Below are 57,671 nucleotides of genomic sequence, written 5' to 3' on the forward strand. Positions count from 1 at the left end.
GGCGCCCGGGGCGCACCCTGCGGCGCACTGGGCGCACCCCGCGCTACGCCCCGACGGGCTCGTAGATCTCTGACATCACCCGGTCGGCGAGCCCGAGGCCCGTCGTCATGCCGATGCCGGTGGTGACCGACACGACGCGCACCCCGTCGAGAGGCTCGTCGACCAAGAACTCCGCCGGCGCCGACGCATAGACGCCCTGCCACCGCTCGACGACCTCGATGCCGGCCCGCGCGACGCCGAAGAATCCGGCCGTCTCGTCGAGTAGCGCGTCGAACGCCGCCTCCTCTTGAAACGGCGTCACGGTGTCGTCGCGGTAGTGGGTGTCGCCGACGACAATCGTTCCGTCGGCGAACTGCGTGTACATCTGGTTGACGTCGCGGGCCGCGAGCGCCGGTGCCGATGCGAAGAGACGCGATCGGACAGCGGCGAGCGACGGCGATGTGGCGAAGCCGGAGTAGCGCAGCATCGACCAGCCGGTGAGCACGGGGCCCGAGAGCGGCGCGCGCAGCTCGGGGATCCGCACGCGCAGCATGTCGAGTCCGCAGCGTTCGACCTCGTACGCGGCTCCGAGCTCGGGAAACAGCTGGTCGACGTCGTAGTTCACGGCGACGATGATCTGGTCGGCGCCAACGCGGCCACGGGTGGTGTGCAGGCGCCCCGAGCGAATCGTGCGCACCGCGGTCGAGAACTGGAACTGCACCCCGCGCGACTCGAGGTAGGCGGTGATCTGGGCCGCGGCCTCGCGGGGGTTGACCTGGAGGTCGTCGAGGAGGTGCGCCCCTCCGACGATGACGGCGGGGTCGGCGCCGGTGGCGGCGGCCGTCGAAGAGACATCGAGGATCCGCGCACTCCCCGGCCTCCGCGCGGCGAATTCGCGGAGTGCGGCCAGCTCGTCCTCCGCGCGGGCCACGACGTAGCCGCCGGTGTCGCGCATCCAGAGCCCGGCCTCGTCGCGGAGCCGCAACCAGAGTTCGCGACTCCGATCGGCGTGCACCTGGGCGGCCCCCGCCTGCACGGTGATGCAGGCGTGGCCGAAGTTGCGGATCGTCGATCCGTTCTGCCGACTCGTCCGGTCGATGACCAGCACGGAAAGGCCCCGGTCGACAGCTGCGAGAGCGTGCCCGAGGCCGACGATTCCGGCGCCGACGATCGCGACGTCGACGATCTGGTCGAGTTCCTTTGCCATGGCGCGACGCTACGTCGGAGCGGTTGACGGCGGGTGAACATCGAACCGTGGTTAGGTGTTGCGGTGCCCCTTCGCCCGCCTTCCTCCTCTGACACCCCCAGCATCCTTCCCCGGTCGATCCTCGCCTTCGACCAGCAGGTCGGTCGCCGCATCAACGGCTCCACCCCGAGAGCCCGAGCCGATCGCGCCCTGCTCGGTCTGTCGACCAGCGCCAACAACGGGCTGCTCTGGTATTCCGTCGCTGTCGGGCTCGCCCTGACCGGGCGGACCGGCCGCCGAGCGGCGGTGCGCGGGCTCCTGTCGCTCGCCGGGTCGAGCGCGGTGGCGAACCTCGTCGCGAAGCCGATCTTCGGCGGGCACCGTCCGGTCGCCGCCGACGTTCCCGTCGCACGTCAGCTGAAGGTGTTCCCGCAGTCGGCGTCGTTCCCGTCGGGCCACACGGCGAGTGCGGCCGCCTTCGCGTCGGGCGTCGCGATCGAGAGTCCGGCTCTGGCTGTCGCTGTCGTCCCGATCGCCGCGGCCGTGGGCTACTCGCGTCTGCACGTGGGAGCGCACTGGCTGTCGGACGTGGTCGGCGGGGCACTGATCGGGGTCGGTGTCGCGGCGGTGGGTCGGATCCTCGTCCGCTCCGGGCGGGCCCGCTCGTAGACTGACGGCGTGCCGCACTATCTCGAAGACCTGTCGGCCGGGCAGACGTTCGTCACCCCCGGTCGCACCATCACCGAAGCCGACGTCATGTCGTTCGCCAGCTGGACGAACGACAACAACCAGGTGCACACCGATGCCGAGTTCGCGAAGTCGACTCGTTTCGGTCAGCGAATCGTGCACGGCGTGCTGGGCACCTCGCTGTGCCTCGGGCTCATCTCGCGCACCGGCGTCTTCGACGGTTCCGCCGTCGCCCTGCTCGGCATCGACGGGTGGAGGTTCGTCGCCCCGCTGTTCATCGGCGACACGGTGACCTGCACGGTCGAGGTGCTGTCGACCCGCCTGACGTCGTCCGGCACGACCGGCATCGTCGAGCGCACCGTCACGCTCGCGAATCAGCACGGCGAGGTCGTCCAGACCGGCCGAATGGACATCATGGTGCTGACCCGGGCGGCCGCGATCTCCTGACCGCGAGAGTCGTCAGCGCTCTCCGACAATGTCGTCGGCGTTGTCGGCGATCCAGTCCATCAGCGGCATGAGTCGCGTCGCGACCTCGCGCCCGCGCTCGGTGAGGGTGTAATCGACCCGCGGCGGCACGGTCGGCTGCGCTTCGCGGTGAAGGATCCCGTCGGCCTCGAACGTCTTGAGCGTCGACGCGAGCATCTTCTCGCTGATCCCCTCGACCTCGCGCCGCAGTTCGCCCCAGCGCAGGGTGCCCCGCTCGAGCGCCAGCAGCACGAGCACGCCCCAGCGACTGGTGATGTGATTGAGCACGATGCGGCTCGAGCAATCGGCAGGGTATTTGCCACCGGCGAAGCCCGGTCGCTCCCGGTTCACCGCGAAACTGACGTCCATTCCACTAACTTACCAAAAGGTGCGTACTGCGCGTGGGGAAGAATCGCGCGATAGAAAGGGTTGAGGCAGTCACACCTCTCGAAAGGAACCACTCATGTCGTACATCGTCACCGCCGCCTCCGGCCAGCTCGGAGCCCTCATCGTCGACGCCCTCCTCGCGCGCGGCGCCGAGCCGTCGAGCATCGTCGCGACGGCCCGCGACACGACCAAGATCGCCAGCCTAGCCGACCGTGGCGTCACGACCGCGGCGCTCGACTACTCGAAGCCCGAGACGATCGCGGCCGCTCTCGGTGCCGGCGACGTCGTCGTGCTGGTGTCGAGCGACGCCGTCGGGCAGCGCGTTCCGCAGCACACTGCCGTGATCGACGCCGCGAAGGCCGCGGGCGTGGCACGGATCGTCTATACGAGCGCCCCGCACGCCGACGACACCACGCTCATTCTCGCTCCGGAGCACAAGGCCACCGAAGAGCACCTGCGTGCCTCGGGAGTGCCCTTCACGATCCTCCGCAACGGCTGGTACACCGAGAACTACACCGGCGAGGTGGGCAAGGCTCGCCAGTCCGGCGAGATCACGGCGAGCGTCGGCGACGGACGGGTCGCCAGTGCGAGCCGCAAAGACTATGCCGAGGCCGCCGCTGTCGCACTCCTCGACGACACGACCGCGGGCAAGACCTTCGAGCTCTCGGGCGACTACGCCTGGCACTTCTCCGAGCTCGCCGAGGCCATCGCCGACATCGTCGGATCGCCCGTCTCGTATCGTGCGCTCACCCCCGAGGAGCACGCCGAGCAGCTCGCGGGGTTCGGGCTCGACGAGGGCACGGTCGGTTTCGTGGTCGCGCTCGACGGCAACATCCGCGACGGCCTGCTCGCCGAGACGAGCGGTGACCTCGCCCGGCTCATCGGCCGCCCCACGACGCCGCTCGCCGAGGGCCTTGCCGCCGCGCAGTAGGCGGCACCGCATCAAACCCGCACGGTCGGCTTAGCCCCGCACCATCGGCTCAGACCCGCACAATCGGCACAGACCCGCACAGTCGGCACAGACACCTGCCCTAGGGCGGATGTCTAGGCCACCCGTGCGGGTCTGAGACGCTTGCGCGTGCAGACCGTCAGCGCGCCATCAGCGAAGCACCGGCCGACACCGGCAGTCGCCACGCCGGGATCAGTGCGGCGAGCATCACGACGGCGATCACTGCCAGCGCGAAGTCGTAGGCGAACACGGGCGACGCGTTCGTCGGCGCTCCAATCAACCGACCGGCCGAGATCGCCACGGCGCCCAGGGCGATTCCGGCGCCGATGGCGATCTGCTGAATCGTCGAGTCGAGCACGGTGGCCCCGGTCATCTGCCGCTTCTCGACGTCGGCGTAGGTGAGCGTGTTGTATGCCGTGAAGCCCACCGACCGTGCCGCTCCCGAAAGCACGAGCACCACGATCATGAGGCCGAACGGGGTCGCGGGGCGGAAGGTCGCCATGCCGAGCAGGCAGACGACCCCGACGAGGTGCGCGACGAGCAGCAGTCGCCGGAACCCGAACGTGCGGATCATCCAGGTGGTGGCGGGCTTCACGCCGAGGTTCCCGGCGAAGAGGAAGAGGATCGCGCTCCCCGCCTGCAGCGGCGTCCAACCGAACGCACCCTGGTAAAGCAGCGGCAGCACGAACGGAATCGCGCTGATGACGAACCGGTAGGCGGATCCTCCCCCGAGCGCGACGGCGTAGGTGTGGATCCGCAGCAGGCGGAGATCGACGAACGGCCGCGGGGTGCGTCGCAGGTGCCGCAGGGCAAGCGTCACCCCGATAGCGCCGGCGACTAGGAACACCAGGGCCTGAGCTACATCGACCGGCGTGCTGGCGAGCAATGTCGTTCCCCAGACGAGGCAGCCGATGCCGACGCTCGTCAGCGCGAGGCCGAGCCAATCGGGCGGTGTCGGCTCGAACTCGCCCGCGGGGATCGCCGAACGCCCGGGGACCACCCGCAGCGCGACGACGAACCCGAGGATCCCGAGCGGCACGTTCACGACGAAGATCCAGTGCCACGACGCGTACGTGGTCAGGAGTCCTCCGACGAACGGGGCGAGGATCGGCGCCACGAGGGCCGGCCACGTGAGCCAGGCCACCGCGCGGATCACGTCTTTCTTCTCGGTCACGCGTAAGACGGTCATGCGACCGACAGGCACCATCATCGCCCCGCCGATGCCTTGAACGACCCGCGCGACGACGAGCATCGGCAGAGACGTACTGGCGGCACAGGCGATCGAGGCGAGCGTGAAGAGGGAGATCGCGGACAGCAGGATCCTTCGGCTTCCGAAGCGATCCGCGAGCCAGCCTGTCACCGGGATCAGCACGGCGACGGTAAGCACATAGGCCGTGATGGTCACGCCGACGCTGGTCGCATCGACGTGCAGGTCGCGCGCGATGCTCGGCACCGCCGTGGTGACGATGGTCGAATCGAGGTTCTCCATGAAGAAGCACCCGGCCACGAGCATGGCAAGCGCGTTCGAGCTCGTGCTCGGGCTCTTCGACGACGTCATCCGCTCCAGTATGGCCCGTGACGCGAACGGCGCCCCGCTCCTCCCCCGCTGGTACCGCCCGAACCCCTTCGCAGGGCTGACTTTGTGCGTCGGAGACCCCTTTTCCACGGAACGCCCCGATGCTCTCGGTTAGTCTTCGGTTCCGTCACTGCAACCGATGATTGGGTTCCGGAATGTCCGATTCACCTCGCACGCGACTCCGCGTCCGCCCGCGACACGTCGTCCGATGGGTCGCCGTGGTCGTCGTCGCCCTGCTCGTGGCGACCGTCGGCTACGCGGTCTACAACTACAACCACTTCGTCGGAGGCGTGACGCACATCGACGCGATCCCCTCGACGACCTCGGTCGCCTCGACGTCGGGCGAGAACATCCTGCTCGTCGGCGATGATCACCGGCCCGCCAATGCTTCCGCGGCCGAGCTCGCCGAACTGGGCACCACCGCTGACGGCGGCGGCACGAATACCGACACGATGCTCGTGCTCCACATCCCGGACGGCGGGGCGAAGGCCTCGCTGATCTCGTTCCCCCGCGACTCGTGGGTCGACATCCCCGGCTACGGCGAAGGGAAACTCAACGCCGCCTTCGTCTACGGCAGCCAGAAGGGCGGCGACGCCGGGGGTGCGCAACTCCTGGTGAAGACGATCGAGAACGTCAGCGGACTGCACATCGACCACTTCGTCCGCATCTCGATGCTCGGCTTCTACGACGTCGCGAAATCGCTCGGGCCGATCAAAGTCTGCCTGAACGACGCCGTCGACGACAATTATTCGACCTTCAAGGCCCCCGCGGGCGTGTCGACCCTCGATGCCAAGCAGGCCCTGGCGTTCGTCCGCCAGCGCCACGGACTCCCCAACGGTGACTTCGATCGACAGGCCCGGCAGCGCTACTTCCTCAGCCGCGAAGCGAAGAACTTCCTCTCCGCCGGCACGATCCTCAACCCCGGCAAGCTCAACTCCGCGCTCACCGCGGCGAGCTCGGCCATTCAGACCGACCCCGACCTCAACTGGCTGACCCTCGCGACGCAGCTCAAGGGGCTCGCAGGCGGCGATCTCGAATCGACGAGCATTCCCACCTCGGGAACCCCGACCATCACCGTGAGCGGCACGGCCGTCTCGATCGTGCAGGTCGACACCGCCAAGATGCCCTCGTTCATCGCGTCGCTCGACAAGACGAAAGAGTCGACCAGCAGCACCACCTCTGCGGCCACGGCCGTGAAGCCCGGCGAGGTCACGGTCAGCGTGCTGAACGGCAGCGGTGTCGACGGCGCCGCGTTGTCGAGTTCGTCGGCCCTGTCGACCGCGGGCTTCTCGACGACCGCGGTCTCGTCGGTGTCGACACGGGAGGCCACGACGATCCAGTACCCGGCATCGATGGCCGCCGAGGCCAAGCTGGTCGCGAAGTACGTGCCCGGAGCGACCCTCGAGGCCGTCACGGGTGTCGCGAACGTCACAGTCGTGCTGGGCACCGACGGTGCAGCGGCGAAATCGACCGCGACGTCGGGTTCAGCAGGGTCGGCCGGATCCTCGTCTTCCGGGTCGGGCTCGTCGGGAACGTCGAAGACCAAAGGATCCAGCGACCAGACCACCAGCGCAACCGACAGTTCCATCCCCTGCATCAACTGAGGCAGCAGGCTCGGCGTCGGGTCAGCTCTCGTCGACGTCGAGGCTGACGCTCAGCTCGGCGGCGGCCGTCGGTTGGTCGTCGATCTGCACCCGTGGCACCCCCAACAGACTCGCCTCGCGCTCGAATGAGGCCACGAGGGCCTCGTCGACCAACTCGTCGTAGGGGCTCGACTCGGATTCGGTCACCATCTGGCTAGCCGGCCCCAGCAGGAAGGTCGCCGATCCGACGGCCCCGTCGGCCTGGCGTGTGGGAATCCGGACGGTCGCAGACGACTGCCTGCGAGCCAATGCCTCGCCGAACCGGAGGAGCGACTGGGCAATGGCGGTTCCGGTCACAACCGAGCCGTCGACGTAATGGATTCGTTCCATCCCTCGGTCGTACCCGGTGAAGCTGGGGAGCGCCCTCTTGGAGGAGTCCCCTTGACACATCTGGGGCGGCATGACACCTGCGCCCGTTCGCGCTGGTGCGCAGTGCAGTGGCCGTCCCGGCCGAGAGTGGCCAGATGGTCGCCTACAGGGCGGCTGATGGGCCGTTCGGGCGCTCTCGGCGCCGAGACCGAACTCGCCGCACCAGCGCGACGACAGCGGCCCCGATGAGGGCCCCGGCCGTGTTCGCGGCAAGATCACCGGCAGACGCCACACGATCGGGCAGAAAGAGGGCCTGACTCCCCTCCACCACGAGAGACAGCGCCAAGCCGAGCACCCCCGCCGACCACCACAGCTTCGCGAGCAGCACCGACGCGACGAGGGCTCCGAACGGCGCGAACAGGAGCACGTTCGCGGAGGTCTGGACGAAGCCGTAGTCGACGAACCAGGGGAGGCCACTAGCGTGCCACCCCGCCAATGCCGACTCGAGGCCGGCATCGATGGGCGCGTCGACCCGGGTGGGCCAGAAGGTGATCGTCAGGATGGCCCCGAGAATGACGACGAGGGCGAGACGTTCCGCTCGATGGAGTCGTCGGTGCATGCGCCCCCCTGTGACGAAAAATGGCCCCTCCGCTCGGGAGAGGCCATGTCGTGTGTCGAACCGCTTGCTGCTGTTGCGTAATCACTTGATGAAACGTATTGCTTGGTGGATCTGAGGGGACTCGAACCCCTGACCCCCTGCATGCCATGCAGGTGCGCTACCAGCTGCGCCACAGACCCAAACTTCGTGTTGCCTTTGGCCTTACCGGCCGGAGCAACCCTGCAAGATTACTACACTTTTTGAGCCGTCACGACCACGTGCGACGACTCGGGTTCGCTCACCGTTTTACGCACGACACACCGTTCAATCGGTGTGCGGTGCGTGAAACGGTAAGCGACGTGTGCCCGGCGTCAGTCGAACCTGGCGCTTAGGCAACGGAGCCCGACGACTACGCGTCTTGCGAGGTCGTCTCCAGTTCGAGCGCGATGGCGGGGCAGTCGCTCCACAGGCGCTCGAGCGAGTAGAACTGGCGGTCTTCGTCGTGGAACACGTGCACGACGACGTCGCCGAAGTCGAGCAGGATCCATCGCCCCTCGGCGCGACCCTCGCGGCGGAGGGCTTTGACACCCGCCTCGAGCATCTTGTCTTCGACCTCGCCGGCGATGGCGATCACGTTGCGCTCGTTGCGCCCGGAGGCGAGGAGGAACACGTCGGTCAGGGCGAGGGGCTCAGAGACGTCGAGGGCGACGAGATCGTCGGCCTGCTTCGAGTCGGCGGCACGGGCGGCGAGCTGAACGAGCTCGATGGCACGGGGAGTGGCTGTCACGGATTCCTTTGGGTGAAACGTCGAGTCACGGCCAGCTGAGCCGACCGCGCGACGTGAAGCTCGATGCGAGGGGAGAAAGTTACAGGACGCCGGTGACGAAACCGACGACGACGCCACCCACGATAACAACAACCACGGCTGCGCCACAGATCGTGGCGACGATTGGCAGGCGATTGGTCTTCGGCTTGCCCCCGGCGAGCACGACCTGCCGGGTCGAGGTGTTGGCACTGACGGCCCGGCTGGCACGAACGGGAGTGGCATCGTTGCCCTCGGGCTCACGATCGCCCTCTTCGAGCATGCGATCGATGTCGGCGCCGTCGATGCGCTGGATGTGGTGCGACCCGGTCGTCGCGAGACTACGCGGGAGGTCGATCGATCCGGTGATGATTACTTCGCCGGTGGCGTTCAGTGCGCCGGTGACATCGGGGAGGCGGTCGTCGCCGAGGATGAGCGCGTTGTGCTGCCCGGTCGACGAACTGAAGCTGCCGCCGACGGGACCGTGGGCGTCGTCGTCGCGTTCGGCCTGCGTCGACCAGTGACCGGTCGGCGGCGTGTAGGGGGTCGGCGACTCGGGCACCGAGGCCGGGACGCGAGGCGCGTTCGACCCTTTGCTTCCGGCTGAGCCGGGTGTCTCGGCCGCGGGCGGCTGAACGGGAGGGATCTCGATCGGCGGCGTCACGCGCGGACCCGCCTGGGCCGCCGACGCGGGAGAAGACGACGAAGCGGACGGAGCCGACGGGACCGAAAGGGACGGCGAGGACGACGGAGAGGACGCAGGATCCGGGACGGCACGCGTTGCAGCCTTACCGGGGCCATTCTCGGAGCCCGAAAGCGTCAGGGGGAACACCGTGGGCACCGACGACGGAGCGGGTGCGGAGCCGGAGGGCGAGGCCGTGTTGTGGGTCGAACCGGTGCCACGTCGACGCGGGCCCTCGTCGGCCGCATCCGCGACCGACGGCGTCTCGACGAGAGGCTCCGCCACCGACGGCGAGCGGTGCACGGACCGCGGCGCCGGTGTTCCGGCTGACTCGACCTCTTCGTCAGCGTCATCGACGTCGTCGGCCGGGATCGGGGCCGAGGGCATGGGCTGCGCCTCACGCGGCGGGATGATGGGCCTGGGCGTGCCATTCTCGATGTCGGCCACGTGGCTCAGGGCGTCGGAAAGCCCTCGCTCGCTGGCTCCCTCGGCCGTCGTCGGTCGGGGTGCGCGAAGGGGTACGGGCGCTGCATCGGACGGCTGGAGTGCGTCGCGCTGAGCGCGGAGCTCTCGACGGGTCGGCCCCTGGCCGGGGGCTGCGATCGAGCCGGGTGCCGGAGCGGTAGCTGCCGGGCGATCGGTGCCCGATGCCGGAGTGGACGACGGCGCCGGTGCACCCGACGAACCGGGTGCTCGAGACGAGACGGGTGCTGTGGATGACACGGGCATGGCTGACGGAACGGGGGAACCGGAGACGATCGAGATGCTCCCCGTGATCGCCTCGCCCGCCTCTTTCGCCCTTTCGAGGTCGCGCACCTGCCGCCTGGTGAGTGGCGGCTGGCCGTCTGTCGAACTCATTCAGTCTCCGTCACGGTCGCTTCGACCGATTCTGTGCTCATACTCGGTGCGGTGATGCTCTGCGGTTCGACAGAGGCGTCTTCGTACAGGTGGTGCTTCGAGATGTACTGGACGACGCCGTCGGGTACCAGGTACCAGACGGGAGAGCCCCGACCGACTCGGCTGCGGCAGTCGGTCGATGAGATCGCCAGTGCGGGAACCTCCAGCAAGCTTACTTCGCTCTCTGGGAGGCCGCTGACGCTGAGGTCGTGTCCTGGCCGAGACACGGCGACGAAGTGCGCGAGCTCCCAGAGCTCCTGCACGTCTTTCCAGTCGAGGATCTGCGCCACGGCGTCGGCACCCGTGATGAAGAAGAGCTGGGCATCGGGGTGCTCGGCGCGGATGTCGCGAAGAGTGTCGATCGTGAAGGTCGCGCCCTGACGATCGATGTCGACGCGACTGACCGTGAACATCGGGTTCGACGCGGTCGCGATCACCGTCATCAGGTAGCGGTGCTCGGCCTCCGTCACCACTCGGTGCCCCGGACCGCTCTTCATCCAGGGCTGACCGGTGGGCACGAAGACGACCTCATCGAGATCGAACTCGGTGGCGACCTCACTGGCTGCCACGAGGTGGCCGTTGTGGATGGGATCGAAGGTGCCACCCATGACGCCGATGCGGCGCAGAGGCGTGGACACCGGATCAGCCGAGCGGACTGCCGACGACTCTTCGGTCGACACGGAGTCTTCGATCGACACGGAGTCTTCGGTCGTCACAGAGGCTTCGGTCGTCACGAGGAGGGCCTGCGGGCCGCTGCTCAGTTGGCCTTGGGGTGACCGAACTCGTCGATCGGAAGGCTGTCGGTGTCGACGGTGTGGTGCACGGGCTGCTGGTCGTCATGACCGGGGCCGGTGTAGCCGCGGTTGGCGACGTTCTTGTAGCTGAAGACGACGAAGCCGAGGATCGTGAAGACGGCGGCCGCGATCAGTGCGATGACGGGCGCGGGCGCGAAGACCGGTGCGAGTTGCTCTTCTGCGGCCAGGATGCTGGTGATCATGTGCGAGGTCTCCGTTCAGGCAGTACTACCGGTTGAGTCTAGCCGTCACCGAGGCGCTAGCCGCGCACCTGCCCCGACCCGCGAACGATCCATTTGCTGCTGGTCAGCTCCGGGAGCCCCATCGGCCCGCGAGCGTGCAGCTTCTGCGTCGAGATGCCCACCTCTGCGCCGAAGCCGAACTCGCCCCCGTCCGTGAATCGCGGGGAGGTGTTGACCATGACGACCGCGCTGTCGACCTCGGCCAGAAAGCGCTCCGTGTTGCGGAGGTCGTTGGTGATGATCGACTCGGTGTGATGGGTCGAGTAGCGGGCGATGTGGTCCATCGCCTCGTCGATCGAGGCGACCACCTTCACCGAGAGGTCGAGCGACATGTATTCGGTGGCCCAGTCGTCGGCAGTCGCGGGCACCGAGTCGGCGAAGAGCGCATGTGTTCGGTCGTCGGCGTGGATCGTGACGCCCGCCGCGCGAAGGTCGGCCAGCACGCTGGGCAGGAGGCGTTCGGCGGCCGCCTCGTGCACGAGCAGCGTCTCGAGAGCGTTGCAGACGCTCGGACGCTGCACTTTGGCGTTATGCACGATGTCGCGGGCCCAGTCGCCGTCGGCCGACTCATCGAGGAACACGTGGACCACGCCCGCCCCGGTCTCGATGACGGGGACCTTCGACTCCTGCACGACCGTGTCGATCAGCTGCGCACTCCCCCGCGGAACGAGTACGTCGACGTAGCCGCGAGCTCGCATCAGATCGGTGGCACCGGAGCGGCCGAACTCGTCGATGGTCTGGACGGCATCGCGGGGCAGACCCGCCGACTCGAGGGCCTCTTGGATGACCTCGACGAGCACGCGGTTGGTGCTCTCGGCAGCACTCCCCCCACGCAGGACCGCCGCGTTGCCGCTCTTCAGAGCAAGCGCCGCGATGTCGATGGTCACGTTCGGCCGAGCCTCGTAGATCGCTCCGACGACGCCGAAGGGCACTCGCACCTGCGTCAGCTGCAAGCCGTTCGGCAGGATCTTGCCGCGAAGCGCCTCCCCCACCGGGTCGACGAGCGTCGCGATGAGCTCGGTAGCCTCCGCGAGGGATTCGAGGCGGGCCTCGTCGAGCCGGAGCCGGTCTTGCAGCCCCTGAGTCATTCCCGAATCGCTTCCGCGAGCCAGGTCGAGTTCGTTGGCGGAGATGATTCGCGAGCTCTGCGACCGGACCGCTCGGGCGATGGCGGCGAGACCCGCGTTTTTGACGTCGGCCGTCGCCGTAGCGAGCGTCCGGGAGGCCGAGCGGGCGAGTTCGAGCTTTGCCACGAGGGCGGGGTCGAGCCCGTCGAGCGGGAGTGTCTCGGGGGCGGTCGTGGCGACTTCGGAGATCGACATGCGCCGAGTGTAGTGCCGGCTCATCGGATCCTCAGCCCCGGTCAGGATCGACGAGAGGCGTCGGCAACGGCAGGATCCGCGGAGCCGCGCTCAGCCTGCCGTCTCGGCCGGTGCACCCGCGCTCGCCCCGAACCACGTGCCGACATCGGCGCCCGAGAGCGCTTCGGCGACGAGCGTGGTCGACGTCACGAGAACCGGTGTGCCGGCCTCCGTCGCGAAGCGTGCGGCGGCGACCTTGGTGCCGGCCCCGCCGGTACCCACGCCGGCCGCTCCGGCCGAGCCGAAGGTGACGCCGGCGAGGTCGTCGCCGAACACCACGTCGGTGATCTTGACGGCGCCGGGCTCGTGCGGCGGACGCGTGTAGAGCGCATCGACGTCGGAGAGCAGCACGAGGAGGTCGGCCTCGACCAGCTCGGAGACGAGGGCTGCGAGGCGGTCGTTGTCGCCGAAGCGGATCTCGTGCGTGGCGACGGTGTCGTTCTCGTTGACGATCGGCAGGATGCGCAGCTTCAGCAGACGCTCCATGGCGCGCTGGGCGTTCGACCGGTGCGTGGGATTATCGATGTCGCCGGCGGTCAACAGCACCTGGCCCGCCACGATGCCGTAGCGGCGGAGGCTCTCCTGATACCGGTAGATGAGTACGTTCTGCCCGACCGCGGCAGCGGCCTGCTGGGTCGCGAGGTCGGTGGGCCGGCCGTCGAGATTGAGGTACGGCATGCCGGTCGCGATGGCGCCCGACGAGACCAGGATGACCTCGGATCCTCGGCCGTAGGCGTCGGCGAGAGCGTCGACGAGCGGGCCGATCTGATCGGCGTTGGGTCCGCTGATCGACGACGACCCCACCTTGACGACGATGCGGCGAGCGGCCGGGACGTCGGCACGCGAGCGCAGCGGACCACGCGACACGGCAACCGGAGCTGCCGCGGGAGCGGGATCCTGCTGCTCTGCGGTGTCCACTCCGGTCTCGATCTCGGTCACGCCTTCTCGTCGGCCTCTCGTGCGGTGTCGTTCTCGGGCGCGCTGTCGTTCTCGCGCGCGCTGTCGCCCTCGTCGCCGAATTCGGCCTGATCGCGGGCGTCGGCGTCGCTGAGCTCAGCGGCGTCGCGAACGGCCGGGTCGACCTCGAATCCGTCGTCGTCCGTCCACAGACCGGCAGCTCGCTCGCGCATCAGCTCGGCGCGTGCCTCGGCCTTGGCGTCCATGCGGGCGAAGTACTCCTCGCGGCGCTCGTTACGGGTCTGGCGGGAGCTCTGGTGGAGGCGCGGGTCGGTTCCGCGAGCGGCGGTCATGAGCTCGGCAGTCGAGGTGAGCGTGGGCTCCCAGTCGAAGACGATTCCGTCGACACCACCGATGACGACGGTGGATCCGGCGACGGCGCCCGCCTTGAACAGCTGGTCTTCGATGCCGAGCTTGTTGAGACGGTCGGCGAGGTAGCCGACGGCCTCTTCGTTGTTGAACTGCGTCTGCATGACCCAGCGCTCCGGCTTGATGCCGCGGATCCGGTACAGGTTGCCGTACGTGCCGCCCTCCACCGTGACGGTGAACTTCGACTCGTTGACGGCCCGCGGGCGGATGACGATACGCGGGCGCTCGAGCTCTTCGGCTGCACGCGCGGCACGGTCGGCCTCGACCACCTCGGCGAGGGCGAACGAGAGCTCGCGGAGGCCCTCGCGCGAGACGGCGGAGATCTCGAAGACGCGGTAGCCCTGGCCTTCGAGGTCGGCGCGCACGAAGTCGGCGAGCTCGCGCGCCTCGGGCACGTCGATCTTGTTCAGCACGATCATCTGCGCGCGATCGAGCAACGGCAGCTGACCGGCGGGCACGGGATACGCCGCCAGCTCGCCCTTGATGACCTCGAGGTCGGTCAGCGGGTCGCGGCCGGGCTCGAGCGTGGCGCAGTCGAGCACGTGGAGGAGGGCCGAGCAGCGCTCGACGTGGCGCAAGAACTCGAGCCCGAGGCCCTTGCCCTCGCTCGCGCCCTCGATGAGACCGGGAACATCGGCGACGGTGAAGCGCGTCGCTCCGGACTCGACGACACCGAGGTTCGGGTGAAGGGTCGTGAACGGGTAGTCGGCGATCTTCGGCTTGGCGGCCGAGATGGCGGCGACGAGGCTCGACTTGCCGGCCGAGGGGTAGCCCACGAGCGCGACGTCGGCGACGACCTTGAGCTCGAGCATGACGTCACCCTGCCAACCGGGCGTGCCGAGCAGAGCGAAGCCGGGCGCCTTGCGCTTGGTCGACGAGAGAGCGGCATTGCCGAGGCCGCCGATGCCCCCTTCGGCGACGACGTAGCGGAGGCCCGACACGTTCATGTCGATGAGCTCGTTGCCGTCGACGTCGGTGACGACGGTGCCGACGGGCACGAGCAGCTCGAGCTCTTCGCCGTTGTTGCCGGAGCGGTGGTCGCCCATGCCGGGCCCGCCGTTCGGGCTGGAGCGGTGCGGGTTGCGGTGGAAGCCGAGGAGCGTCGTGACGCCGGTGTCGCTGACGAGCACGATGTCGCCGCCGTGACCGCCGTTGCCGCCGTCGGGTCCCGCGAGGGGCTTGAACTTCTCGCGGCGGACCGAGACGCAGCCATCCCCGCCGTTGCCCGCCTTGAGGTGGAGCGACACGTGGTCGACGAATGTTGCCATGGGTTTGTCTCAGTCCGTTGGGGTTGGTGGTGCTGGAATTGCGGTGGTGCAGGAACGCGGTGGTGCTCTGACACGGTGGTGCAGGAACGCAGTGGTGCTCTAAACACGGATGGGCGAGCCGAAGCTCGCCCATCCGGAGAAATCAGGTGCTACGCGTCGGCGCCGACGATGTTGATGACCTTGCGGCCGCCCTTGGCACCGAACTCGACACTGCCCGCGGCGAGAGCGAACAGGGTGTCGTCGCCGCCACGGCCGACGTTGACGCCGGGGTGGAAGTGGGTGCCGCGCTGGCGGACGATGATCTCGCCGGCCGAGACGACCTGACCGCCGAAGCGCTTCACGCCGAGGCGCTGAGCGTTCGAGTCGCGGCCGTTACGGGTGGATGATGCGCCCTTTTTATGTGCCATGAGTTGTCAGCCCCTTCTTCTACTTTGTGGTGATCGCGGTGATCTTGACGCGGGTCAGGTCGGCACGGAAGCCCATGCGACGCTTGTAACCGGTCTTGTTGCGGTAGTTCTGGATGACGATCTTGGGGCCGCGAAGGTCGTTCAAGACCTCGCCCTCGACGGTGACCTTGGCGAGGTCGTCGCCGGTCAGGATCGTGTCGCCGTCGACGTGCAGGACGGGGACGAACGAGACGGTGTCGGCTTCGGCGGCCTTGAGACGGTCGACGGTCAGAATCGTTCCGACCTCGACGCGCTCCTGACGACCACCGGCGCGCACGATTGCGAATGCCATGGATGCTCCTTGGTTGGGGTGGCTTCCGATGGCGATCGCCGTCTGAGGCCCGATATGCCCGAGCGCAGATGGCCGGGCCGAGAAGTCTGGGCGGCTTCGAGAGCACGCACCAACGGCCAAGACTACCGGCCGGGGGCGAGAGCGTCAAACAGCGGCGAGTAGCATTCCGGCGTGAGCATCCTGATCGACGATCCCGTCTGGCCCGCCCACGACACCGTGTGGTCGCACCTCGTCAGCGATTCGTCGTACGACGAGCTGCACGAGTTCGCCGAGGCTCACGGCGTCCCGCGACGGGCGTTCGACTTCGACCACTACGACGTTCCGGCGAGCCGCTACTACGAGCTCGTTGCCGCCGGAGCGCTGCCGGTGGGCGGCAAGGAGCTGGCCGTGCGCCTGCAGGCCAGCGGGTTGCGCGTGCCGCAGTGGCGTAAGCGGCAGTTGCGCTGATCCTGCGCGCCCCGTCTGCAAATTCGAAGGAGATGTCGGTGCCGCACCCCGTCGGATCCTTGAGTTGTCGTGCCGGTGCCGGCGTTTCTCCTTCGAATTCGGCAGCGGCCTAGCGGGGAGCGGGCGGGGCGAAGCGCGCGAGCGACTCCGCGTCGGAAGGCGGCGCGGGCGCCGGCGCGGGCGTTTCGGCAGGATCGACCGCAGGATCCGGCACGGCGTGGGCCGAGACCGATGCTTCTTCGCCACCGACCGAGCTGGCCTCGGAGGGCCCGACCGAGGGATCCTCGTCGCCTTCGACGTCAGTCGTCGACGCGGCGACCGCGGTCTCGGCTCCGGCCGCCTCGAGACGCGTCGCCCAAAGCCAGGAGAGCGTGACTCCCCCGGCCAGGACGGCGGTGAGCTGCACGCCGAGTGCGAGAGGCGCGAACACGGTGCCGACGACGATTGCCGCTACGTCTCCCGAGGGCACGGCGGCGATCAGGCCCACGACGACGAGTGCGGCCGCTCCGGCTGCTCCGGCTGCCACCGCTCGCGCTAGGGCGAGCAGAAGGGACACCGTCGCGGTCACGCGGAAGACCACGGCCAGGGCGAGGAGAGCGACGACGTAGAAGGGCAGGGGGTCGAGCACGACCGCGCGCAAGAAGAGTCCGACCGGAGCGGCCAGAAAGCCGGTGCCGTAGGCCGAGGGATCGTAGGCGACCGCGTTGCCCAGGAGCTGGATCAGCGCCACGACGAATCGGACGACGATCAGCACTCCCACGGCGACGGCGGCGGCAAGCACCGACCCGGCCGTGACCCCGACGTCTGCCAGGCCTTCCGGCAGGCGCGAACTTCGGAGGCGGCGCCTCGACGACGCCCGCCCGCCGGGTGACGCGTGCGGGGCCGAATGCGGGCCGGGAGGGGTCATCGGTGTGGACACGCGCGACTCCTCTCGGCCCGATCAGCTATTACAGGTCGTCGGACGATACTCCCACGCCGAGGATGAACGGGCCCGCCTCGTCGTCACCGGCCGCCGGTGCGGAGGCCGGAGCGGCTGCCGTTCCCGTGCTGGAGGCGCGACGCGACCGGTTGCGGCCCTGACCGGGCTGCTTGGGCTCGGGCAGCGCACCCAGGACGGAGTCGAGGATCTGCTCGGCGTCGTGAGTCGAGATCTTGCGCGGTGCGCGCTCGACCTTGGCGACGGGGATGTCGAGGATCGCGACGGTCGCCTCCGGCTGGACCACGGTCGCCTGCGAGCGACGCGACGGCGCCTTCTCGCGGACGACGGGGGCCTCGGCCTGCGTGGTTTCCGCCGGCGTCGACTCGGCCTGCTTCGACTCCACCTGCGCGGTCTTAGCCTGCGCGGACTCGGCCTGCGTCGGTTCAGCCTGCTTCGACTCGGCGGGTGCCGAACCGGCACTCGGCAGATCGATGACAACGGGTGCCGACGACGTCTCGGCCTCACCCGACGCTGCCGACGACGAGGCACGACGGCCACGGCCGCGACGTGAGCGGCCCTTGGCCGGCGTCTCGGTCGCGTCGTCGTCGAGGGAGATCGACGCTGCCGTCGAAACCGAAGGATCCGACGTGGTCGCCGACACGGAATCGCCCGCTGCGTTCTCGGCCGCAACGGCATCGATGGCTGCTTCGACCGCGGCAGCCGTCTCGGCGGGAGTCGCGGGAGTGTCGTCGGAGTGGACGACGGTCGACGCGGCGATCTTGGCGAGGGCGTTCTTCACGTCGTCGGTGATGGCGTGGATCGTGCCGGTCGCGGGCTGCGACTCGGAACCGCGCTGCGAGCGACCATTGCCGCCGCCGTTGCTTCCGCCATTGCCGTTGCCGTTTGCTGCACCGCCGTTGCCGCCCTGCTTGGCACGACGACGCTCCTGCGAGCGCTGACGGTTCTGCTGCTGCTGCTCCTGGGCCTGCTGGCGGTCGACGCCGATCTCTTGGAACGACTCCATGAGGCCGAGGCCGAGCTTCTTACGGGTCATCTGCACGAGCCCGAGCGACGTGACCTCGGCGACCTGGTGCTTGGTGCGGTCGCGGCTGAGGCACTCGACAAGACGGCGCAGCACGAGGTCGCGGTTCGTCTCGAGCACCATGTCGATGAAGTCGACGACGATGATGCCGCCGATGTCGCGGAGGCGGAGCTGACGCACGAGCTCTTCAGCGGCCTCAATGTTGTTCTTTGTGACCGTCTCTTCGAGGTTGCCGCCCGACCCGACGAACTTGCCGGTGTTGACGTCGACGACCGTCATGGCCTCGGTGCGGTCGATCACGAGCGAGCCGCCAGACGGGAGCCAGACCTTGCGGTCGAGGGCCTTGTCGATCTGCTCGTTGAGGCGGTACTCGTCGAACGAGTCTTTGTCGCCCTCATAGGCCTTGACTCGATCGAGGAGGTCGGGCGCGACCGCCGAGAGGTACGTCTCGATGGTCTGCTGCGACTCTTCGCCGTCGATGACGAGCTCGTGGAAGTCTTCGTTGAAGACATCGCGCACGATCTTGATCAGCAGGTCGGGCTCGGAGTGCAGGAGGTTGGGAGCGTTGCCCGCTTCGACCTTCTTCGAGATGTCGTCCCACTGGTTGAGGAGGCGCTTCACGTCGAGCGTGAGCTGCTCTTCGGTCGCGCCCTCGGCCGCCGTGCGGACGATGACGCCGGTGTTCTCCGGAAGGGCCTCTTTGAGGATCTTCTTCAGACGAGCGCGCTCCGTGTCGGGCAGCTTGCGGCTGATGCCGTTCATCGAGCCGTTCGGCACGTAGACGAGGAATCGGCCCGGGAGCGAGATCTGGCTGGTGAGGCGCGCGCCCTTGTGACCCACTGGATCCTTGGTCACCTGCACCAGGACGCGATCGCCCGGCTTGAGGGCGAGCTCGATTCGACGGGGCTGGTTGCCGTGCTCGATCTTGTCCCAGTCGACTTCGCCGGAGTAGAGCACGGCGTTGCGGCCGCGCCCGATGTCGACGAACGCCGCCTCCATGCTGGGGAGCACGTTCTGCACGCGGCCCAGGTAGACGTTGCCGATGAGCGAGACGTTCTGCGACTTGGCGACGTAGTGCTCGGCCAGGATGCCGTCTTCGATGACGCCGATCTGGATGCTGTCGCCCTGCGAGCGGACGACCATCTTGCGGTCGACGCTCTCGCGCCGGGCGAGGAACTCGGCCTCGGTGACCACGGGGCGGCGGCGACCGGCGTCGCGGCCGTCGCGACGGCGCTGCTTCTTGGCCTCGAGGCGGGTGGAGCCCTTGATGCGCTGGGGCTCGGTGATGAGCTCGGGCTCGGGGCGCTCACGCGGCTCGCGATTGGCGCGCGAACGGGTGCGGCTCGTCGAGACCTCGTCGGAGCCCTCGCCTCCGTTGCCGCCGCGGCTTCGGGATCGACGACGCGCCGGCCCCTGATCGCGGTCGTCGTCGTCTTCGTCGTCGTCGTAGCGCGCCGGCAACGGCGAGATCTCGGGCGCGTGGAAGATGAGGCTCGTCGTGCTGAGCGGCGCTTCGAACGGCGAGGCCGACGGGACGACGGGCGTCTGGTCGGCCGCGTCACGCTCGATCGTCTCGGTGTCGACCAACTCGGCCGAAGCGGCGCTGTCGTTGTTCGTGCCGGTGCCGTCGTTGCCGGCGTTGTCGATGGTGCTGTCGGGCTGGGTCACAGCGGTCGCCTCCTGGGGCACGTTCGTGTCGGCGGCCGGGGCGCTCAGCACCGCGTCGGCTCGCTCGGAATGAGAGGAAGGTGCGGTCGAAGCCGTGGGCTCCGCCTGCTTCGCTGCCTGCTTCGACCGGAATCCGGCGAACAGGCGACTTCTTCTCTTGGGACTGTTTTCGTTCTTCTCCACCATTGGTGGTGCAACTCCTCGCCCCGTGCGACGTTCTGCGGGTGCTCTGTTCGAACACCACCCGGATTGCCGCCGGGAAATCATGTGCGCGTGAACCTGACTGGACGAAGCGACCCCTGGTCGCCGCATCTCGCTGCTCCGCGAAATCTGTTCTGTCACGGGATCCGGTCAGGATCCGTGGAAATCTGTTCGGTCGCCCGTCGTTTCTGGCGACCGTCTTGCCTGTCGTTTCTGGCAGCCGACCGTCACGGTCGGAAAGCTCGCCCGGCTCTCACCCTGGGACTGTCCCGATTATCGCACGCCCTGCCCGTCGGGGTGGATTCTCTGCGTGTCATAATCCGTGGGTGCCGTCAGCCAAGGTTTCCACCAAGCCCGTAATCCAGCATCCGCTCACCGCGATCCTCCTGATCGTGGCCGGGGTGGTGGGGTTCTATGGCTCGTTCAAGCTGGTCGTCGAGAAGTACGAGCTGCTGGAGAACCCCACCAAGGGGCTCGCCTGCGACATCAATCCGTTCGTCTCGTGCTCGACCGTGATCGACAGTTGGCAGTCTCACCTCTTCGGCTTTCCCAACCCGATCCTCGGTGTCGCGGGTTTCGTCGCCCCGATAGCCGTAGGGGTCGCACTGCTCGCCGGGGCGAAGTTCGCCCGCTGGTTCTGGATCGCCTTCAACGCTGGCCTCTTCCTGGCCTGGGCGTTCGTGACGTTCCTGTTCATTCAGACGGTGTTCTTCATCGGCGCCCTCTGCCCGTGGTGCATGCTCGTCTGGACGGCCACGATCCCGATGTTCTGGGTCTTCACCGTCTGGAACCTCGCCAACGGCAGGCTCACTCGCAGCACGACGCTCCAGCGCCGCATGCGCGCCTTCCTGCCCTACTCGTGGGTACTCCCGGTGGTCAACTACCTCGTGATCGTCATCATCATCATCCAGCACTTCCCGCTGCTGCTCTCGGTGCTGTTCGGCTGATTCACCCTCCCGGGCCCGCCCGCCGCGCGCCGCGCCGCGCGCCGCGCGGCGTGCCCGCCGCGCCCGCTGAGGCACCCCCCGCTGGCCACTTCGGGGGTGGCATCCTGGGGTTGTCTGGCCATCCGGGGGTGCGCCAAGCCCAGGCAAGTTCATTTCGGATACTGAAGAGGCCCTGGGGGATCTCCCAGGAAATCCATGACGTGTCACCGTTCAGCCTCGGCCAGACACCTGCCCCGGCTACTGTCGTTGATCGACAGCCGATGTTTACGCAGATCTGAGGACCAATGACACCGCCCCCCGAGACCGGTCAGACCAAGCGCGATCGTCGCGACGAAGCCCGAGAGAAAGCGCGCGTCGCCCGGGAAGCAGCCGCACGCCGCCACCGTCGTAACAAGGGCCTGCTCATCAGCGGAATCATCGTCGGCGCGCTCGCCCTCGTGACCGCGGTCACGCTCATCATCGTCAGTTCGGTGCAGCCCGCCGGCCCCGGCCCGAAGAACATGGCGTCGGGCGGGATCCTTCTTCAAGGAAGCGCGTCGACCAGCAAGATCACCGCCGTCGAGACGAAGGCCGTGCCGGCCGGCGGCAGCACGACCCCGACCGACCAGAAGAAGCTCGACAAGACCGTCAACATCTCGGTCTACCTCGACTACCAGTGCCCCTACTGCAACCAGTTCGAGACCACTAACGAAGCGCAGATCTCGACATGGCTCAAGAAGGGTGCGATCACCTACGAGATCCACCCGATCTCGATCCTCGACGCGTCGTCGCTCGGCACGATGTACTCGACTCGCTCGGCCAACGCGGCCATGTGCGTCGCCAACTACGACCCCGACTCGTTCCTCGCCGTAAACACCTCGTTCTTCGCGAACCAGCCGGCCGAGGGCTCCAAGGGGCTGACCGACGAGAAGTTGAAGAGCTTGATCACGGCTGCCGGGGCGACGAGCCACGACATCTCGTCGTGCATCGACGACGGCACCTTCAAGGGCTTCGTCGCCGACCAGACGAAGGCGGCGCTGAACGAGAAGCTGCCGAACTCGTCGCTCGCCAAGCTCACCGGCACACCCACCGTGATCGTCAACGGTCAGGCGTACTCGGGCTCGCTCACCGACGCGGCGGCGTTCTCGTCGTTCGTGACCAGCCAGGCGACGAGCTAGCCGCTCGCGCGCACAGAGAAACGGCCCCGCACCTCGTCAGAGGTACGGGGCCGTTCGGCGCTGTGGCCGCAGATGCCTAGGCGAACCAGAGGGCGAGCTCGCGCGCCGCCGACTCGGGCGAGTCGCTGCCGTGCACGAGGTTCTGCTGCACTTTGAGGCCCCAGTCGCGGCCGAGGTCGCCGCGGATCGTTCCGGGTGCCGCGCTCGTCGGGTCGGTGGCACCGGCCAGGGAGCGGAAGCCGGCGATGACGCCGTTGCCGCCGATTCGGAGGGCGACGACGGGGCCGGACTCCATGAACTCGACGAGCGGCTCGTAGAAGGGCTTGCCGACGTGCTCCTCGTAGTGAGCTGCGAGGAGCGAGCGGTCGGCCTCGACGAGCTTGATGTCGACGAGACCGTATCCCTTCGCTTCGATGCGGCGGAGGATCTCGCCGGTCAGGTTACGGGCGACGCCGTCGGGCTTGACGAGGACCAGGGTTTCTTCGAGATCGGACACGGTGGCTCCTTAGGGGTGGGGGCGATGAGAAAGGGTTGCACTACTGATAGTCGCGCGGATCGAGGCCGGGGTTGGCCTCCATCCACGCGCGCAGGGCGGCGTTCCGTCGGTCGATCTGGATGCCCTTGACCAGGCAGAAGATCCAGATGCCGATGAAGACTGCTGCGACGACATACATCAAGACGACGAGGATCCCGGTCAACGCCAGCAGCACCTGAACGATGCAGCCGAGCACGACGCCCCAGCGGTAGCGGAGGCCGGCGCCGGCGACGAGCATGAGAACGACGAACCCGGCGCCGCCGAGAAGGGCCACGCTCCAGGGCAGGACCCCGGCACCGCCGACGTTCAGCACGAGGAAGAACAGGACGCATGCCTCTAGCACCAGCATGATCGAGAGCAGGCTCTCGGTCAGCGAGCGCTGGCGACGCGGGCGAGCGGTACGGGGGCTGCGCCCGGTCGCCGCATCCGCCACGGGGACCTCAGGATCCGAGGCGGCCCCGTCAGGATCGCTCGTCACGTTGCTCACTTGTCTCCGGCCTCGAGCGTCAGGCTCATCACTTCACCGACCAGCGTGATCGATCCGGTGACGACGACGCCGCCCTTCTCGGTCTCGTCGGCGAGGTCGCGGGCGATCGAGAGCGCGGAGACCACGTTCGTCTCGACGGTCACCCGGTCGGGGCCGACGATGCCGACGGCGATCTGAGCCAGCGTGTCGGCGTCGATGGCCCGATCGGAATCGGACTGCGTGATGACGAACTGCTCGACGACGGGCGCGAGGGCACGGATGATGCCACCCGCGTCTTTGTCGGAGAGGATTGCGAGCACGGCAACGACGCGGTCGAAGTCGAAGTACTCGCCGAGCGCTTCGGCCAGCGAGTGCGCACCGTGGGGGTTGTGCGCGGCGTCGACGAGGATTGTCGGATCGTTGCTGAGCACCTGGAGTCGACCGGGCGACGACGAGCCGGCGAGCCCCTCCGTGAGGATCTCGGGGTCGAGCGGCTGGGTGCCGTTGCCGAGGAACGACTCGACGGCTGCGATCGCGACCGCGGCGTTCTGTGCCTGGTGGCGACCGAACAACGGCAGCGGGATCTCCTCGTAGCGGCCGGCGATCCCCTGCACCGAGATCAGCTGACCGCCGACGGCGACCTTCGACTCGAGCACCTGGAATCCGGCGCCCTCCGAGACGAACGTCGATTCCGAGAGCTCCGTGGCGCGCTGCAGCTCGGCCAGCGCCTCGGGCACCTGCGCGGCCGAGACGACGTTCGACGAGGGCTTGATGATGCCCGACTTGGTGCGGGCGATCTCGAGCACGGTCGAGCCGAGCCGCTTCGTGTGGTCGAGCGCGATCGGGGTGAAGACGGCGACCTGACCATCGGCGACGTTGGTGGAATCCCACTCGCCGCCCATGCCGACCTCGAGCACGACGACGTCCGCGGGTGCGTCGGCGAACGACGCAAAAGCGAGCACCGTGAGCGCCTCGAAGAAGGTGAGCGGCTCCTCGCCGGCCGCCGTCAGCTCGTCGTCGACCATGCTGAGGAAGGGTGCGATGTCTCGCCAGTTGGCGGCCAGCGCGGCATCGCTGATCGGCTCGCCGTCGATCACAATCCGCTCGTTGACCTTGACCAGGTGCGGGCTCGTCATCAGGCCGGTGCGCAGTCCATAGGCGCGCAGGATGCTCTCGATCATGCGGCTGGTCGACGTCTTGCCATTGGTGCCGGTGATGTGGATCACCGGGTAGCTGCGGTGCGGGTCGCCGAGGAGTTCGACGGCACGACGGGTCGCCTCGAGGCGGGGCTGCGGGGTGTTCTCACCGATGCGCGCGAGAAGGGCCTCGTAAACTAGCCGGGCTCCCGCCTCGTCGGCGGACTCGTCGAGCTCCTTCTCGTCGTCACGATCGTCGTGATCGCGTTCGTCGTCGTCGCCCATCGAGGGGAAGTCGCCGAAGTCGTCGCGCGTGCCGAACACGTCGGGCAGCGGCCCGGGGTCGACAGTCTCGTCGTCGTCGCGGCCGGGGCCTGCGGGGGTGTCACTCATGTTTGCTCACCTGCACTGTCACGGCCGCGCCGTCGCCGACCGGAACGGCGTCGTCGGGGGCCTCGGAGAAGAGATCGACCTCGAGGTTCAGGGTGAGGGTCTCACCCATGATTAGGTCGCGGTGCGCCTCGACAGCAGCCTCGGCCGCCGCGTCGACGCCGAGGGTCAGTCGGATGCGGTCGCTCACGTCGAGCCCGGCCGATTTTCGCGCGGCCTGAACGGCGCGGACGACGTCGCGGGCGAGCCCTTCGGCCGCGAGCTCGGGCGTGATCTGCGTGTCGAGGAGCACGAAGCCGCCGTCACCGACGAAGGCGATCGCCCCGGCGCCCTCGGCCACGGTGAGCTCGAGTGTGAACTCGCCGGGGATGAGAGCGATACCACCCACGACGACGCCCTGCTCGCCCGACGCGTCGATGTCGCCGAGCGACCAGTCGCCCTTCTTGGCGGCCGGGATGACCTGCTGCACCTGCTTGCCGATGCGCGGACCGGCGGCCCGGGCGTTGACCGTGAGCTTGCGAGTCACGCCGTAGTCGCCGAGCGACTCTTCGGTGAGGGCGTCGAGGGTGACCTCTTTGACGTTCAGCTCGTCGCGGAGGATGGCCGAGAAGGGCGACAGCTGCGCGGGATCCTGAGATACGACAGTGATCGAGGCGAGCGGGAGGCGAACCCGGAGCCCGGTTGACTTGCGGAGCGCCAGGCCGGACGACGCGATCGCACGGATCCGGTCCATCGAGTCGACGAGCGTGTCGTCGCGCGGGAACGCCGACGAATCGGGCCAGTCGGTGAGGTGCACGCTGCGACCTCCGGTGAGGCCCTGCCAGATCTCTTCGGTGACCAGGGGCGCCAACGGCGCGGCCACGCGGGTGAGCGTCTCGAGCACGGTATAGAGCGTGTCGAAGGCGTCGTGGTCGTCACCCGACCAGAAGCGATCGCGCGACCGACGCACGTACCAGTTGGTGAGCACATCGGCGAAGTCGCGGAGCTTCGCGGTCGCGAGGGGCGAGTCGAGCGACTCGAGGTCGTGAGCGACGTCGTCGACGAGCTGACCGGCCTTGGCCAGCAGGTACCGGTCGAGCACGTCCGTCGAATCGGTGCGCCAGGTCGGCTGGTACCCCTTCGAGTAGAGCGTGAAGAAGTAGTAGGTCGACCAGAGCGGGAGCAGGAACTGCCGGACGCTCTCGCGGATCCCCTCTTCGGTCACGATCAGGTTGCCGCCTCGGATCACGCTCGACGACATGAGGAACCAGCGCATCGCGTCGGCGCCGTCGCGGTCGAACACCTCGTTGACGTTCGGATAGTTGCGGAGGCTCTTCGACATCTTCTGGCCGTCGGAGCCCAGCACGATTCCGTGGCTGATCACGTTCGAGAAGGCCGGACGATCGAACAGACCGGTCGACAGGGCGTGCATCACGTAGAACCAGCCGCGGGTCTGCCCGATGTACTCGACGATGAAGTCGGCCGGGCTGTGGCTGTCGAACCACTCCTGGTTCTCGAACGGGTAGTGCACCTGGGCGAACGGCATCGAGCCGGAGTCGAACCAGACGTCGAAGACGTCTTCGATGCGACGCATGGTCGATGCGCCCGACGGGTCGTCGGGGTTGGGACGGGTGAGGTCGTCGATGAACGGTCGGTGCAGGTCGGGCTCGCCCTCCGCGTTCAGCGGCAGGCGACCGAAGTCGGCCTCGAGCTCGGCGAGCGAGCCGTAGACGTCGACGCGCGGGTACTCCGGGTTGTCGCTCTTCCACACCGGGATCGGCGATCCCCAGTAGCGGTTGCGCGAGATCGACCAGTCGCGCGCGTTCTCGACCCACTTGCCGAACTGGCCATGCTTGACGTTCTCGGGAACCCAGTTGATCTCTTCGTTCAGCTCGACCATGCGGTCGCGGTAGTCGGTCACGCGCACGAACCACGACGACACGGCCTTGTAGATCAACGGATTGCGACAGCGCCAGCAGTGCGGGTAGCTGTGCTCGTAGCTGGCCTGGCGGAGCAGACGCCCCTCGGCACGCAGCATCTGCGTGAGCGGCTTGTTCGCATCGAAGACCTGCAGTCCCGCGACCTCGCCGAACATCGGCAGGAAGCGCCCTCCTTCGTCGACCGAGATGATCGTCGGGATGCCGGCGGCCGAGCAGACCTGCTGGTCGTCTTCACCGTAGGCGGGAGCCTGGTGGACGATGCCGGTGCCCTCGCCGGTAGCGACGTAGTCGGCGACCAGGATCCGCCACGCGTTTTCAGTACCCCACTTTTCGAGGTCGGCATAGTGATCCCACAGCCGGTCGTACTGGACCCCGTCGAGCTCGCGTCCCTGCACAGTGCGCTCGACCGCGGCGAGCGCGTCGTCGGCACTCTCGTAGCCCAAGTCTTTCGAGTAGGCGGCGACGGTATCGGTCGCGAGGAGGAAGCGGGTGAGCCCGTCGGCCGACCCGTCAGCGGCACCGAGCGGGCCGGAGGGCAACACCGAGTACTCGATGGCGGGGCCGACCGCGAGCGCGAGGTTCGTCGGGAGAGTCCAGGGGGTGGTGGTCCAGGCGAGAGCCTTGACGGCCGTCAGCCCGAGCACCTCGGCCCGCTCGCCGACGAGGGGGAACGTCACCGTGACGGTTTGATCTTGACGCATCTTGTAGACGTCGTCGTCCATGCGCAGCTCGTGGTTCGACAGCGGCGTCTCGTCGTGCCAGCAGTACGGCAGCACGCGGAAGCCCTCGTAGGCGAGGCCCTTGTCGTGGAGTGTCTTGAAGCCCCAGATGACGCTCTCCATGAAGGAGGTGTCGAGGGTCTTGTAGTCGTTCTCGAAGTCGACCCACCGTGCCTGGCGGGTGACGTACTCCTGCCACTCCCCCGTGTATTCGAGCACCGATTTGCGGGCGGCCGCGTTGAACTGCGCGACGCCCATCTCGTCGATCTGGTGCTTCTCGGTGATGCCGAGCTGGCGCATCGCCTCGAGCTCGGCCGGGAGTCCGTGGGTGTCCCAGCCGAAGCGTCGGTGCACCTGCTTGCCACGCATGGTCTGGAACCGGGGGAACACGTCTTTGGCGTAGCCCGTCAGGAGGTGGCCGTAGTGCGGGAGGCCGTTGGCGAACGGGGGGCCGTCGTAGAAGACCCACTCCTCGCAGCCCTCGCGCTGGGCGATCGACTCCCGGAAGGTGTCGTCGCGCTTCCAGAAGGCGAGGATGCCCTGCTCGACGTCGGGGAACTTCGGCGACGCGGGAACGGCACGACGACCGGTGCCGACGTGGTCGAGATCGGTGCGGGCGGACTCGGTGGTTTCGTCGAACTCAGCGGCCATTGTCAACTCCAGTGCAGATGCGCGGTGCTTGCTTCTCGCACGAGGACGGCTACCGGATGTCACCGGGAGTCGCGGTACCACCCCGCTTGCCCACCTCGATTGCCGGAGGGCCACTCATTGTCAGGCGATGTCGGGCCTGCCCCGCTCGGTTCTACCGGCCCGCACTTCGCAGACCGTGGTCTGCTCGCTGCAAGCGTTCTTCCGAGTGCTCCCCGGTGATGGCCGGATCAGTGCGCTCCAAGTGTAGCCGCAGACCGTGGCCCTCGAAGCGGGGATCGGGGCAGGTCGAGCGCCCCCATCACGATGAGTCGGTGACGGGTCGGCCGGATCCTCGTCTGTGCTTTACGTCGGTGGTCCACACGAAGGCCCACACGGGGTCCGCACAAAGGCCCACAGACAGGCGGTACCAGTCCCCCAAAGCGGGGATTACTAGGGGTGTTCGCCCTGCCTAGTGTGAAAAAGACGGTCTTCGGGGACCGTCGGTCAGGGGATCCATCATGGCGTCCACACGTCTTGCATCACGGCGCCGCAGCGCGCTTGCTCTCACCGTCGCGATCGTCGTCGCGGCGCCACTCGCCAGTGCCATCGATCTCGCGGCACCGGCCTCGGGCGCTCAGGCCGCGACCACCCAGGCGGAGTCTCCGGACTTCGCGACCCGCGCCTACGGCGACCCGTGGGACTACTCGAACTCGGGCGATCAGAACACCGACGCGGCCCGCGTTCGCGGCCTGAGTATCAAAAACGGGGTGATGAACCTGCGCGTCGGCGGCGGCGACTACTTCACACCGATCATCTCGCAGCCCGACTCTCTCGCGGTGGGGCGCGACGGCGCCGCAAAGCCCGTCTCCCCGTCCGGCTATGACCACGTGTCGTTCAAGATGAATCAGCCCTCGTCGGGCGTCGGCGCCATCTGGTGGTGGACCTGCTCAACCACCCTCGCGACCTGCGGTGGCGGACAGACCTTCAAGCTGTACAAGGGCACGCACGTCTACAACTTCAACCTGACCTCCAAGTCGACCGTCGGGGCGAAGAGGCCGTGGAACGATCACGGCAAGCCGATCGTCCGGTTCCGGATCGCCCCGACCATCTCGGGATCGAAGACCAGCCCGATCCTCGCGAAGATCGACTGGCTCCGCATCTACAAGAAGACCGGCTCGCTCGCTGCCTACCCCGCAGGCACCTACGACGGAGTCAAGGTCATCTCGCGACCGATCTCGGTCGTCGACAGCCCGAACACCACCGAGGGCAAAGACATCAGCACCGCCCAAGGGCGCAAGCAGTGGGTCTTCACGAGCGCGGCGGCAGCCCGAGGGGTGAAAGTCAAGAACGCGACCGTCAAGGGCTACGGCGCGGCCGGGATGACCGCCACCAACTCGGGATCGAACCGCAACGACCCGGAGGTGCTGCTACCCGTCAGCGCCTTCCCGGGCAGCACCTACCGCTACTTCTCGTTCCGGCTGACCTACAACGGCGGCTACTCGCTGGCCAACAGCCCGGGCGGCGGCAAGATGGCGCGGCTCGTGTGGAACGCCAAGGGCACGACCGCCCCCCAGGAGAGCAACGACATCGTCACCTACTCCGGCCCGAACGCCCGCACCCTCAGCGTCGACCTCGCCAAGGGCAACCCGCTCGACGAGAACTCGCGGTCGCCGCGTCTCGGCTGGAAGGGCCGCACGATCACCTCGCTGCGCTTCGACCCCAACGAGGATCCGGGCGCCAACACCTGGCACCTGTCATCGATCCACCTTCGGAAGGCCCCGGCTGCCAAGGCCTCGACGGTCATCAAGTTCCACGATGCCGCGTGGATCGCCGGCACGACGGCCACGATCAAGGTCGGCAAGAAGGCGCCCGGCGGCAGCGGATACACGACCCTCGCCTCCGACATCCCCGTCACGAAAGGCTCGAACCACCGCCGCTTCACCCTGGGCTCGAAGGCGACCGGGGCGTACTACGTTCAGGTCACGCTGCGCCACCCGGGTGGCGGCACCTCGACGTCGTACTCGACCGCGCCGATCACGATGTCGCGCTGACGCGGGCTCCCCGCCTCGCAGCACCGGCTGCACCCACCGCCCCGAAACCACCCCGGAGCACTGGGTGCAGACTGGGCACATGACGACACCCGACGCCCACAGCTCGACTGCCATGGGCGACGGTTCGTCCCCCGAGGGCGAGGGTTCGTCCGCTGGGAGCGCCAAGCCCGAAAGCTCGCTCACCGTCATCGTCGCCTTCACGGCCAACCTCCTGGTTGCCGTAGCGAAGACAATCGCGTCGCTCCTGACCGGTTCTGCCTCGATGGTCGCCGAGGCCGCGCACTCCTGGGCAGACACCGGCAACGAGATCTTCCTCTTCGTCGCCGATCGCCGGGGCGGTCGCCGACGCGACGCCGACCACCCGCTCGGCTATGGCAAAGAAACCTACGTCTGGTCGATGTTCGCCGCATTCGGCCTCTTCACCGTGGGCGCCGTCGTGTCGATCTACCACGGCATCTCCGAACTGGGCTCGGCCGAAGAGGAGACGAGCTTCGTCGTCAACTACGTCGTGCTCGGCGTCTCCGCCTGTCTCGAGGGGGCCTCGTTCATCCAGGCGTTGCGGCAGGCGCGGGGTGTTGCCAAGAAGCGCAGGATCCCGGTGCTCCGCCACGTCCTCGGATCCTCGAACTCGACGCTTCGTGCCGTCTTCTTCGAAGATGCGGCGGCTCTCGTCGGCCTGCTCATCGCCTTCCTCGGCATCTTCCTGCACCAGTTGACCGGCTCGGCCGTCTTCGACGCGATCGGATCGATCCTGGTCGGAGTGCTGCTGGGTGTGGTCGCGGTCGTGCTGATCGATCGCAACCGACGGTTCTTGATCGGCGAGAGCCCGACAGACGAGGTCGAGTCGACTGTGCTCCGCCGCCTCCTCGAGCGCGACGACATCGAACGCGTCACCTACCTGCACACCGAGTTCGTCGGGCCGAGCCGCCTCTACGTCGTGGCTGCTGTCGACATCGTGGGCAATGCCGACGAGGAGCACGTCGCCGTGGCGCTCCGCCGCATCGAGCGCGCCCTCGAGGGGCACGACATCGTCGAAGAGGCTGTGCTGACGCTCTCGACGCCCGACGAGCCGAGCCTCTCGCCCGCCAAGGCGCGGGATGCGGCGCCGGGGTCGCTGGCCTGAGGTCGCATCCGGCTCAACTCCCTGCTTGACAAGGAGCTCTGTACTTTGAGTAGAGTGTTATTAATACGTGAAGTATTAATGACGAAAGGAACACAGTGGTTTCATCTCTGCTCACTAAGACCATCGCGGCTTCAGGAGCCGGCCTGCTGCTCGCGGGGCTCGCTGCCGCGCCGGCACTCGCGGCCGCTCAGCCCGCTCCCCCGACTTCTGCCTCCGCCAGCGTCACGGGCGGTTCGGCATCTGCCGATCCGGGGAAGACGACGCGCGGCGGCACCGTCGCAGTCGGTGGCGGCGTCTGGACATTCGGCGTCAATAAGGGCCGAATTACTTCCGTTTTCGACACGACCAAGTTCACCCACAAGACATCAACGTGTGACGGCTGGAACAGGTGCGATAAACCGGGCTACGTGCCGGCAGGCACACTCGCCGTCTCGCACCACGCCTCCACGGCCTTCGGTAATTCCGCCTATTGGAACATCCGCTGAAGGCCTGCCGCGGGTTCGCTGCCACCACCATCCTCGCGGTGGTAGCGACCATGGTCGCCGGCGTCTGGCTTGCCACTTCTGTTCTCGTTCAACTGGATCGTTTCGCCGGAGGCCAGTCCCCTTCGCGTCTTGTCATTTCAGAGCTGTCAGAGGCAGTCACCAAAGCTGACGCGCTCGACGTTCTGGCCGACGAGGCTCGAAATTACAAAGTCAACCTGGCGCTCCTCGTCCCTGATCTCGGCGGAAACGAACGCGTCTGGCATCAATTCGTCTTCGAGGGCGACCCACTCGATAAGAGTCTTGAGGCAGCACCGTTCGACCCTGAGATGACAATTCGAACTCATCCTTCGTCAAAGATCGAGCGCGAAGACGTCCGGGGAATCTACGCCGTCACGGCTGACGGCGAGACTCTTGATGCGTTGGCGAACGACCTGAACGCTAGGGGCCTCAAGACAAGTGCGGAGCGACTTGCACTCCCAGTTGCCCTTGGGAGTGCCGCCTTTGAACCGGGCACGTCTCTCGTGCTCCTGGTCGTGGTTCTCGGAACCGTTCTGGCTATTTTGTCCGAGGCTGACGCACGACGCCGACGACAGGCAGTCCGGCAATTTGTCGGATGGTCACGATGCAAGTCCCTAGCGCGTGAGAGTCTCGAAATGATGTTGCTCATCGCAACGACAATCGCGCTGCTTACGGCCGTCGGCACCGGTGCTCTTTGGATCTACAACTCATTACAGGGTGTCCGGCGTCTCATGCCCCTCATTGGACTCACCTGGGGTGCCGCGATCGTGGTCGTCACGACGTTGTTTCTTTTGGCCTCCTCGTGGCCAGGTTTAGCCCGCGCCGCAGGCGTATTCGCAGGTCATGCCCCGCCCCTTCGACGACGAGTCATTCCCGTGGCCTGTTGCGTAGTCCTGGTGTCGTCGACGGTCTGGGGTCTCGTCGGGGTAGCCACCACTCTCGAATCTACGCAATTACTTGAACAGACCCTGGCCAGGCGGGCACCGCTCGCAGATACGGTGCGAATCGCAGTTGGCGTCGCGACGGTGTCAAACAAGGACTTCGATACTGGCTTCGGCAAGATCGTTCGTTCGGAGTTGTCAGCCAGACGGGCGCTCATCGCTGGTCATAATGACGCACCCAACTATCCAAGCGGCCCCTTCGGCCCGAATCACCTCCTGGTCAATCGTGCCTATCTGGAGAAAGAACCCGTCAGAGACACAAGGGCACAACCACTCAAACTCCCTCCCTCCTCACCGAAATCATTCGACATTCTCATCCCCGCTTCTCTCGAAGTGGAACGCGAGCGGATCGTGAAGGAGTTCGAGGAATGGCTCGATTTCCAGGAGGAATTCACCGGTGCCATTCGACCCAGCACGGTTCGCGTGCAACTGATTGCAGATGGGCAAGACACACCCGACTTCGGAGATGGCTACATTCCGGGAGACGTTCATACGAGAACCGGAAATGTGATCGCCGTGGTCTCCGACGACGCTTCAGCCGTGGCCGATGAGATGCTCTCTAGCTATGCAGGCAACGGCCAGATGCTGTTCACTGATCCCGCGTTGCTTCGCTCCGCTATAGACAAGGGTGGCTTTGCCGGCGCCGTGTCGGCGATCGATCGATATGGGGACACGATCATCCGCCAGCTCACCGAGGTCCGCGCCGAAATCGCGCGTCTTCTCACAGCAAGCCTCATGGCCCTCGTCGTCCTCATCTTGGCCACCTGGAGCTCGGTGGCCCAACACGGTGTCCGCCGCCAGGTCGAAAGGCGTGTCTTGACTCTCACCGGGCGATCCCGCTGGGCCGCCCACGCCCGGTACCTCGTCACGAGCGTGGCACTCTCGGCGGGAGTCGCGAGCCTTGCTGCAGCGCTCGTCGGGGCAACTGTCACTGCGTTCGCAGTGGGCGCCGTCTGTGTAGCGCTGGACAGCACCGTCCGCTTCGCTGGTATGCACATTTTGGACCGTCAAGATCGCCGTCTTCTCCGAAGCCGCGTCACCGCCACGCGCCTTGGTTGTCGCGCACCAGTCAAGGAGCACACTGCATGAAAACTGCACTGACAGCGCGAGGTCTCAGCCGCGCCGCCGGCACTCGCACCCTCTGGAGCGACCTCGACTTCACCGTCGAGTCGGGCCGGTCGCTCGCGCTCACCGGGCCGAGCGGCAGCGGCAAGACGACCCTGCTGCGCTGCCTTTCCTCTATCGCTCGACCCGACGCCGGACGGATCTTGCTGGGCGGTACCCGAATCGATCAGCTCGGGGCCAAAGACCAGCGAGAGTTCCTCCGCTCGACCTGTGGCCTGGTGTTCCAGGACTACGCGCTCGTCGGCGAGTGGACGGTGACAGAGAACGTGTGCGTGGTGCGCCCGCGCGGTGTGCCCAAGGGGGTGCTAGCGCAACGCTCGAGGGACGCACTTATTCGGGTCGGGCTCGGCGGGCGCGGCGCCGAGCCCACGTCACGCCTGAGCGGGGGCGAGCAGCAGCGAGTGGCGGTGGCCCGGATCCTCGTCCAGTCGCCCCGACTCGTCATCGCCGACGAACCCACCGCGGCACTCGACGACGTCAGCGCCGCAAAGGTCCGCTGGGCCCTCGGCGCGCTTCGCGAGATGGGAGCGATCGTCGTCGTCGCGACGCACGACCCTGTGCTGGTCGACTGGTGCGACGACGCTCTCGCTCTGGGCTGAACCCGCCTGACCGGCAATGACCCTCACAGGCGGCGAAAACCCGCAGCCTAGGACTGCCGTTTCTGCCGAATGCGAGGGTCTGCGCCGCTTCTGAGGGTTTATGCCAGTCCTGCTGGTCTAGGCATCCAACCTAGGCCGACGCCGAGCCCCGCCGGCGACGCGCCACCACGAGCAGCCCGACGCCGAGGCCCAGCACCGCGAATCCGACGAGCGCCTGCGGGCCGGAGTCCGACCCGGTGAAGGCGAGCTCGGCCGGAGCCGCGCCAGCGACAGCAGCCGACGTGACGAACGGCGTGCCGGTCAGGTGGATGAAGCGGATGTCGGAAGGCACCGAATAGGCCGCATCGCCGGTCGCCGCAGGGTCGACCTGGAACGCGGTCATGATGTAGTTGCCCGGCGTGCGAGCCAGGGTCGTCGACCACGTGCCGTCCGCAGCGACGACGATCGATCCGTCGTCGACAGACAACGGCGTCGTCGAGGCGGGGTCACCGCTCAGGGCGCGAGGCGAACTCAGCCGCGCGGCACCGGTCGCGGAATCGGCGTTCAGCACCTCGGGTTCGAACTCCCCCGAGAAGAGGGTCGGGTACAGCGCCTCGAAGTAGTAGAGCGACGTCAGGGGTCGCTCCTCGTAGAGCACGACATGCTGCCCGGGCGTGCCCGTTCCCGAGACCTTCATGGTGACCTTGCCCGGAGTGGCCGCACTGGCCGTGCCTTTGACGGGAATGCCGAGCTCGTCGATGATCTCGTCGAGCGACTTCTCGATCTCGGCGTCTGTCTCGTCGGCTTCGTCGGCGAGCGCCTGGACTGCCCGGGGCAGAACGGATGCACGCGAGGAGGACGACGACGAGAGCGAAGGATCCTCGGCGCGCGCAGCTCGGGCCTTCACTTTCTGGGCCTGGGTCCGCGCGGGCTCCGCCGCGGAGGAGGCCGCTGCGGTGTCCGACGAGCTGAAGGAGAAGCCCAAGGAGCCGAAGGACGAGTCGTCGTACGTGGGCTCGAGGACGGTGGGCGGGACGACGGTTCCGGCGGGGACCGTGATGGTCAGGCCGATCGTATTCGACAGCTCCGACTCCCGGGTGATCTCGTCGCCTTCATCGTTCGTCACAACCTGATACGCGCTGACCTTCTCCGTGCCGAACGAGACGGTGTAGTCGGACGTCCAGGTGCCGTCGTCCCCGACCGAAACCGAGTCATTGAAGTCGAACGTGAAGATGTCGCCCCCTGATTCCTCGTCGGAGGTCTGCGCGACGAGGTAGACGTCGCTACCGGGCGTGCCGGTTCCCGAGAACTGCACGACCGCGAGCGGCTCGCCGTTCGAGAACGGGAAGGGCGAGGCCTCGTACGACACGGCGGCTGTCGGGTCGGTGATAGTGGGCGTCGCACTCTGTTCAGCGTCGAACTCGACGTCGAAGTCGTATTCGCTGAGGTCTTCGCCCTTGTAGGTCGCGTACACGCTGAGGTACTGCTCGTAGCCGGCGTCATCAGCGAAGTGGAGCGGGATCGAGAACGACGTCGCCGTCGTCGCGAGGCGCTTGATCGGCTCACCCCAGCTGTCGGTGACGACGACCTTGGCGCCGATGGGCGCCGTGCCGGTGATCGTGATGTCGCGGGCTCCCGTGACGCGCACGTAGCCGTCGCGGTCGGCCGCGGGCACGGTCGCTGCCTTCAGGTCGGTCGGTGCCGCCTTCGGCGCGGCGGCCTTCGCCGCTGCCGTGGGCTTCGGGGTCGGGGTCGCCGTGGGTGTGGCAGGCGACGTCGGCGTCGCGGTGGGTGTCGAAGTCGCAGCGGTACCGGCCGAGCTCACACCAGCCGCGGGTGTGGCGGACGCCGGTGTGGCGGACGCCGTCGGCGCGCTCGTCGCTGCCGTGCCGGGCTCGGCGGCGAATGCTGCCCCGGCGGAAAGCACGGAGCCTCCGACGATCAGGGCGAGCGCTACGGGAAGAGCCACTGCGGCTCGGAAATCGGGTTTCGTCAAAGAACTCGTCTGTCTTTCGGCGTGAGTCGGCAGGCATGTCGCCGCTCTGACCCACCCCCGAGCAACGCCCCGGCCCGGTGATCTCGGGCCGTCGAGCGAAGGTACCAGTTCGGCGATGCCGATGACGACACCCGTCCGGTTAGGGTGTGTGCCCCCCGAGCCCGGCGGCAACCGCCTCGACGGCCGGCTCCACCGCGTCTTCGAGACTGCCCCGGCCGATTCCGGCTCGCGCCCACGCGACCGCGGCCGCTCCCGCCGCTCCGAGAAGCGCCGCCGACACCACCTGCGGCCACGCGTCGCCGGCACGCGCCTCGGTCCGCTCGGCGACGAACGCCGCGACGATCGAGTGCTGCGCCACGAACCGCGCCGCGCCAGACGCAGTGAGGTCGTCGCCGAGCCGCATCGTCTCGCCCTGCGACAGGGCCCAGGGCACCCGGGAGTCGTCGTGCCGCTGCGCCACGAGCACGAGCGCTCGAGCCACACTGTCGGGAGCGGAGAGCGAAGGATCCGACCCGCCCACCTCGAGCAGAGCGCCCGGCAGCGACCGAAGGCTCTCGTCGAGGTCGAGCCAGAGCAGATCGGCCTTGCCTGCAAAGTAGTTGAAGAACGTGGCGCGGCTCACTCCGGCGCGTTGGGCGATCTGATCGACGGTGGTGCCCGCGTAGCCATTCTCGAGGAAGAGCTCGGAGGCCGCATCGGCGAGAATCTCGGCCGACGAGCGCCGGGGGCGGCCCGTGCGTGCAGAAGGTGTCACGTCAGCATTCTCCCGCTAGACTCGATTGGCCACTTACTATACGGAGTCCAGAAATTACTACTCGCGCCCCCTTCCTCGCTCTCCTCGGTCTCACCGCGGCCAGTGCGCTCGTTCTGAGCGGCTGCACCGCCGCATCCCCGTCCGACACCGCCAGCTCGAAGCCCGTCTCGGGCGGCACCCTGACCTACGCGTCGGGCGACGCCGAGCCGACCTGCCTCGACCCCCACGTCGGCGGCAACTATCCGCAGGCGCTCGTGTCGACGCAGTACCTCGAAGAGCTCGTGTCGAAGAACACCGCCGGCGACGTGATCCCGTGGCTCGCGACGTCGTGGAAAGAGGCCTCCGACGGCCTCAGCTGGACCTTCTCGCTGAAGAAGGGCGTGAAGTTCACCGACGGTACGGCCTTCGACGCCGCTGCCGTGGTCGCCAACGTGAAACACGTGCAAGACCCCACGACGCTGTCGTCGACGGGGTACCTCGCGCTCGCCAAGGTGAAGAAGGCCGTCGCTGTCGACGACAGCACCGTGCGCCTCGACCTCTCGAGCCCCGACAGCTCACTGCTCGACTCGCTCTCGCAGCCGTGGCTCGCGATCGAGTCACCCACTGCCCTCAAGCGCACGCAGGCCGTCAACTGCGAGTCACCGGTCGGCACCGGTCCGTTCAAGGTCGTCAAATGGACGAAGCAGCAGTCGATCACCCTGGAGCGTAACGACGGCTACACCTCTCCCCCGAAAGACGCCGCACACACCGGCAAGGCGTACCTCGCGAAGATCGTGTGGCGGTTCCTGCCCGACTCCGCCTCGCGCTACGCCGCGCTACAGGCGGGCCAGGTCGATGTGATCGACAACGCCCAGCCCGACACCATCGTCGCCGCGAAGAAGAGCGACCAGATCAAAGAGCTCGATGCCCCGCGCCCCGGAGCGTCCAACCGGCTCGAACTGAACTCCTCGCAGGCGCCGTTCAATGACGAACGCGTCCGCGAGGCCTTCATCCGCGGCGTGGCTGTGAACGACGGCATCACGTCGCTGTTCTTCGGCACCGCGAAGCGCTCGTACTCGCTTCTCTCGAGTGTCGAGAAAGACGCGTACTCCGATCCGTCGCTCTTCGACATCGACACCACGAAGGCGAACGACCTTCTCGACTCCGCCGGATGGACGACCCGTGATAGCGCCGGCTACCGCACCAAAGACGGCAAGCGCCTGACCGTGCGGTTCCCGGTCTCGACCAACCAGTCGATCCCGGCCGAGCGAGCCCTGTTCGAACAGATCCAAGAAGAAGCCAAATCGCTCGGCTTCGACGTCGAGATCTCGCAGCTCGACCTGTCGAGCTGGTACGGAGCCCTCGCCGCCCACAAGTACGAGATCGTGAGCGCTCCCTACACGAAGGTCGGCCCCGGCGTCCTCGGAGTGCTGTACGACTCGGCGAGCATCACCCCGGCCCCGAGCGGTTACTTCGCCAATAACGCCCAGGTCGACTCACGCAAAGTCGATGCCCTTCTGAAGCAGGCGAGCGCGGAGTCCGACGCGGCGAAGCGCGCCGACCTCTACGAACAGGTGCAGAAGAGCGTGCTCGAGGGCTACTACGTGCTCCCTCTGTACGACCAGCAGAACCACTACCTGTACCGCACGAGCGTGCACGGGCTTCGAGCGATGCCGACGGTGTCGACGCCGACCTTCTACGACGCTTGGGTGCAACGCTGAAAAGTGCAGCGCCGAATGGTGCGGCGCTGAACCTCGTGCGCTTCATCGCCGGGCGGGTGCTCGGGGCCCTCTTCGTGCTCTGGGCCGTCGCGACGCTGATCTTCTTCGCGATTCGGCTCGTACCGGGCGACCCCGCCGAGGCCATCCTCGGCGGGCCCGGATCGCAGGCGTCGCAGGAGGCGCTCGACCTGGTCCGGCGCCAGTACGGCCTCGACCAACCTCTCCTCGTGCAGTACCTCGATCAGCTCGGCCGCCTTGCGCGAGGCGACCTCGGCACCTCGTACTCGCTCAAGCAGTCGGTGTCGTCGGTGCTCGCCGCGCAGGTGCCCCCGACGCTTCTGCTGGCGTCCCTGTCTCTCGTGGCCGCCTGGATCCTTGCGGTCGGTGTGGCCTGGTGGAGCGCAGGATCCGGGCGGGTCGCCCGAGCGGTCTCGTCCGGTCTCGAGGTGGTCGCCTCGGCCGTTCCGCACTTCCTGCTCGGGAGCGTGCTCATCGTCGTCTTCGCCACCGGTCTCGGCCTGTTGCCTCCCGTGAGCACGGGCACGCCGATCGGCCTGGTGCTGCCGGTCGTGACGCTCGCGGTGCCCGTGGCCGGCTTCCTCGGCCAGGTCACCCGCGACTCGCTGCTCGACGCCGCGGCGGCGCCCTTCGCCCTCACCGCGACAGCTCGGGGCGAGGGACCGTCCGGGCTGTTCTGGCGCCATCTTCTCCGCCACGCCGCGCTTCCCGGGCTCGCCCTGTCGGGGTGGGCCTTCGGCTCACTCCTGAGCGGCGCCATCGTCGTCGAGTCGCTGTTCGCAAGGCCCGGGCTCGGCCGCACCCTGCTCGACGCCGTGACGCTCCGCGACATCCCGCTCGTCACCGGTGTCGCGCTGGTCTCCGCTCTGGCGTACGTGGTCGTGGTCGCGCTCGGTGACCTGGCCGAGAAGGTTGTCGACCCGCGGGGGCAGAGCGCATGACGATCCTTCCCGAGCTCCCCGTCCTGCCCGCCGCCGCACCCACCCGTGCCGCCGAATGGCGCAGCCGCGTGACGGCCCCCCGCGTCGTCGCCGGAGCCGTCCTCCTCGGCGTTCTCGCTGCCGCTGTCGCCCCCGGCCTCCTGGCCCCCGGCGATCCGTTGGCAGTCCACCCGGTCGACGCCTTCTCGGCTCCCTCGCTCGCCCACCCGTTCGGCACCGACGACTCCGGCCGCGACCTCTACACGCGGGTCGTCCACGGCGCCTCCGCCTCCCTCCTCATCGGTGTCGCTGCGACGCTCATCGGCACTCTCCTCGGTCTCGTGCTCGGAATCGCCGCCGGGGTCGGCACTCGCCTCACCGACGCTGCCGTCTCGCGCGTGCTGGAGGTGCTGTTCGCGCTGCCCGGGCTGCTGCTGGCGCTCGTGATCATCGCCTTCGCGGGCCCCGGACCGATCCCTGCGACCCTCGCGGTCGGACTCGCCACTGCCCCCGGATACGCCCGCATCTTCCGCACCCGCATCCGGGCTGTCCGCTCCTCCGAGATGGTCGAGGCCGCGCGTGTGCTCGGGCGTGGCCCGCTCACCCTGCTGGTGCGGCACGTGCTGCCGAACGCTCTCGCGCCGGTCGTCGTGCTCGCCACCCTCGGCGTCGGCCAGGCCATCGTCTGGGCCTCGTCGCTCAGCTACCTCGGTCTCGGCTCTCCGCCGCCCGCTCCGGAGTGGGGCGCGATGCTCGAGGCTGGTCGCACCTACCTCCAGATCGCCCCGTGGATGACCGTCTTCCCCGGCCTGGCCATCGTCGCCACGGCCGCCGCCACGACGGTCGTCGGCCGCGCCTTCGCCGGGGCGGGTCGCCGATGAGCGGGTCGGTGGCGAGCGGGTCGCCTACAGTCCAATCGCCGGGCACCCGCGGTCTCCACGTCGAGGGCCTCCGTGTCGCGTTCGACGGCGTCGATGCCGTGCGCACCGTCTCCTTCGAGCTGGCACCCGGCGAGTGCGTCGCACTTGTCGGCGAATCAGGATCCGGCAAGACCGTCACTGCCCGCGCGCTCCTCGGCCTGTCCGGCGGCACCGTCACGGCCGCCCGCCTCGCCCTCGACGACACCGACCTCACCGGCCTCTCCGAGCGACAGTGGCGGGGCATCCGCGGCCCTCGCATCGGCCTCGTGCAGCAGGACGCCCTCGTCTCGCTCGACCCACTACGGCCGATCGGGCGCGAGATCGATGACGCACTTCGACTGCACACGACGCTGGGCGCGGCCGAGCGGCGGGAGCGGGCGCTCGAGGTGTTGGCCGAGGTCGGGATGCCGGATCCTGCGGTTCGTCGCGCGCAGCGCTCGGGTGAGCTCTCGGGTGGGCTGCGTCAGCGAGGGCTCATCGCCGCGGCGCTCGCACTGCGGCCCGACGTCGTCATCGCCGACGAGCCGACGACGGCGCTCGATGCCGAGGTGCAGCGCGTCGTGATCGACCGTTTGGCGCGCCTCCGCGACGAGGGCACGGCCGTGCTGGCGATCAGCCACGACCTCGGTGCGGTGCGACGCCTCGCCGATCGCATCGTCGTGATGCGGGCCGGCGAGGTGGTGGAGCAGGGGCCGACGGCGCAGATCCTCGACGCCCCGGCTCACCCGTACACGCGGGCGCTCGTCGCGGCCGTGCCTGCGGGCAAACCGCGGGGCTCGCGACTCTCGGTCGGCGGCCCGACCGTTCAGAATGCTGGCAGAACCGGCGAAAAACGAGCCGGATCACCCGCAAAACGCCCGAATGACCAGAGTTCTGAACGCGTCCTCGAGGCGCACGGTCTCACCAGGCGCTTCGGCACCTTCACCGCCGTCGACGATGTCTCGCTCACCCTCCGCGCCGGCGAGACGCTCGGTCTCGTGGGCGCCTCCGGCTCGGGCAAGACCACCACCGCGCGGCTGCTGCTCGGCCTCGACTCCCCCGATCACGGATCGGTCGAGCTGCTCGGCGCCCCCTGGAACCCGCTGCCCGAGCGCGAACGCCGACCCCGCCGGGCGCTGCTCGGGGCGATCTACCAGGATGCGCTCTCGTCGTTCGACCCCCGCATGACGGTGGGCCGGATCCTGGTCGATGCTCTGACGAACGGAAAGACAACGAGGATCCGCGCCCACGCCGCTCAAATCGACGCCCTGCTGGCCGAGGTGGGCCTGCCGACCTCCGTCTCGTCCCGCCTGCCTGCCACGCTCTCCGGCGGGCAACGGCAGCGCGTCGCCATCGCTCGCGCGCTCGCGCCCCGGCCTCGCGTGCTGCTGTGCGACGAACCGGTCTCGTCACTCGACGTGACGGTGCAGGCGCAGGTGCTCGATCTGCTCGAAGAGCTGCAGGAGCGGCACGGCCTCGCCTATCTCTTCATCTCGCACGACCTCGACGTGGTGCGGCATGTCAGCGACCGGGTCGCCGTGATGAGTGCCGGGCGAATCGTCGAGCAGGGCGAGACCGAGCAGGTCTTCTCGGCGCCGACGCACGCCTACACGCGCGGCCTGCTCGCCGCGGCGTCGTCGGCCGACTGACCGCCGGGCGCACAGCGGAAGACACCACAAAACGGAGAGCACACCGCCCAACGACGGTGTGCTCTCCGAAAAGCGGTGCCGCGACTAGCTGCGGGGCGACGAGGCCTCGGCAGCGTCTTCGGCCGGCGGCCGCACGATGTCGATCGGCCCCGACATCGCGAACTCCACGGCCCACTCCGACTTCGACACCTCGCTCGACTCGTCGGCGTAGGCGGCGATGAGCTCTTCGGCCTCCTCCTCGGTCGCGACCGACGGGCCGGATCCGAGCAGGGGCACGTTTGCTGACTCCTTGGTGAACCAGACGGCGACCAGGCCGATCACCGCGGCGATCATCAGATAGAACGCCGGGATGTCATTGGCCCAGCTGTAGCCGTTCGAGGTGGCCCAGGCGACGAGCGACTCCGTGACGAGGGGCGTCGTGCCACCGAACAGCGACACCGACACGTTGAACGCGATGGCAAGGGCGCCGTAGCGAATGATCGTCGGGAACAGCGCCGGCAGCGTCGAGGGCATCGTCGACGTGAATGTGACGAGCACGAGACCGAGGATCAGCAACCCCACGAACACGAGGGGCGTCGACTCGCTCTGCACGAGCTTGAGCGCGGGCCAGGAGAGCACGAGGAACCCGATGCAGCCGGCGAACAGCACGGGGCGACGACCGAAGCGGTCGGAGAGCCGGCCCCCCATCGAGATGACGGCCATCATCAGCACCATGACGACGATCACGAGGATCAGCCCGTTCGTCGCGTCTCGACCGAGGGTCGACGTGAGGTAGGTCGGCATGTACGACAACAGCATGTAGTCGGTGACGTTGAACACCAGCACAAGACCGATGCAGACGATCAGCGCGCGCCAGTTCTCGGCGAAGAGACGGATGAAGGGCACCTTGACGTGCTCTCGCTCGGCGGCCTCCTCCTGCTGCTTCTGGAACGCCGGCGTCTCTTCGAGCTTCAGTCGGAGGTAGAGGCCGACCAGCCCGAGGGGGCCCGCGACGAGGAACGGAATCCGCCAGCCCCACGAGAGCAGCGTGTCTTCGGGCATCGCGAACTGCAGCACGGTGACGAGCGACGCACCGAGCACGTAGCCGCCGAGCGTGCCGAACTCGAGCCACGATCCCATGAAGCCGCGACGCTTGTCGGGCGAGTACTCGGCGATGAACGTCGCCGCTCCGCCGTATTCGCCACCCGTCGAGAAGCCCTGCACGAGGCGGGCCAGGAGGAGCAGGAGGGGCGCCCAGACACCGATCGTGTTGAAGTCGGGCAGGAACCCGATGGCGAAGGTTCCGGCCGCCATCATGATCATCGTGACGGCGAGGACCTTCTGGCGTCCGATGCGGTCACCGAGCGGACCGAAGACGGCGCCGCCGATGGGGCGCACGATGAAGGCCGCGGTGAAGGTCGCAAAGGTGAGGATCACGCTGAGCGTCGGGCTGAGCGAGGGGTAGAAGACCTTGGCGAGGGTGGTGGTGAGGTAGGCGAACACGCCGAAGTCGAACCACTCCATGCCGTTGCCGAGAGCTGCGGCCGCGACGGCTCTCTTGAGCTGCGATTCTTCGACGACGGTCACGTCGTCGCTGGTCAGTCTGCGGCGTCCTTGCCGATTCGGGCGGTGTTTCTTGATGGGTGTTGCAGGACGGGCTGACTGATCACTCATACACATTCACTCCAGTTGTCGATGCAAAAACCCCGAAAGCCTACCAGAGGGCAAAATTTAGCTAGAAAAGAATCACATTTCAGTGCTTGAGGACGTAAGGATCCGGGGCTGCCGCGACCGCCTCGGATCCTCGCGTTCCGATCCCGTAAACTCGCCTGCAGAACACGCAAGGCACCTCCCCACCGACACGGTGCCGCCCATATCGAAGGAGTACGTCCATGACTCGTCCCATGCCCGAGAAGCCCGCCCTCGAAGGCCTCGAGAACGTCTGGGGCCCCGCGTGGGAGTCCGACGGAACCTACAAATTCGATCGCAGCTCGGCGACCAGAGAGAACGTCTTCTCGATCGACACTCCTCCGCCGACCGCGTCGGGGTCGCTGCACATCGGTCACGTGTTCAGCTACACGCACACCGACGTCAAGGCGCGCTTCGAGCGCATGCGCGGCAAGAGCGTCTTCTACCCGATGGGCTGGGACGACAACGGGTTGCCGACCGAGCGCCGCGTGCAAAACTTCTACGGCGTCCGCTGCGACCCGTCACTCCCCTACGACGCCGACTTCACGCCGCCGTTCGAGGGCGGCGACAACAAGTCGTCCAAGGCCGCCGACCAGGTGCCTATCTCTCGCCGCAACTTCATCGAGCTCTGCGAGCGCCTGACCGTCGAAGACGAGAAGCAGTTCGAAGACGTCTGGCGCAAGCTCGGTCTCTCGGTCGACTGGACCCAGTCGTACCGCACCATCGCGGGCGAGTCGCAGGCCGTCGCCCAGAAGGCGTTCCTCCGCAACGTCGAACGGGGCGAGGCGTATCAGGCGCAGGCCCCGACGCTGTGGGACGTCACGTTCCGCACCGCCGTCGCCCAGGCCGAGCTCGAAGACAAAGACATGCCCGGCGCGTACCACACGCTCTCGTTCCACGCCCCGGACGGCAGCGACATCCAGATCAAGACCACCCGACCCGAGCTGCTCCCCGCCTGCGTCGCCCTCGTCGCGCACCCCGACGACGAGCGCTACCAGGCCCTCTTCGGCACGACCGTCCGCACTCCCCTCTTCGACGTCGAGGTGCCCGTGCTCGCGCACCACCTGGCTCAGAAAGACAAGGGCTCCGGCATCGCGATGATCTGCACGTTCGGCGACACGACCGACGTCATCTGGTGGCGTGAACTCGACCTGCCGAACCGCTCGGTGCTCGGCTTCGACGGCCGGTTCATCAGCGAGGCACCGTCGGCGATCACGAGTGAGGCGGGTCTCGCCGCCTACGGCGAACTCGCCGGCAAGACCGTCTTCAGCGCCAAAGCCGCCATCGTGTCGCTCCTCCAAGAGTCGGGCGAGCTGACCGGTGAGATCGAGAAGATCACCCACCCCGTCAAGTTCTTCGAGAAGGGCGACAAGCCCCTCGAGATCGTCTCGACCCGCCAGTGGTACATCGTCAACGGCGCCCGCGACGAAGAACTCCGGTCGACGCTGCTGAAGCGCGGCGAAGAGGTCTCGTTCCATCCCGACTTCATGCGCGTCCGCTACGAGAACTGGGTGAAGGGCCTCTCGGGCGACTGGCTGATCTCGCGTCAGCGCTTCTTCGGCGTGCCGATCCCGGTCTGGTACCCGCTCGACTCCGACGGCAACCCCGTCTTCGATCAGCCCATCGTGCCGACCGAGGCGCAGTTGCCCGTTGACCCGTCGTCCGATGCCGCTCCCGGCTACGACGAGTCTCAGCGCGGGGTTCCCGGCGGCTTCCAGGGCGAGGTCGACGTGATGGACACCTGGGCCACCTCGTCGCTCACCCCGCAGCTCGCGGGTAAGTGGGAGACCGACCCCGAGCTCTTCGACCTCGTCTTCCCGTACTCCCTCCGCCCGCAGGGGCAAGACATCATCCGCACCTGGCTGTTCTCCACGATGCTCCGGGCGCAGCTCGAGGGCGACACCGTGCCGTGGAAGAACGCCTCCATCTCGGGCTTCATCGTCGACCCCGACCGCAAGAAGATGTCGAAGTCGAAGGGCAACGTCGTCACCCCGGCCGCGATGCTCGACGACCATGGCTCCGACGCGGTCCGCTACTGGGCCGCCTCGTCGCGCCTCGGCACCGACGCGGCCTTCGACCCGCAGAACCCCAAGCAGATCAAGGTCGGTCGACGTCTGGCGATCAAGGTGCTGAACGCCGCCAAGTTCGTCTACTCGTTCCCCGAGCCCGTCGAAGGCGCGAGCGTCACGGAGCCCCTCGACCTCGACCTCCTGGCGAACTTCGCCCGCGTGATCGAGGCCGCGACCGACGCCCTCGAGAACTACGACCACGCCAAGGCGCTCGAAGGTACCGAGAAGTTCTTCTGGACCTTCTGCGACGACTACCTCGAACTCGTCAAGGAGCGCGCCTACGGCTCCGCCTCTAGCGAAGGCGCAGGATCCGACGGCGCCGCCTCGGCAGGCGGCCAGGCTTCCGCGGTGCTCGCGCTCCGCACTACGGTCGACGGCCTGCTGCGGCTTCTCGCCCCCTACCTCCCCTTCGCCACCGAAGAGGTCTGGTCGTGGACGCACGACTCGTCGATCCACACGGCTCCGTGGCCCACGGTCGCCGAGCTCGCGGAGGTCGGCGAGATCGTGGCTCCCACCGGTCTGCTCGAACTCGTGGGCGAGGCGCTCATCTCCATCCGTCGCGCCAAGACCGATGCCAAGGCGTCGCTGAAGACTCCCGTCACGTCGGCTGTGGTGGTGGCTCCCGCCGATTCGCTCGAGCTGCTCCGCACGGCTGCCGCCGACCTGTCAGCGGTGGGCCGCATCGAGTCGCTCACGTTCGAGGCGGGCGACGCTCTGGCCGTCAGCGACATCGTGCTCGCCGAGCAGCCGGTAGCCCCCACAGCCCTGACAACGGGCGCCTGATGCAACTCGGAACGCGCTGGTCGGTCGGGGGCGAGACCCCCGACCGCCTTCCGGCCGCCGTCGTCGCGGCGGTCGCTCAGGTTGAGCGCGAGCTCGCCGACCAGGCTGTCGACGCCGCGACCTGGCGCTGGACTCTGACCTGGCTCGAACGCAAGCCGGTCGTCGAGCTCGACGACGGCACCACGATCCGCTACGACGCGGTGGCCGACACGGCGTCCATCCACGAGCCAGTCGACGGCGAAGAGGAATAACCGCTCGTACCGAACCTAGGCGCGCGCGATCAGCTCGCCGTGCGGCATCGCAAAGAAACCGTCGGGGGCATCGCGCCACGCCAACCACGCCTGCGAGATCGCGTGGAGGTCGAGATCGGTGGCGGCCCGTTTCTCGATGGCGTCGGCGTAGAACGCCGATTCAAGCGCCCGCACCGACCAGCTGTCGCCCCACCATGTGCGCTCCTCGTCCGACGAGAAGCACCAGATCGACGCCGACGACACGAGGTCGTTCAGACCCGCCTCGAGAGCCCAGCTCTTCAGGTGCCGACCGGCGTCCGGCTCGCCGCCGTTGCCGCGGTGCACGAGCTGATACACGGTCATCCAGTGGTCGAGACCGGGGTTCTCCGGGGCCCAGATCGTTCCGCGGTAGTCGACGTCGCGGGCCGCGACGATGCCACCGGGCTTGGCGACGCGGCGCATCTCGACGAGTGCGGCCACCGGGTCGGCCACGTGCTGCAGCACCTGGTGCGCGTGCACGATGTCGAAGGTGTCGTCGGCGTAGGGCAGCGAGTAGAGGTCGGCGGTCTCGAACGTGACCGTGTCCATCCCCTTCGACGCGGCCAGCTCCGACGCCTGCTCGACGATGGTGGGCGCAGAGTCGATGCCGATGACGCGACCGGGCGCGAGCCGCTCTGCGAAGTCGACGGTGATGGTGCCGGGCCCCGCGCCGACGTCGAGAAGCGACAGCCCCGGAGCGAGATGCGGAAGCAGGTAGGCGGCCGAGTTCTCGACCGTTCGCCAGCTGTGACTCCGGAGCACGCTCTCGTGGTGGCCGTGCGTGTATTTCGCGTCGGTGGGCTTCTGTTCCGGTGACATGGCCCCACGTTAGCGCGAGAAGACAGCGCAATAGGCTGGCCTGATGACGAACCCGTTCTTTGAACCGAGCACGCTTCCCTACGCACTGCCGCCTTTCGACCGGATCTCCGACGCCGACTACGCCCCCGCGTTCGAGCGAGGTCTCGCCGAGCAGCTGGCCGAGATCGAGGCCATAGCCGAGGATCCGCGGCCGGCCACCTTCGACAACACGGTCATCCCGCTTCAGCGCAGCGGCCAACTCCTCTCCCGTGTGGAGCACGTCTTCTTCAACAAGTCGTCGAGCGATTCGAACGACCTGACGAGCGCCCTCGAAATGGAGCTCGCTCCCCAGCTCGCCGCCCACTCCGACGCGATCCGTCTCGACCCGCGACTCTTCGCTCGCATCCAGGCGGTGTACGACGATCTGGGCACCAGTGACACCGCGCACCTGACCCCGGAGGAGATCTATCTGGTCGAGCGCCTCCACTCCGAGTTCAGCCGTGCCGGAGCCGGCCTCGGCGACGACGACAAGCAGCGCCTTCGCGACCTCAACTCCGAACTCTCGACGCTGACCACGCGCTTCGAGAAGAACCTCCTCGCCGACACCAACGAGCTGGCCATCACCGTCGACGACGTCGCTGAGCTCGACGGGCTGTCGAGCGACACGATCGCCTCGCTCGCCGCGGCGGCCACCGAGAGAGGCCTCGAGGGCGGCTACCTCATCGCGCTGACCCTGTTCACCGGCCATCCCCTGCTCGCCTCACTCACGAATCGCGACCTCCGCGGGCGCATCATGACCGCCTCTCGATCGCGGGGCAGCCGCGGCGGCGAGCACGACAACCGGCAGGTGCTCCTTGACATCGTCCGGCTTCGTGCCGAGCGGGCCGCGCTCCTCGGGTTCCCGTCGCACGCCGCCTACGTCACGGCGGGCCAGACCGCCGGCTCACCGGAGGCCGTCCGCGACCTGCTGGGGCGGCTCGCACCCCCGGCGGCGCGAAACGCCCGGGCCGAGCAGGACGATCTCGCGCGGGTGGCCGCGTCGAATCCTGCGTTCCCGGAAGGCGCCGAGATCGCCGCGCACGACTGGGCCTATTACACCGAGAAGGTGCGCTCCGAGAAGTACGACTTCGACGCTTCGGCCATGCGACCGTACTTCGAGGCCGACCGGGTGCTGCGCGACGGCGTGTTCTACGCCGCGACGCAGCTGTACGGTCTGCGCTTCGAGGAGCGCCCCGACCTGGTGGCCTATCACCCGGAGGCCCGCGTCTTCGAGGTATCTGACGACGACGGCTCCCCCGTCGGCCTCTTCGTGCTCGACCTCTACACGCGCGACTCGAAGCGCGGCGGGGCCTGGATGAACCCGCTCGTGTCGGAGTCGGCGCTGCTCGGCCACCTGCCGGTCGTCGTCAACAACCTCAACGTCGCTAAGCCGCCGGCCGGGTCGCCGACGCTGCTGACGCTCGACGAGGTGACGACGATGTTCCACGAATTCGGGCACGCCCTGCACGGGCTCGTCGCTCGGGTGACCTACCCGTACTTCTCGGGCACCAACGTCTTCCGCGACTTCGTCGAGTTCCCGAGCCAGGTCAACGAGATGTGGCTGCTCTGGCCGGAGGTGCTCGGACACTACGCGTTCCACTTCGAGACGGGTGAGCCCATGCCCGCCGAGCTCGTCGATCGGCTCACCGCCTCCGAAGGGTTCAATCAGGGCTTCGAGACGAGCGAGTACCTCGCGGCGACGCTCCTCGACCAGGCCTGGCATGCGCTGACCGTCGACGAGGCCGCGGGCCTCACGAGCGTCGATGACGTGGCGGTCTTCGAGGCGTCTGCCCTGGCAGCCGTCGGCCTCGACAACCCGGCCGTGCCCACCCGGTACTCGAGCACCTACTTCGCGCACACCTTCTCGGGTGGCTACGACGCCGGCTACTACTCGTACATCTGGAGCGAGGTGCTCGACGCCGACACCGTCGAGTGGTTCGCCGAGAACGGCGGGCTGACCCGGGCGAACGGCGATCGCTTCCGGTCGCGACTTCTGGGCGTGGGCGGATCGAAGGATCCCCTGGCGGCCTACCGCGACTTCCGCGGACGAGACGCCGCCGTCGAGCCCCTCCTCGTGCGCCGCCGTCTGCAGTAGCGCCGTCTCGACGACGGAGGCCCCCGCACCCTCTCGGGTGCGGGGGCCTCCGTCGTAGACGGATCTCTCCGGTCTAGGCGCTCTTCTCGGCGCGCTCGATCACCCGCGGAACGATGGTCGGCGCAGCGTTCTCGAGCACGGACGCCTTAGTGACGACGACCCCGCCGACGTTGTCATCTGACGGCACATCGAACATGATCGGCCCGAGCACTTCTTCCATGATCGCGCGGAGACCGCGAGCACCGGTCTGACGGACCACCGCGAGGTCGGCAATGGCCTCCAGGGCCTCCGGCTCGAAGTCGAGCTCGACGCCGTCGATCTCGAACATGCGCTGATACTGGCGAACGAGGGCGTTCTTCGGCTTGGTCAGGATCTCCATCAGAGCCTCCTGGTCGAGCTGCGACACCGTCGTGACGACAGGAAGGCGACCGATGAACTCGGGGATCAGGCCGAACTTGTGCAGGTCTTCGGGGAGCACCTCGCTGAAGAGGTTGACGTCGTTGCCCTTCTCATACAGAGGGGCGCCGAAGCCGATGCCGCGCTTGCCTGCTCGCGACGAGATGATCTCTTCGAGACCGGCGAAGGCGCCGGCGACGATGAAGAGGACGTTCGTCGTGTCGATCTGGATGAACTCCTGGTGGGGGTGCTTTCGCCCGCCCTGGGGCGGCACCGACGCGACAGTGCCCTCGAGGATCTTGAGGAGCGCCTGCTGCACGCCCTCCCCCGACACATCGCGCGTGATCGACGGGTTTTCGGCCTTGCGGGCGATCTTGTCGACCTCGTCGATGTAGATGATGCCGGTCTCGGCCCGCTTGACGTCGTAGTCGGCGGCCTGGATCAGCTTGAGCAGGATGTTCTCGACGTCTTCACCGACGTAGCCCGCCTCGGTGAGGGCCGTGGCATCGGCGACAGCGAACGGAACGTTGAGTCGTTTTGCCAGGGTCTGAGCCAGATAGGTCTTGCCGCAACCGGTCGGGCCGATCAGCAGAATGTTCGACTTGGCGATCTCGATGTCGTCGCCCAGGGAGTCGGCCGACGTAAGCGTGTTCATCGACCGGATGCGCTTGTAGTGGTTGTAGACGGCGACCGAGAGAGCCCGCTTGGCCGGCGTCTGCCCGATGACATACTCTTCGAGGAAGTCGTAGATTTCGCGCGGCTTCGGCAGGTCGAACTCGCTCGAGGGCTCTTCGCCCGCTTCGGCGAGGCGCTCCTCGATGATCTCGTTACACAGCTCGACGCATTCGTCGCAGATGTAGACCCCGGGGCCCGCAATGAGCTGCTGAACCTGCTTCTGGCTCTTGCCGCAGAACGAGCACTTGAGCAGGTCGGCACTTTCACCAATGCGTGCCATGCTCGGCCTCCCTAACACTTCTGTGGCCATAAAGGCCTCGAGTGACCTGACGGTCTTCGTTGAACGAGCCTAACCCGAACCCCCGACACCCGCGTGACCACGACGCCGGAATCGCCGGAGCGGGCGACCATCTCTGATTCGGCACCGGGGTCGTAAACGCTTGGACCAGGATCCTGCGCTTCGCCGCTCGCTTCCTGGCGGTACAGCGGAGGCCCCGGGCCGCTCGGGCCCGGGGCCTCCGGTGGTGGTTCTGGCCCGCGCTACTTGGTGAGCGCGAGGTTCTTGCGCGAGGTGAGCACCTGGTCGATCAGACCGTACTCGAGAGCCTCGGGGGCGCCGAGGATGTTGTCGCGCTCGATGTCGCGGTTGACCTGCTCGGGCGTCTTGTTGGAGTGCTTCGACAGCGTCTCTTCGAGCCAGGTGCGCATACGGAGCACCTCAGCCGCCTGGATCTCGATGTCGGACGCCTGGCCGCCACCCGAACCGCCGGTGGCGGGCTGGTGGATGAGGACGCGGGCGTTCGGCAGCGCAAGACGCTTGCCGGGGGTGCCTGCGGCGAGCAGCACGGCCGCAGCCGAAGCCGCCTGACCGAGGCAGACCGTCTGGATGTCAGGGCGGATGTACTGCATCGTGTCGTAGATGGCCGTCATGGCCGTGAACGAGCCACCGGGCGAGTTGATGTACAGCGTGATGTCGCGATCGGGGTCCATCGACTCGAGCACGAGCAACTGAGCCATGACGTCGTCGGCCGACGCGTCGTCGACCTGCACGCCGAGAAAGACGATGCGGTCTTCGAAGAGCTTGGCGTAGGGGTCTTGACGCTTGTAGCCGTAGGCCGTGCGCTCCTCGAAGCTGGGCAGGACGTAGCGCGAGCTCGGGGTCTCAGCGCGCTCGAACCGGCCCGCTCCACCCATCATTGGCAGTTCCATGTCTGTTCCTTACTGGTGTGAGGGGGAGTTATTCCTGGTCGGTTCCGGCGCCGCCGATGACGTCGGAGGCCGAGGAACGGATGTGGTCGACGAAGCCGTACTCGAGGGCCTCCTGCGCGGTGAACCAGCGGTCGCGGTCGCCGTCTTCGTTGACCTGCTCGACCGTCTTGCCGGTCTGGGCGGCCGTGATCTCGGCGAGGCGCTGCTTCATCGAGAGGATCAGCTGAGCCTGCGTCTGGATGTCGGACGAGGTTCCGCCGAAACCGCCGTGCGGCTGGTGGAGGAGCACGCGGGCGTTGGGCGTGATGTAGCGCTTGCCCTTGGTGCCGGCCGTGAGCAGCAACTGCCCCATCGACGCGGCCATGCCGATGCCGACGGTGACGATGTCGTTCGGCACGAACTCCATGGCGTCGTAGATCGCCATGCCGGCAGTGATCGACCCGCCGGGCGAGTTGATGTACAGGTAGATGTCTTTTTCGCTGTCTTCGGCCGCGAGCAGGAGAAGCTTGGCAGCGATCTCGTTGGCGTTGTCGTCACGCACCTCCGAGCCGAGCCAGATGATGCGGTCTTTGAGAAGTCGGTCAAAAACACTGTTGGGCAGTGTTACGTCGGCCATGTGGTGCTCCCATTCAGTTGTCGCTTGCATACGAACTTAGGGGGTGTAACGCGCGGTTTCCGGGGTGTTCGCCCACGGCTGTATTGATTGCGCGGATTCCCGTCGCGGTGCCGGACCTCGACAAGCTCGGCCACCCGGCACTGCGACGGCAATCCGCGCGTATCTCTTGCGTGGTTCCCCGGCGGGGGCTCTCCCGAATTTGAAGGAGAAACGTGCCGCCGGGAACGAAGACATCAGGATCCGACGGGGTCGGGTTCGAGAATCTCCTTCAAATTCGGGGCGGGGCAGGGCGGGTCGGCCGAGAAACGCGAAGAGGGCAGGATCCTCGGGATCCTGCCCTCTTCGGGAACTTCTTTAGCGACTACGCGTGGTCGTGACCCTCGTGGTCGCCCGCGTCGCTTCCGACACCGGAGGCGGCCGTGAATGCCGACAGGTCGACGTCGGCGCCCTTGTCGTCTTTCACGGTGGCCTTGGAGAGGACCACGGCGAGAGCCTTGGACCGAGCGACCTCGCCGACCATAGCCGGGATCTGGCCGTTCTCGTCGAGCACCTTGATGAACTCGCCGGGCTCCATGCCGTACTGCGCAGCGCCCTGGATGAGGTACTGGGTCAGTTCGTCCTGCTCGACCTTGACCTCTTCTTTCTCGGCGATGACGTCGAGAAGGATCTGGTTGCGGAAGGCGGTCTCGGAGGAATCCTTGACCTCGGCGCGGTGCTCGTCGTCTTCGAGGCGGTTCTCCTGCTCGAGGTGACGGTGCACCTCGTCTTCGACGAGCTTCTCGGGCACGGGGATCTCGACGAGCTCGAGCAGCTTCTCAACGAGCTGGTCGCGAGCCTGTCCGCCCTGGCCGACCGCCTTGGAGCGGCCGAGCTGCTCCTTGAGGTCGCCCTTGAGCTCGTCGATGGTGTCGAACTGGCTGGCGATCTGGGCGAAGTCGTCGTCGGCCTCGGGGAGCTCGCGCTCCTTGACGGCGGTCAGCGTGACCTCGATGAGAGCGGTCTCGCCCTCGCGGTCGCCGCCGAGCAGCTTCGACTCGAAGGTGGTGGTCTCGCCCGCGGTCAGCGAGTCGAGCGCCTCGTCGATGCCCTCGATGAGGTCGCCGGAGCCAATCTCGTACGAGATGCCCTTGGCGTTGTCGACCTCAACGCCGTCGATGGTCGCGATCAGGTCGATCTGACCGAAGTCGCCCTTGGCGGCGGGACGGTCGACGGTGATGAGGGTGCCGAAGCGCGTGCGCAGGTTGGCGAGTTCTTCGTCGACCTCGTCGTCGCTGATCTCGACCGAGTCGACGGTCAGCTCGAGGCCCTCGTAGGCAGGCAGCTCGAACTCGGGGCGGACGTCGACCTCGATAGCGAGGAGGAGGTCACCCGAGAAGTCTTTGGTGCTGGGCCATCCGACAACGTCGGCCTCGGGGCGGCCGAGGGGGCGGATCGAGCTCTCTTCGACCGCGGCACGGTAGAAGGTGTCCATGCTCTCGTTGACGGCGTGGTTCAGAACCTCTTCACGGCCGACGCGCTGGTCGATGATGGGCGGCGGAACCTTGCCCTTGCGGAAGCCGGGAATGGAAACGCTCTCGGCGATGTGGCCGTAAGCGTGCGTGATTCCGGGCTTGAGGTCGTCGGGGCTCACCGCGATGTTGAGCTTGACGCGGGTGGGGCTGAGCTGCTCAACCGTGGTCTTGACCAATGTCGTACTTCTCCTGTGTCGGTGTTCTGCGGTGCTTCTGGCGGCGCGCATGTGACGCCGCGCTTCTGACGAGCTTGTCTAGTGCGTGGATCTTGCTACTGCACGTTCTTGCTACTGCGTCGGGGCGACAGGACTCGAACCTGCGATCTTCCGCCCCCAAAACGGACGCGCTAGCCACTACGCTACGCCCCGGTATTCCTGTATCGCTTTGGGCCTTCCCTCTGATCCCCGTTGAGGTCGGGGCGAAAAGAACCTCGTGAAGTCTAGCCCGTTGCCAGGCACTGAAACTGAGCGGGTCGAAGAATGCCCTATGCTTGACCACGCACGACAGGTCAACGGCCTGTTTTTGCGGGGATGTAGCTTAGTGGTAAAGCCTCAGTCTTCCAAACTGATGATGCGGGTTCGATTCCCGTCATCCCCTCCCTTCAAACCGCCGTCTGACCGGCATTTCTTCTCATCGTCTGCCTGACGAGGCCGCAACCGCGTGCCATTTCATGCCACTTTCGCATGTGTTGGGTTTCCTTCGTCGCCCGTAGAACACAGGTGGAGGAACCACAGATGACGACGAAGAACAACGGCATTCGGCAGCTCGCGTCGGGGCGCTGGCAGGCCAGGTACCGCGACCCCGAAGGCACGTTGCGAGCGCTCGGAACCTACGCGACCCGAAAGCTCGCGGAACAGGCTCTCACGGTCGTGCGCGCGGACGTATTGAGGGGCGACTGGCACGACAGCACCCGGGGCGAGATCAAGTTCTCCGAGTACGCGACACGAGTGCTCGAAGCGAAGAGGCCCGACCTTGCCGTGGGGACGTGGAGGAACTACCAAGTGCTGATGAGGAAGCATCTGCTTCCCGCATTCGGAGCGCGAAAGCTGAACGAGATCTCAGTGCTCGACGTGGACGCGTGGTGGGGTCGCCAGCGGGACCACCTCCAGAACCGGCGCAACGGGTATGGCGTCCTCAAAGTCATCTTCAAGGCGGCTCTGAGAGAGGGATTGATCTCGGCATCGCCTTGCATGGTTGTAGACGCTGGCAAAGACGTAGCGAAGCCGAGACCCGATTGGAATTTATCCCATGCGCTCGCCGTCATCGACGCGGCGTCAGAGGCTTTCCGTCCCATGATTTGGACGGTTCTCGGAGCACACCTGAGGCGAGGCGAGCTGTGCGCCCTCAATTACTCGGATTTCTGGATCGAGACCGGCCAGCTCGTCGTGAGCAAGCAACTCCAACAGATCGGGGGTACTCGCATCACCCCCACGAAAACCGGGACTCACAAGACCGTTACCCTCCTCGCACCCGCACAGGAGGCCCTGACGGCGTACGTCGAGGAGAATCCCGGACGACCCTGGGAAGCGTTGTTTCGCGGAGACAAAGGCCGCAGGATCGGTGAAGCCTACGTGCGCCGTGAATGGGAGCGTGCCACCGCCGCCGCTGGATTTGAGAATTTCCACCTTCATGATCTGCGTCACGTTGGCTTGACCCTGGTCGCCGATTCCGGCATCGGGGCGCACGCTGTCCAGTACCGGGCCGGGCACGCTTCGCAGTGGTCTACCCGCCGGTATCTGCACGCCACCGCCGCTGCGGACATCGAAGTAGCCGCCCGCGTGAACGAGCGCATTTTCGGCACGCCGGTCTCCCTTCGTTGACACAATGGTGTCTGTGCCTACGCCGAAATTTAGCCTCTCCGCCGAGCAGGAGACGGCTCTCCGGGACCGCTTTGGGCATTTGGTGATCGGCCTCGACGCGGCAGTGCGGGAGGACTACGGCCTAGCACTCGAAATGGCCCGCGCCGCCGCAACCGTCATTGAACGGCGAAAAAAGGCCGCTCAAAAAGTTCTTTGACCACGAGGCGTAAAAGCATCGTGTAGTCTTGCCTTGTCGGTTGCGGCAACCACCCGGCTTAGAAAATCGCCCCACCCAGGGAAACAGGACGCCCGGGGACCACGGGGCGATTTTCGCTTTTTCGGCGACTTGGATCCTGTAGCCTGATTCCGGTCAAACAGCGAGACATCCTCACTCCACCCCGTCCTGGGGTCCCGCGAAAGTTGCCCACGTTGCCCGAAGTCCTACTTCTTCCGCCTCCCGTCGAGAGGTCTCCTGCGGGGGTGCCGGATAACATGCCCCTGGGGGGCAGCTCGTCCCTCTCTCCTCGCTCCGCAGCAGCTCTCGCTCCGCAGCATCAGAAGAACGTCAAGCCGTGGAAGCTCATCCCAGAGTCGAAAAATCTCTCCTTTCCTCGGCTCGACGTAGTTCGGTTGCGTGCAGTCCGTGAGTACCGCACTGATGGGACTTACAAGGGAACGCATCACGTCTACGTGCCTCGCGAGGACGTTTTGTACTGCCACTTGATCTCGGTCTCACTGAGGTGGCTGAACGACGCTCACAAGCCCGCAGAAGCTCGCTTGTCATTCGAATGGCTGCAAGTCTCGACCTCACTCGCTCAAAGGCTTTGGGACTACGTGGGTACTCATGCGGGGTCGCTCATCGAGTCGGAGTACGACGCCGCGACCGGCGGGGGCAGTTGGCGTGGTCGCCTTCTTGCTTCACGTCTTGAACGCCTCACCCGGCGTGCCGCCGACTTCGCCCTTGAGGTGTGGGACTCGAACTACATCAGCCGTCGCCGGGCATGGGCCGCTGCTGGAGGCCGAAAGAGCAAGCGCCGTCGCACAGTTTCCTTGGATGGAATCGAGGGACTCAAGGTTGAGCAGCAGATGAAACTCCTCAACCGGTCGAGGTCGGTCGTGAAACGCATGCGCCGCGAGCTGAGGGAGCAGCAGAACGCCGACAGCACGACCGTAGAAGATCTCTCGACGGGCGAGAGCAACGCTCCTAGCCTGTGTGCTCCTCGCTGGATGGGGATCCGGCGCGTGCCGTCGCCGAGCGTTACCGAGCTGCGACACAATGTTGCACCTGTAACATGGTATTTCGTGGCAAGGTGTGAAGTGCCCGTGGTAGGGCCGAATCCTGGGGTCTCTGGGCCTCGGGGTTCGCTACCGCGTGGCATCCCCCTACCACGAAGGACACCCCATGACCCACAACCGCGACAC

General features: G+C 67.3%; 50 protein-coding genes and 3 tRNA genes (1 of these 53 running past the window's edge). 23 read left to right on the forward strand and 30 right to left on the reverse strand.

Annotation, left to right across the window (positions count from 1 at the left end):
• Window positions 1–43: 43 nt before the first annotated feature.
• Entirely contained in the window at window positions 44–1,186 is a 1,143-nt protein-coding gene (locus EDF39_RS09275) for a TIGR03364 family FAD-dependent oxidoreductase (protein ID WP_055962694.1), read from the reverse strand.
• 63 nt (window positions 1,187–1,249) lie between these two features.
• Here EDF39_RS09275 and EDF39_RS09280 point away from each other — a divergent pair, with 63 nt between their 5' ends.
• The gene (locus EDF39_RS09280) at window positions 1,250–1,834 is read left to right on the forward strand and encodes a phosphatase PAP2 family protein (protein WP_233573096.1); all 585 of its coding nucleotides are present in this window, start codon (window positions 1,250–1,252) and stop codon (window positions 1,832–1,834) included.
• Window positions 1,835–1,843: 9 nt separating this feature from the next.
• Entirely contained in the window at window positions 1,844–2,299 is a 456-nt protein-coding gene (locus EDF39_RS09285) for a MaoC/PaaZ C-terminal domain-containing protein (RefSeq protein WP_123942566.1), read from the forward strand.
• 12 nt (window positions 2,300–2,311) lie between these two features.
• Here EDF39_RS09285 and EDF39_RS09290 read toward each other — a convergent pair whose 3' ends face one another.
• On the reverse strand, window positions 2,312–2,686 hold the full coding sequence (locus tag EDF39_RS09290) for a helix-turn-helix domain-containing protein (protein ID WP_055962703.1): 375 nt from the start codon (window positions 2,684–2,686) through the stop codon (window positions 2,312–2,314).
• Window positions 2,687–2,780: 94 nt separating this feature from the next.
• Here EDF39_RS09290 and EDF39_RS09295 point away from each other — a divergent pair, with 94 nt between their 5' ends.
• Window positions 2,781–3,635 carry an SDR family oxidoreductase gene (locus EDF39_RS09295; protein ID WP_123942568.1) on the forward strand — a complete coding sequence of 285 codons (855 nt, stop codon included), beginning with the start codon at window positions 2,781–2,783 and terminating at the stop codon, window positions 3,633–3,635.
• A gap of 157 nt (window positions 3,636–3,792) precedes the next feature.
• Here the strand turns inward: EDF39_RS09295 and EDF39_RS09300 are convergent, their stop codons facing one another.
• Window positions 3,793–5,211 carry an MFS transporter gene (locus tag EDF39_RS09300; RefSeq protein WP_123942570.1) on the reverse strand — a complete coding sequence of 473 codons (1,419 nt, stop codon included), beginning with the start codon at window positions 5,209–5,211 and terminating at the stop codon, window positions 3,793–3,795.
• 173 nt (window positions 5,212–5,384) lie between these two features.
• On the opposite strand from EDF39_RS09300, the gene EDF39_RS09305 reads away from it, so the two are divergent.
• Complete coding sequence (locus EDF39_RS09305) at window positions 5,385–6,833, forward strand: LCP family protein (RefSeq protein WP_123942572.1); 1,449 nt, start codon at window positions 5,385–5,387, stop codon at window positions 6,831–6,833.
• A gap of 21 nt (window positions 6,834–6,854) precedes the next feature.
• Here the strand turns inward: EDF39_RS09305 and EDF39_RS09310 are convergent, their stop codons facing one another.
• The 12 genes from EDF39_RS09310 to rplU form a co-directional block, all read right to left on the reverse strand.
• Window positions 6,855–7,202 carry a hypothetical protein gene (locus EDF39_RS09310; protein ID WP_123942574.1) on the reverse strand — a complete coding sequence of 116 codons (348 nt, stop codon included), beginning with the start codon at window positions 7,200–7,202 and terminating at the stop codon, window positions 6,855–6,857.
• A 142-nt stretch (window positions 7,203–7,344) separates the two neighbouring features.
• The gene (locus tag EDF39_RS09315; protein ID WP_123942576.1) at window positions 7,345–7,800 is read right to left on the reverse strand and encodes a VanZ family protein; all 456 of its coding nucleotides are present in this window, start codon (window positions 7,798–7,800) and stop codon (window positions 7,345–7,347) included.
• 103 nt (window positions 7,801–7,903) lie between these two features.
• A tRNA-Ala gene (locus EDF39_RS09320) sits at window positions 7,904–7,979 on the reverse strand.
• A 209-nt stretch (window positions 7,980–8,188) separates the two neighbouring features.
• Complete coding sequence (gene rsfS, locus EDF39_RS09325) at window positions 8,189–8,566, reverse strand: ribosome silencing factor (RefSeq protein ID WP_055962720.1); 378 nt, start codon at window positions 8,564–8,566, stop codon at window positions 8,189–8,191.
• Between the two features lie 79 nt (window positions 8,567–8,645).
• On the reverse strand, window positions 8,646–10,121 hold the full coding sequence (locus EDF39_RS09330; protein ID WP_123942578.1) for a hypothetical protein: 1,476 nt from the start codon (window positions 10,119–10,121) through the stop codon (window positions 8,646–8,648).
• Window positions 10,118–10,768: a nicotinate-nucleotide adenylyltransferase gene (gene nadD / locus EDF39_RS09335; protein WP_084816279.1), complete on the reverse strand. Its 651-nt coding sequence runs from the start codon at window positions 10,766–10,768 to the stop codon at window positions 10,118–10,120. Before nadD ends, EDF39_RS09330 begins: the two co-directional genes overlap by 4 nt.
• Before the next feature lie 149 nt (window positions 10,769–10,917).
• Entirely contained in the window at window positions 10,918–11,157 is a 240-nt protein-coding gene (locus EDF39_RS09340) for a hypothetical protein (protein WP_055962724.1), read from the reverse strand.
• A gap of 56 nt (window positions 11,158–11,213) precedes the next feature.
• Window positions 11,214–12,518 carry a glutamate-5-semialdehyde dehydrogenase gene (locus EDF39_RS09345; protein WP_123942580.1) on the reverse strand — a complete coding sequence of 435 codons (1,305 nt, stop codon included), beginning with the start codon at window positions 12,516–12,518 and terminating at the stop codon, window positions 11,214–11,216.
• 90 nt (window positions 12,519–12,608) lie between these two features.
• Window positions 12,609–13,409, reverse strand: a complete 801-nt coding sequence (gene proB, locus EDF39_RS09350) for a glutamate 5-kinase (RefSeq protein WP_123943388.1) — start codon at window positions 13,407–13,409, stop codon at window positions 12,609–12,611.
• A gap of 83 nt (window positions 13,410–13,492) precedes the next feature.
• On the reverse strand, window positions 13,493–15,151 hold the full coding sequence (obgE, locus tag EDF39_RS09355; protein ID WP_123942582.1) for a GTPase ObgE: 1,659 nt from the start codon (window positions 15,149–15,151) through the stop codon (window positions 13,493–13,495).
• Between the two features lie 149 nt (window positions 15,152–15,300).
• A complete protein-coding gene (gene rpmA / locus EDF39_RS09360; protein ID WP_123942584.1) occupies window positions 15,301–15,558 on the reverse strand; it encodes a 50S ribosomal protein L27 in 258 nt (85 codons plus the stop codon).
• A 19-nt stretch (window positions 15,559–15,577) separates the two neighbouring features.
• Entirely contained in the window at window positions 15,578–15,889 is a 312-nt protein-coding gene (gene rplU, locus EDF39_RS09365) for a 50S ribosomal protein L21 (RefSeq protein ID WP_123942586.1), read from the reverse strand.
• Between the two features lie 171 nt (window positions 15,890–16,060).
• Here rplU and EDF39_RS09370 point away from each other — a divergent pair, with 171 nt between their 5' ends.
• Entirely contained in the window at window positions 16,061–16,336 is a 276-nt protein-coding gene (locus EDF39_RS09370) for a DUF4031 domain-containing protein (protein ID WP_123942588.1), read from the forward strand.
• A gap of 109 nt (window positions 16,337–16,445) precedes the next feature.
• On the opposite strand, the gene EDF39_RS09375 is transcribed toward EDF39_RS09370, so the two are convergent.
• Together EDF39_RS09375 and EDF39_RS09380 are read right to left on the reverse strand one after the other, a co-directional pair.
• Complete coding sequence (locus EDF39_RS09375) at window positions 16,446–17,255, reverse strand: hypothetical protein (protein WP_123942590.1); 810 nt, start codon at window positions 17,253–17,255, stop codon at window positions 16,446–16,448.
• Between the two features lie 28 nt (window positions 17,256–17,283).
• Window positions 17,284–20,151 carry an Rne/Rng family ribonuclease gene (locus EDF39_RS09380; RefSeq protein ID WP_123942592.1) on the reverse strand — a complete coding sequence of 956 codons (2,868 nt, stop codon included), beginning with the start codon at window positions 20,149–20,151 and terminating at the stop codon, window positions 17,284–17,286.
• Between the two features lie 341 nt (window positions 20,152–20,492).
• Between EDF39_RS09380 and EDF39_RS09385 the strand changes: the two genes are divergently transcribed.
• Both EDF39_RS09385 and EDF39_RS09390 read left to right on the forward strand, forming a co-directional pair.
• The gene (locus EDF39_RS09385) at window positions 20,493–21,113 is read left to right on the forward strand and encodes a vitamin K epoxide reductase family protein (protein ID WP_233573095.1); all 621 of its coding nucleotides are present in this window, start codon (window positions 20,493–20,495) and stop codon (window positions 21,111–21,113) included.
• A 284-nt stretch (window positions 21,114–21,397) separates the two neighbouring features.
• Window positions 21,398–22,270, forward strand: a complete 873-nt coding sequence (locus EDF39_RS09390) for a thioredoxin domain-containing protein (RefSeq protein WP_123942594.1) — start codon at window positions 21,398–21,400, stop codon at window positions 22,268–22,270.
• A 76-nt stretch (window positions 22,271–22,346) separates the two neighbouring features.
• On the opposite strand, the gene ndk is transcribed toward EDF39_RS09390, so the two are convergent.
• From ndk to ileS, 4 genes are read right to left on the reverse strand one after another with little or no spacing between them, the layout of a single operon-like run.
• Window positions 22,347–22,766, reverse strand: a complete 420-nt coding sequence (gene ndk, locus EDF39_RS09395) for a nucleoside-diphosphate kinase (protein ID WP_055962733.1) — start codon at window positions 22,764–22,766, stop codon at window positions 22,347–22,349.
• 40 nt (window positions 22,767–22,806) lie between these two features.
• Window positions 22,807–23,292: a DUF4233 domain-containing protein gene (locus tag EDF39_RS09400; protein ID WP_123942596.1), complete on the reverse strand. Its 486-nt coding sequence runs from the start codon at window positions 23,290–23,292 to the stop codon at window positions 22,807–22,809.
• Window positions 23,289–24,800: a folylpolyglutamate synthase/dihydrofolate synthase family protein gene (locus EDF39_RS09405; RefSeq protein ID WP_233573094.1), complete on the reverse strand. Its 1,512-nt coding sequence runs from the start codon at window positions 24,798–24,800 to the stop codon at window positions 23,289–23,291. The genes EDF39_RS09400 and EDF39_RS09405 overlap by 4 nt, the downstream gene beginning before the upstream one ends.
• The gene (ileS, locus tag EDF39_RS09410) at window positions 24,793–28,086 is read right to left on the reverse strand and encodes an isoleucine--tRNA ligase (protein WP_123942598.1); all 3,294 of its coding nucleotides are present in this window, start codon (window positions 28,084–28,086) and stop codon (window positions 24,793–24,795) included. Before ileS ends, EDF39_RS09405 begins: the two co-directional genes overlap by 8 nt.
• A 497-nt stretch (window positions 28,087–28,583) precedes the next feature.
• On the opposite strand from ileS, the gene EDF39_RS09415 reads away from it, so the two are divergent.
• The 5 genes from EDF39_RS09415 to EDF39_RS09435 all read left to right on the forward strand — a co-directional run bounded on the left by EDF39_RS09415 (window position 28,584) and on the right by EDF39_RS09435 (window position 34,407).
• Window positions 28,584–30,116 carry a hypothetical protein gene (locus EDF39_RS09415; RefSeq protein WP_123942600.1) on the forward strand — a complete coding sequence of 511 codons (1,533 nt, stop codon included), beginning with the start codon at window positions 28,584–28,586 and terminating at the stop codon, window positions 30,114–30,116.
• Window positions 30,117–30,228: 112 nt separating this feature from the next.
• Window positions 30,229–31,239: a cation diffusion facilitator family transporter gene (locus tag EDF39_RS09420; protein ID WP_123943394.1), complete on the forward strand. Its 1,011-nt coding sequence runs from the start codon at window positions 30,229–30,231 to the stop codon at window positions 31,237–31,239.
• Between the two features lie 95 nt (window positions 31,240–31,334).
• Complete coding sequence (locus EDF39_RS09425) at window positions 31,335–31,724, forward strand: hypothetical protein (RefSeq protein ID WP_123942602.1); 390 nt, start codon at window positions 31,335–31,337, stop codon at window positions 31,722–31,724.
• 38 nt (window positions 31,725–31,762) lie between these two features.
• Window positions 31,763–33,772: a hypothetical protein gene (locus tag EDF39_RS09430; RefSeq protein WP_123942604.1), complete on the forward strand. Its 2,010-nt coding sequence runs from the start codon at window positions 31,763–31,765 to the stop codon at window positions 33,770–33,772.
• On the forward strand, window positions 33,769–34,407 hold the full coding sequence (locus tag EDF39_RS09435; RefSeq protein ID WP_123942606.1) for an ABC transporter ATP-binding protein: 639 nt from the start codon (window positions 33,769–33,771) through the stop codon (window positions 34,405–34,407). The genes EDF39_RS09430 and EDF39_RS09435 overlap by 4 nt, the downstream gene beginning before the upstream one ends.
• 130 nt (window positions 34,408–34,537) lie before the next feature.
• Here EDF39_RS09435 and EDF39_RS09440 read toward each other — a convergent pair whose 3' ends face one another.
• A complete protein-coding gene (locus tag EDF39_RS09440; protein ID WP_123942608.1) occupies window positions 34,538–36,382 on the reverse strand; it encodes a hypothetical protein in 1,845 nt (614 codons plus the stop codon).
• A gap of 139 nt (window positions 36,383–36,521) precedes the next feature.
• The gene (locus tag EDF39_RS09445; RefSeq protein WP_123942610.1) at window positions 36,522–37,136 is read right to left on the reverse strand and encodes a TetR/AcrR family transcriptional regulator; all 615 of its coding nucleotides are present in this window, start codon (window positions 37,134–37,136) and stop codon (window positions 36,522–36,524) included.
• 38 nt (window positions 37,137–37,174) lie between these two features.
• On the opposite strand from EDF39_RS09445, the gene EDF39_RS09450 reads away from it, so the two are divergent.
• From EDF39_RS09450 to EDF39_RS09465, 4 genes are read left to right on the forward strand one after another with little or no spacing between them, the layout of a single operon-like run.
• Window positions 37,175–38,836, forward strand: a complete 1,662-nt coding sequence (locus EDF39_RS09450) for an ABC transporter substrate-binding protein (protein ID WP_370275185.1) — start codon at window positions 37,175–37,177, stop codon at window positions 38,834–38,836.
• 26 nt (window positions 38,837–38,862) lie between these two features.
• Window positions 38,863–39,795, forward strand: a complete 933-nt coding sequence (locus tag EDF39_RS09455; protein ID WP_123943398.1) for an ABC transporter permease — start codon at window positions 38,863–38,865, stop codon at window positions 39,793–39,795.
• Complete coding sequence (locus EDF39_RS09460) at window positions 39,792–40,655, forward strand: ABC transporter permease (RefSeq protein WP_123942612.1); 864 nt, start codon at window positions 39,792–39,794, stop codon at window positions 40,653–40,655. The genes EDF39_RS09455 and EDF39_RS09460 overlap by 4 nt, the downstream gene beginning before the upstream one ends.
• Window positions 40,652–42,322, forward strand: coding sequence for an ABC transporter ATP-binding protein (locus EDF39_RS09465; protein ID WP_123942614.1), 1,671 nt, complete (start codon window positions 40,652–40,654; stop codon window positions 42,320–42,322). Before EDF39_RS09460 ends, EDF39_RS09465 begins: the two co-directional genes overlap by 4 nt.
• Window positions 42,323–42,406: 84 nt before the next feature.
• On the opposite strand, the gene proP is transcribed toward EDF39_RS09465, so the two are convergent.
• Entirely contained in the window at window positions 42,407–43,981 is a 1,575-nt protein-coding gene (proP, locus tag EDF39_RS09470; protein ID WP_370275178.1) for a glycine betaine/L-proline transporter ProP, read from the reverse strand.
• 212 nt (window positions 43,982–44,193) lie between these two features.
• Between proP and valS the strand changes: the two genes are divergently transcribed.
• Both valS and EDF39_RS09480 read left to right on the forward strand, forming a co-directional pair.
• Complete coding sequence (gene valS / locus EDF39_RS09475) at window positions 44,194–46,842, forward strand: valine--tRNA ligase (protein ID WP_233573091.1); 2,649 nt, start codon at window positions 44,194–44,196, stop codon at window positions 46,840–46,842.
• Window positions 46,842–47,093 carry a hypothetical protein gene (locus EDF39_RS09480; RefSeq protein ID WP_123942618.1) on the forward strand — a complete coding sequence of 84 codons (252 nt, stop codon included), beginning with the start codon at window positions 46,842–46,844 and terminating at the stop codon, window positions 47,091–47,093. Before valS ends, EDF39_RS09480 begins: the two co-directional genes overlap by 1 nt.
• Before the next feature lie 15 nt (window positions 47,094–47,108).
• Here EDF39_RS09480 and EDF39_RS09485 read toward each other — a convergent pair whose 3' ends face one another.
• Complete coding sequence (locus tag EDF39_RS09485) at window positions 47,109–47,930, reverse strand: methyltransferase domain-containing protein (protein WP_055962760.1); 822 nt, start codon at window positions 47,928–47,930, stop codon at window positions 47,109–47,111.
• A 43-nt stretch (window positions 47,931–47,973) separates the two neighbouring features.
• On the opposite strand from EDF39_RS09485, the gene EDF39_RS09490 reads away from it, so the two are divergent.
• Window positions 47,974–50,043 (forward strand): M3 family metallopeptidase, encoded by a 2,070-nt coding sequence (locus EDF39_RS09490; protein WP_123942620.1) that lies wholly within the window; start codon window positions 47,974–47,976, stop codon window positions 50,041–50,043.
• A gap of 73 nt (window positions 50,044–50,116) precedes the next feature.
• Here the strand turns inward: EDF39_RS09490 and clpX are convergent, their stop codons facing one another.
• From clpX to EDF39_RS09515, 5 genes are all read right to left on the reverse strand, one after another.
• Window positions 50,117–51,394, reverse strand: coding sequence for an ATP-dependent Clp protease ATP-binding subunit ClpX (clpX, locus tag EDF39_RS09495; RefSeq protein ID WP_055962765.1), 1,278 nt, complete (start codon window positions 51,392–51,394; stop codon window positions 50,117–50,119).
• Window positions 51,395–51,654: 260 nt separating this feature from the next.
• Window positions 51,655–52,323: an ATP-dependent Clp protease proteolytic subunit gene (locus EDF39_RS09500; RefSeq protein ID WP_055962768.1), complete on the reverse strand. Its 669-nt coding sequence runs from the start codon at window positions 52,321–52,323 to the stop codon at window positions 51,655–51,657.
• Window positions 52,324–52,351: 28 nt separating this feature from the next.
• A complete protein-coding gene (locus EDF39_RS09505) occupies window positions 52,352–52,939 on the reverse strand; it encodes an ATP-dependent Clp protease proteolytic subunit (RefSeq protein ID WP_055962771.1) in 588 nt (195 codons plus the stop codon).
• Between the two features lie 361 nt (window positions 52,940–53,300).
• On the reverse strand, window positions 53,301–54,626 hold the full coding sequence (tig, locus tag EDF39_RS09510) for a trigger factor (RefSeq protein WP_233573090.1): 1,326 nt from the start codon (window positions 54,624–54,626) through the stop codon (window positions 53,301–53,303).
• Window positions 54,627–54,745: 119 nt separating this feature from the next.
• Window positions 54,746–54,818: transfer RNA gene (locus EDF39_RS09515), tRNA-Pro, on the reverse strand.
• A gap of 158 nt (window positions 54,819–54,976) precedes the next feature.
• Between EDF39_RS09515 and EDF39_RS09520 the strand changes: the two genes are divergently transcribed.
• From EDF39_RS09520 to EDF39_RS09535, 4 genes are all read left to right on the forward strand, one after another.
• A tRNA-Gly gene (locus EDF39_RS09520) sits at window positions 54,977–55,047 on the forward strand.
• Between the two features lie 137 nt (window positions 55,048–55,184).
• Window positions 55,185–56,270, forward strand: a complete 1,086-nt coding sequence (locus EDF39_RS09525; RefSeq protein WP_158613201.1) for a site-specific integrase — start codon at window positions 55,185–55,187, stop codon at window positions 56,268–56,270.
• A 13-nt stretch (window positions 56,271–56,283) separates the two neighbouring features.
• A complete protein-coding gene (locus EDF39_RS09530) occupies window positions 56,284–56,466 on the forward strand; it encodes a hypothetical protein (protein ID WP_123942626.1) in 183 nt (60 codons plus the stop codon).
• Between the two features lie 1,185 nt (window positions 56,467–57,651).
• Window positions 57,652–57,671, forward strand: the beginning of a protein-coding gene (locus EDF39_RS09535) for a hypothetical protein (protein WP_123942628.1). It continues 235 nt past the right edge of the window; only the first 20 of its 255 coding nucleotides appear in the window; its start codon is at window positions 57,652–57,654; its stop codon lies beyond the right edge, outside the window.

This window comes from Frondihabitans sp. PhB161 (assembly GCF_003814635.1).
GTDB lineage: Bacteria > Actinomycetota > Actinomycetes > Actinomycetales > Microbacteriaceae > Frondihabitans.

Coding starts and splice junctions, on each gene's coding strand:
- EDF39_RS09390 (WP_123942594.1), top strand. CDS start 21,398: ATGACACCGCCCCCCGAGACCGGTCAGACCAAGCGCGATCGTCGCGAC.
- EDF39_RS09310 (WP_123942574.1), bottom strand. CDS start 7,202: ATGGAACGAATCCATTACGTCGACGGCTCGGTTGTGACCGGAACCGCC.
- EDF39_RS09345 (WP_123942580.1), bottom strand. CDS start 12,518: ATGTCGATCTCCGAAGTCGCCACGACCGCCCCCGAGACACTCCCGCTC.
- EDF39_RS09465 (WP_123942614.1), top strand. CDS start 40,652: ATGAGCGGGTCGGTGGCGAGCGGGTCGCCTACAGTCCAATCGCCGGGC.
- EDF39_RS09300 (WP_123942570.1), bottom strand. CDS start 5,211: ATGACGTCGTCGAAGAGCCCGAGCACGAGCTCGAACGCGCTTGCCATG.
- EDF39_RS09275 (WP_055962694.1), bottom strand. CDS start 1,186: ATGGCAAAGGAACTCGACCAGATCGTCGACGTCGCGATCGTCGGCGCC.
- EDF39_RS09305 (WP_123942572.1), top strand. CDS start 5,385: ATGTCCGATTCACCTCGCACGCGACTCCGCGTCCGCCCGCGACACGTC.
- rplU (WP_123942586.1), bottom strand. CDS start 15,889: ATGGCATTCGCAATCGTGCGCGCCGGTGGTCGTCAGGAGCGCGTCGAG.
- EDF39_RS09490 (WP_123942620.1), top strand. CDS start 47,974: ATGACGAACCCGTTCTTTGAACCGAGCACGCTTCCCTACGCACTGCCG.
- EDF39_RS09340 (WP_055962724.1), bottom strand. CDS start 11,157: ATGATCACCAGCATCCTGGCCGCAGAAGAGCAACTCGCACCGGTCTTC.
- EDF39_RS09290 (WP_055962703.1), bottom strand. CDS start 2,686: ATGGACGTCAGTTTCGCGGTGAACCGGGAGCGACCGGGCTTCGCCGGT.
- EDF39_RS09480 (WP_123942618.1), top strand. CDS start 46,842: ATGCAACTCGGAACGCGCTGGTCGGTCGGGGGCGAGACCCCCGACCGC.
- EDF39_RS09435 (WP_123942606.1), top strand. CDS start 33,769: ATGAAAACTGCACTGACAGCGCGAGGTCTCAGCCGCGCCGCCGGCACT.
- EDF39_RS09505 (WP_055962771.1), bottom strand. CDS start 52,939: ATGGCCGACGTAACACTGCCCAACAGTGTTTTTGACCGACTTCTCAAA.
- EDF39_RS09525 (WP_158613201.1), top strand. CDS start 55,185: ATGACGACGAAGAACAACGGCATTCGGCAGCTCGCGTCGGGGCGCTGG.
- EDF39_RS09415 (WP_123942600.1), top strand. CDS start 28,584: ATGGCGTCCACACGTCTTGCATCACGGCGCCGCAGCGCGCTTGCTCTC.
- ileS (WP_123942598.1), bottom strand. CDS start 28,086: ATGGCCGCTGAGTTCGACGAAACCACCGAGTCCGCCCGCACCGATCTC.
- EDF39_RS09315 (WP_123942576.1), bottom strand. CDS start 7,800: ATGCACCGACGACTCCATCGAGCGGAACGTCTCGCCCTCGTCGTCATT.
- valS (WP_233573091.1), top strand. CDS start 44,194: ATGACTCGTCCCATGCCCGAGAAGCCCGCCCTCGAAGGCCTCGAGAAC.
- EDF39_RS09420 (WP_123943394.1), top strand. CDS start 30,229: ATGGGCGACGGTTCGTCCCCCGAGGGCGAGGGTTCGTCCGCTGGGAGC.
- EDF39_RS09500 (WP_055962768.1), bottom strand. CDS start 52,323: ATGGAACTGCCAATGATGGGTGGAGCGGGCCGGTTCGAGCGCGCTGAG.
- obgE (WP_123942582.1), bottom strand. CDS start 15,151: ATGGCAACATTCGTCGACCACGTGTCGCTCCACCTCAAGGCGGGCAAC.
- proP (WP_370275178.1), bottom strand. CDS start 43,981: ATGTGTATGAGTGATCAGTCAGCCCGTCCTGCAACACCCATCAAGAAA.
- EDF39_RS09380 (WP_123942592.1), bottom strand. CDS start 20,151: ATGGTGGAGAAGAACGAAAACAGTCCCAAGAGAAGAAGTCGCCTGTTC.
- rpmA (WP_123942584.1), bottom strand. CDS start 15,558: ATGGCACATAAAAAGGGCGCATCATCCACCCGTAACGGCCGCGACTCG.
- EDF39_RS09460 (WP_123942612.1), top strand. CDS start 39,792: ATGACGATCCTTCCCGAGCTCCCCGTCCTGCCCGCCGCCGCACCCACC.
- nadD (WP_084816279.1), bottom strand. CDS start 10,768: ATGGGTGGCACCTTCGATCCCATCCACAACGGCCACCTCGTGGCAGCC.
- EDF39_RS09330 (WP_123942578.1), bottom strand. CDS start 10,121: ATGAGTTCGACAGACGGCCAGCCGCCACTCACCAGGCGGCAGGTGCGC.
- clpX (WP_055962765.1), bottom strand. CDS start 51,394: ATGGCACGCATTGGTGAAAGTGCCGACCTGCTCAAGTGCTCGTTCTGC.
- EDF39_RS09405 (WP_233573094.1), bottom strand. CDS start 24,800: ATGAGTGACACCCCCGCAGGCCCCGGCCGCGACGACGACGAGACTGTC.
- EDF39_RS09295 (WP_123942568.1), top strand. CDS start 2,781: ATGTCGTACATCGTCACCGCCGCCTCCGGCCAGCTCGGAGCCCTCATC.
- EDF39_RS09485 (WP_055962760.1), bottom strand. CDS start 47,930: ATGTCACCGGAACAGAAGCCCACCGACGCGAAATACACGCACGGCCAC.